The following is a 57,671-nucleotide window of genomic DNA, read 5'->3' as shown; positions in this document are numbered from 1 at the left end:
ATGGCCGGGTTGATGGTGAGCTTGGCGATGTAGCGGAGCACGCGCGCGTTGTCGTCGTGCGGGCCGTCCCCGTCCGCCGGGCCGAATTCGTGCTTCATCTTCCCGGCGAGCGCGAAGGTACGGCGCACGGTCTCGCCCGCGCGGCCCATGCCCTGGGCGTCCGACGACGTGATGCCGATGACGCCCAGGTCGTGCAGGACGTCCTCGGCGCCCATCGTCCCCGCCCGGATGCGGTCGCGCGCCATGGCGGCATCGCCGGGAAGGTCGGTCTTGAGGCCGTGGACGGAGACGATCATGCCGTAGTGCTCGGCCACGGCGTCGCGTCCGAACGGCAGTGTGGGATTGGTGGACGAGCCGATGACGTTGGCGACCCCGGCCATCTTGAGGACGTTCGGGACGTGTCCGCCGCCGCAGCCTTCGATGTGGAAGGCGTGAATGGTGCGCCCTTCGAGCACGGAGAGGGTGTCCTCGACCGACAGGCACTCGTTCAACCCGTCGCTGTGCAGCGCCACTTGCACGTCGTGGTCCTCCGCCACCCGCAGCGCGGTGTCGAGGGCGCGGGCGTGTGCTCCCATGTCCTCGTGGACCTTGAACCCGCAGGCGCCGCCTTCCGCGAGCGCTTCCACGAGTGGCGCCGGGTCGGAAGCCGAACCGCGACCGAGGAAGCCGATGTTCACCGGCCACGCGTCGAAGGAGTTGAAGGCGTGCCGCAGCGCCCACGGCGAGTTGACGCCGACGCCCCAGAGCGGGCCGAACTCCTGGCCGATGATCGTGGTCACGCCCGACGCGAGCGACGCCTCCATGATCCGCGGGCTGAGCAGATGGACGTGCGTGTCGATGGCGCCGGCGGTGGCGATCAGGCCCTCCCCCGACACGATCGCTGTGCCGGTGCCCACGACGACGTCGACACCGTCGAGGGTGTCCGGGTTTCCGGCCCGCCCGATCGAGGCGATGCGCCCCTCGCGGATGCCGATGGACACCTTGCGGATGCCCTGGATCGCGTCGATCACCACGACGTTGCTGATCACCACGTCGCAGGTCTCGCGGACGGTCACGGCCTTGAGATGCAGGCCGTCCCGGGCGGTCTTGCCGAAACCCGCGAGGAACTCGTCCCCGGCGGCTTGCGCGTCGGACTCGACCCGGACGACCAGACCGGAGTCGCCCAGGCGGATCCGGTCTCCCGCGCGGGGGCCGTGCACGGCCGCGTACTCACGGGCGTCGAGGGGGCTGCCGCTCATGCGAGTTCCTTCCCGTGCCCCGGCTTCGGCGTGCTCGCGCCCGGGGCGTCGCCCGCGTCGGGGGCCGCGCCGAGGTAGCCGCACGCCGCCGCGCGGCGCAGCGCCTCGGCCTTGGCGCCCGGCGCGTCCAGCGGTCCGTCGACCAGACCGGCGAAGCCGATCGCGATGCGGGCGCCGCCCATCGGTACGAGACCGACTTCGACATCGGCGCCGGGGTCGAACCGGGTCGACACGCCCGCGGGCGCCGCCGGCCGCATGCCGTAGGCCGCCGCCCGGTCGAAGTCGAGGCGCGGGTTGGCTTCGAAGAAGTGGAAGTGTGAGGTCACGCTGACCGGCACCGAGGCGGTGTTGCGCACCGTGATCCGGGTCACCGGCTCGGGCCCGGCGGCGGCCCCGGTCGCCGGGATCACCGCGCCCGGCGCCGCGTCGCCGTGGCCGGGATGGCCGAACGGGTCGGTCACCACGGCAAGTCGGGTGCCGTCGGGGAAGACGGCTTCCACGTACACCTCGGTGACCAGGTCGACGACGCCGGGCAACACGTCGTCCGGGCCGAGCACACAGCGGGCGGCCTTGAGGGCGTCCGCGAGCCGGTGTCCCGCGCGGGCCGCCTCGCACACGGTGTCGGCGATCAGCGCGGTCGCCTCGGGCATGTTCAGCAGCAACCCGGCGTCCCGGCGACGACGCGCCAACTCGGCTGTGGTGAACAGCAGCAGCCGATCGCGCTCGGTCGGGGTCAACTGCACGGTGTCTCCAGATGGTTCGTGACATGCGGACGGGGCAACGGGCTCGTCCCCGCGCGGATGGAGCGGATCTGCCGTCGGTGACGGCCTACTTGGGTGCCGGCACGGCGGGTTGGTCGTGGGTGGCGCAGTGGATGCCGCCGCCGCCGGACGCGATGGCGTCGATCGGGACGGGAACGATGTCGCGGCCGGGGAAGTGGTCGCGGAAGATCCGGCGCGCCCGGTCGTCCGCCCGCTTGTCGCCGAAGCGCGGCATGAACAGCGCGCCGTTGGCCACGTAGAAGTTCGCGTAGCTGGAGACGAACGCGTCGCCGCGTCCGGTGATCAGATCCGGGTCCGGCTGCGGGAGGTCGACGACCTCGAAGGGCTTGCCCCGGGCGTCGACGGCGGTCTTCAGCACGGAGCGGGCCTGGTCGCCGGCCCGCGACCAGGAGTCCGCGGGGCCGCCGGGGAACGCGGTGTCCAGCAGGACGGCGCCGGACGCGGCGTAACGGACCAGGCAGTCGACATGGGCGTCGGTGATGTCCTCGCCGCGGACGCCCGCGAACCAGACGACCCGGGTGACGCCCAGGGTCTGCTTGAGCCCGTCCTCGATCTGCTGCCGGGACTTGCCGGGGTTGCGGTTGTCGTTGACCACCGAGCTCTCGGTGACCAGCAGTGTTCCGTGGCCGTCGGTCTCGAACGAGCCGCCTTCCGCCACCAGGGGTGCCTGGTTGCGGGGGACGCCGTAGTGCGCGAGGACGCTGCGCGCGACCAGGCCATCGTTGCCGTGTCGCTGCTTGTTCCCCCAGCCGTTGAAGTTGAGATCGACGCCGGTGACCGCGCCGCCGTCCTCGACGAAGACCGGGACGATGTCCCTTGCCCACAGGTCGTCGACGGGGACGGCCAGGACCTCGGCGTCCTTCCCGCAGGCGTTCTGCGCGGCGGCCTGCTGGTCCGCGCCGGCCAGGACGACGACCGGCTCGTACTCCGCGACGGCTCGTGCCAGCCTGGCGATGTCCTGGCGTACGGCGGGCAGGTCCGCGCCCCAGATCCCGGCCGAGGCGGGCCAGGCCATGAACGTGCGCTCGTGCCGGTCCCATTCGGCTCCGAACCTCCGTGATCCGGTTTTGGCCGTTTCCGGGCCCCCTCCCGGCGCTCCGCGACCGGCACCCTCCCCGGGAGCGTCGGACGTGGAGTCCTCGGTGCAGGCGACGGCACCGAGGGCGACGACACCGGCACCGAGCAGACCACGCAGAACGGCGCGGCGGGACGGGAGGGCAGCGGACATGGGGAACTCCGGGAGGGGTCGTGCGGTGGGCGTCGGGAACGCCAGGTGCCGGTGGGGGATGGGGGATGGGATGGGATGGGATGGGGCGGGGCGGTCAGGCCACCGGTTCCTGCATGGTGGAGCAGTGGATGCCGCCGCCCCCGCCGCCTATGCGGTCGGTGTCCAGCTGGACCACCCGGCGGCCGGGGAAGGCGGCGGCGACGACCTGACGGGCCGCCTCGTCCTTGGCGCGGTCGCCGAACTGTGACATGACCACGCCGCCGTTGCAGACGTGGAAGTTGACGTATGAGTCGACGAAGTCCGGGTTCGTCGAACGGATGGTGTCCGGGCCGTCGACGCGGATGACCCGGAGCCGACGGCCCCGCGCGTCGGTGGCGGCGGACAGGATCGCGAGCTGGTTGCGGGCGTCCTGCGCCCAGATGTCGGTGCGGCTCGCGGGCGGGACCTGCACCATCACGATGCCGGGGCCGATGAAGCGCGAGGTGGCGTCGATGTGGTCGTCGGTGATGTCCTGGCCCTTGATCCCGGGCACCCAGATCATCTTGCTCGCGCCGTAGGCGGCCAGCACCGCCTGCTCGATCTGTGCCTTGGTCATGCCGGGGTTGCGGTTGCTGTTGACCAGGCTGGACTCGGTGGCCAGGACGGTGCCGTCGCCGTCGGTCTCGACGGCGCCGCCTTCGCCGGTGAATCCGGCGCGGGTGAAGGCGAGTCGGTCGTACGCCGCGATGCCGGCGGCGACGCGGGCGTCCTTGGCGTGGGTCTGCTTGTTGCCCCAGCCGTTGAAGCCGAGGCCGACGGTGTCGCGTCCCCCCTGGCCGTCGGTGCGGAAGACGGGCGCGGTGTCGCGGGTCCACAGGTCGTCGACGGGAATCGAGCTGATGACGGTGACCGTCGAGCCGCATTTGGCGCGCGCGGCGCTCGCGGTGGCGGCATCCGGCGCGCACATGACCACCGGCTCGAAAAGCGCGATCGTCTTGGCGATCAGGGCGATGTCGTTCTGGACGCCGCTCAGCCGGCGGCCCCAGATGGACGAGCCGGTCGGCCAGGCCATCCAGGTGCGGACGTGCGCGACGTCGTCGGCGGGCACCCGCAAGGCCGCCGCGGCGCGCGCGGCCGGGGCGAGGAACGCCTGGCCGCCGACCGCGAGCCCGGCGGCGCCGAAGAGGACACCGCCGAGCACACGGCGACGCGAGGGCTCGGCGGCAACGGTTTCCGGTGCCGAACAAGAGGGGGTGGTGCGCGCTCCATGCATGGCTGACTCTCCCTGTCGGGTGGTAGCTCCGCCGCTCGGCGGCACGGATGGACGAACTCGCGGATGGTGGGATTGCCGGCGGTACGGGGCGCACATGGCACCCGGCGTCCCGGTCCGGCGTGCCCACACTGTTCCACTGACTGAAAAGTCAGTCAATAGCGCGAAGGGTAAACGGCCGCGGCGGATCTCGGGTGGGGTCGGGGGCCGGGCGCCTCACGCGGGCGCACGCGGTGACCGCAGGTGTCGGCGGCGACATCGATCGGCCGCCCGACGGACGTGATCGCACGAAGCGCGAACGGGCCTGTGAATCAAGCTCGAACGGGCCTGTGAATCAGGCGCGAACGAGCCTGTGAATCAAAGGGTTCGGTGGCAAGGTCGCCGGTGCGGGCGAGCGCCCCGCAGGGCGCTCCGGCCCACGACCGGGAATCTCTCAGGCGTGGCCGAGGTAGGCCAGCTCGGCATCGATCGCGGCGAGTATGAGGGTGCGGGCGCGGTCGAGCGTCAGCCCCTCGCTCAGCCAGCGCCCACTGAGTCCTTCGAGGAGCGCGGTGAGCCGCTGGGCGGCCTCCAGCGCCCGGTCCGCGGGCGCGGCCGGCAGCACCGCCGTGATCAGGTCGGCGACCTCGCCGTCCCACACGTGCGTGGCCTCGGCGAGGTCCGCGCGCAACAGGGCGTCGAACATCGCGCTCGCCCGCAGCTCGCCCCACGCGGTGCTGTTCTCGCGGACTTCGGCGCTGTCCTGGAACTCCAGGAGCAGTGTCCGCTCCAGCACGGCCCGCGGGTCTGTCAGCCGCTCGGCGGCGACGTGGGCGGCGGTGTAGCGCTCGGCCCGGTTGTTGATGAACTCCAAGCTCGCGCGCAGGACTCCGGCGCGGTCCTTGAAGTGGTAGTAGATCAGCCCGTTCGACACGCCGGCCTCGGCGGCCAACTCCTCGATGCGCAGACCCCGCACCCCGCGGCGGGCGATGAGCCGAGCCGCAGCTTCCATGATCACGGTACGACGGTCGGCGGCCATGGTTCGACACCCTACCCTTTGGCCCCACGGGCACCACACACCCCGCCCATTGCTCGGCGGCGGCGACCCGAATGGGCGGAGGGAATCGCCGCGGTGGCCGCTCATCGCAACCGTGGTCGCGGGCCACCGGACCGAAACCACCCGCGGAGTCGAGGCGGCGACCGGTGATCACGGACGCGCCCGTCCGGTTATGATGACTGAATATTCAGTCAGTCGGATGGGTGGCCCCGTGCCGCCCCGATGGGGTGGCACGAGTGTCGAGCCGTCAGTCATTGATCCTGGAAGCCGCCGCCGGGCTCATCGCCCGGCGCGGGGTGCGCGGCCTGCGGGTGGAGGAACTCGCCGCCGAGGCCGGAGTGTCCGTCGGGTTGGTCTACTACCACTTCGGCGACCGGGCGGGGCTCATGCGGCACACCTGGGAGTTCATCAACGAGCGCGCCGAGCGCTACACGCGGTCCGAGGCCGATCCGGACCTGGATCCGCGCGGCCGGCTGGAGGAAATGCTGATGCTCGAACTCCAGGACACCCCCGAGGTGCGGGAGAACAGCACGGCCTGGGGAGAGTTCCAGGCGAGCGCCGTCTTCGTGCCGGAGCTGGCACTTCAGATGCGCGAAGCCACCACGCACTGGGTGCGGGACGCGCAGGAGCTGATCCGCCGCGGGCAGGACGGCGGCGACATCGCCCCGACCGTGGCCGCGGCCGACGCGGCCGAGCGACTCACCGCCCTCGTCGAAGGCCTGAGCGAGCGCTGGCTGGCCGGCTCGCTCCCCCTGGATCGGGCTCGCTTCCTGCTCCGGAGCGCGCTGGCCCTGGAACTCGGATCGCGACCACCCGCCTGACCCGCCCCGGTCGCCGCTTCGCCGGACTGCCCGGCAAGGACGGCTTCCGGGTGCGCGGTGGCCCGAGTGTGCCTTCACCTGGATGGTCGCGTCAGGAATTGACTGAATTTTCAGTAGGTGAGACGGTGGGATCCCGGTGATCCGGGTTCGCGATGCGTCATCCTCGCGAGCGCACGCTCGCCGTCTCGGATCCGCCGCAGGCCGCGGAGCGGTTCTCCCGCACCCTCTCTACACACGTCGCGATCCGTGCCGCGGCACGACCGGTTGGAGGTCTCCCATGTCCGATCCCCTCGACTCGTACCTGAACCTCCACCCGGTCGACGGCGCGGTCGGCACGGCGCGGTCCGGCGGCCGGCGCACCGACGCCGCGGTCCGGGCGGCGCTTGCCGACGCGTTCCCCGGGCGTGCGGTGGTCCGGCTCGACGTGGACCGCGCGACTGTGGGCGGTGGGAACCTCCACTGCTCGACCAGGCGGCAGCCCGCCACGTGACGCGTGTGAGTGCGGCACCGTCGGGGTGCGCCTTCGGGCCGTCCCGAAGCCTCATCCGTTCGCCGCACGCCACGGTCGTATCCGGCGCGCAAAGTCCATATTTGCGGCAAATATGCGGTTACGTTGATGCCCTGCCCACCCTGGTCCGGCCGCGGCCGAACACCCGCGCCATCGAAGGACGGATCCTGTGCCCGAATCGCCCCTGATGCCCCGTCGGGCAATGTTGCGTTCCCTGGCGGGAGCGGGCGCGCTCGCCCTCGGCGCGGCCGCATGCTCCGACTCCTCGGACTCCTCCGGCCCGACCGCGCCCGGGTCGTCCCCGCCCGCGACGTCCGGCGGGACGGGCACGGCGCCCGAAACCGCGGTGTCGGCCCGCCGGTTCGGCGCCGAGTGGGACAGCCATGTGCGTACGTTCATGTCCTGGCCCGCCGCGACCGGTATCTGGGGCGCCGACCTGCCCGCAGTGCGCGAGGACATCGCCCGGGTCGCCCGCGCCATCGCCGCGACCGAGCCCGTCGTGCTGCTCGCCCGCCCCGACCAGGCGGACGCCGCGCGGCGAGCGGTCGGCGCGGACGTGGACGTCGTACCCATGCAGGTCGACGACCTGTGGGCGCGGGACACCGTCCCGGTGTTCGTCGAAGAGTCCGGTACGGTCCACGGCGTCGACTTCAACTTCAACGGGTGGGGCGACAAGCAGTCCCACGAACACGATGCGCGGGTCGCCCGCGAGGTGTCGGCCAAGTACGGCATCCCGCTCGACCGGACGTGGCTCGTCGCCGAGGGCGGATCGTTCGAAACGGACGGCGTCGGCACGCTGATGGTCACCGAGAGCTCGATCGTCAACGACAACCGCAACCCCGGCAGGACCCGGCAGCAGATCGAGGACGAACTCGAGCGGGTGCTCGGCATCACCAAGGTCATCTGGTTCGAGGGCATTCGCAACCAGGACATCACCGACGCGCACGTCGACTCGCTCGCCCGGTTCGTCGCACCGGGCGTCGTGCTGCTGGACAAGGCGTTCCCCGGCGAGCCCGCCGACTCGTGGTCACGCTCGGCCGACCAGGCGAGAACCGTCCTGCGGGACGCCACCGACGCGCGCGGCAAGCCCATCCGGGTCGTCGACCTGCCGCAGCCCGACCCCGAGCGGATGACCGCGCCGCCCGGCGACGACTTCGTGTCCTCGTACGTCAACTTCTTCATCGGCAACAAGGCCGTGTTCCTGCCGCGTTTCGGCGACAAGGCCGCCGACGACCGCGCGCGGGGCATCCTGCGCGACCACTTCCCCACCCGCGACGTCGTCATGGTGCAGATCGACGCGATCGCCGCCGGCGGCGGCGGGATCCACTGCGCGACGCACGATCAGCCGGGCACTCCGCCGGCATGACACGGCCATTCCGTCCGTCCTGGAGCCGGGGCCGCCTCGCGGCCGCGGTGGCCGCCGCGTCGGCACTGGGGGTGGTCCTCGTGGTGGGCGTCTGGCTCCAGGTCGGCGAACGTATGGCCTTGGACACCCGTTACCGCGCGTCGAGTTCGGCGCCCGACCGGGTGGACGTGCGGGCCTCGGTGCAGCGCGTGGACGCGGCCGCGCGCGAACTCGTCCTGCGCCTGCTCGTCACACCGCGCGGAAACCTGGCCGAGGACGGCGGTCCCGCCCCTGCGGTGGGCCTGTCGCTACAGACCTCGCCGGAGGTGCGCGGTGACCTGAACTTCCCCGCCCACACCCGAATTTCCACCGTGGACCTGCAAGTCGCGCTCGGCGGAGGGTCGGTCTCCGACTACCCGTTCGACCACTACCGGACCATGCTGGAGTTCGCCGCGCAGGCCGGTGGCAAGCCCGTTCCGGTGAACATGACGCTGAGCAACAGCGACGCGCTGTTCGCCCTCGACGTCGATGCGAGCACCGACGACGGCGTGGCGGTCTTCGACGTCGGCATCGAACGTTCGGGAACCGTGCTGCTGTTCGGTGTCTTCATGATGGTCGCGATGTGGGCCCTGGCAATTGCCGTCCTCATCGGTGCCAGGACGTTGGTCGTCGGCCGTCGCGGTCTGGTCTGGCCGGCCCTGGGCTGGATGGCCGCGACACTGTTCGCCCTGGCGGCGTTCCGCAACACCGCCCCCGGCAGTCCCCCGATCGGTTCGCTGCTCGACTACCTCGCCTTCCTGTGGGCCGAGGCGATCGTCGCCGCGTCCCTCACGGTCACGGTGCTGGTCGGCGCCGCAGTGGAAAACCGTGCCACGGCCGAGAAGAGCTGAACTCCGCGACCTCCTCTCGACCGCCGCCCCCCGCCCGTTTCCCGCCCGCCCCTACGGAGGCCACCCGTGCGCCCTGCCGGCAACCCCCCGATACCGCCGTCCCTCTCGTCCGCCTTCCAGCCGCTCGCGTCCGGCGACCCCCAAGACGTCGGCGGGTACCGGCTCGCCGCCCGCCTCGGGGCCGGCGGCATGGGACGCGTCTACCTCGCGCACACGCCGGGAGGACGACCGGTCGCGCTGAAGGTCGTTCGCCCCGAGTACGCCGAGGACCCGCAATTCCGGGCCCGGTTCGCTCAGGAGGTGGCCGGCGCCCGGCGCATCCACGGGCTCTACACGGCGCAGGTGGTCGACGCGGACCCCCACGCCGAGGTGCCCTGGTTGGCAACGGCGTACGTGCCGGGTCCCTCGCTGCGCCAAGTCGTCGAGAGATACGGTCCGTTGCCGATCCGAACGGTGTTGTTGCTGGTCGGCGGCATCGCCGAGGCCCTTCGGGAGATCCATCGCGTCGGTGTCGTGCACCGGGACCTCAAGCCCGGCAACGTGATCGCCGCCGCCGACGGGCCGCGCGTCATCGACTTCGGCATCGCCCGCGCCGCCGACGCCGTCGCGCTCACCGGCACCGGCGTCTGCGTCGGCACACCGGCCTTCATGGCCCCCGAGCAGGCCGTGGGCCGACACGTCACACCTGCCGCCGACGTGTTCGCCCTCGGCGCGTTGGGCGTGTTCATCGCGGGCGGGGTACCGCCGTTCGGCGCCGGCGCGGACAGTGCGCAGATGTATCGACTCCTGCACGATCGGCCCGACCTGGGCACGGTCGTGCCCGAGTTGCACGCCCTGCTGGGGTATTGCCTGGCCAAGGACCCCGCCGCGCGGCCGACGCCCGCCGAACTCGTCGACCTGGCGCGCGCCCACCCCGCGGCGGGCGGACACCTTCGGTTCACCGACGGCTGGCTTCCGGACCACGTCGGCGTCGAGATCGAGCGGCGGTCGAACACCGCCGGACCGGGCCCCGCCCCACAGGTGCCCGAGCATCCGGCCCCCGGCGATCCCGGACCGCCCCTCGACGGCGCCGCCGACGGATACCCGCTCGACCGGACCGTCGCGGACCCCGGGCAGCCGGACCTGCGGGACACCTCGCCGCTGCCGGGTCCGCCGCCGACCGGCGCCGGAATCGCACGCGCGGGCGGGCGCGGACGCAGGAGGACCTCCGTCGGGGCCGTACTGGCCGGCCTCGTCGTCGCGGCCGTCGGCAGCGTCGTCGGGCTGTCGCTGCTCGACGAACTCGACCCGGACACGGACGAAACGGCGGCCGCGCACCAGGCTCCCGCAGTGCCCGCCGCATCCCCGATGCCCACCACCGGGGCCCCCGGCTCCTCGTCTCCGTCTCCGTCGCCGCCGGTGTCGCCGCCGGTGTCATCGCCCATGACACCGGCCGAGTCCGGCTACACGGCGATCTACGCGGAGGCCGTGCTGACCGCGCCCGACGACGGATACGACTTCGACATCGCCTCGGGCAGCGTGCGCCCTGCGGAGTCCACCAAGTGGGCGATCGGGCACAACAACGGCGAGTTCCTGATCCCCGCGGGCAGCGACGCCGCCGTGATGCGCGCCGAAACGACGACACCGGAGGAGTGCGTGGCCGCCCTGGACAGACGTCCCATCGGGATCGTCACGTTCCGCGACGTCGCGGCGGGACAGTCGTTCTGCGTCCGCTCGCGCACGACGCGCGAGTTGGCCCTCGTCCGCGTCGTTGCCGCGGCGGGCGGCTCACCGGTCGAGGTCGGCCTGACCGCGTACCGCCCGCGACGCTGACCACCCCCGCGACGAGAATCCCCTCGTCCTTCGGCACCGGCGCCGCTTTTCGCACACCCGCACGGAAGCGGCCGGCCGCAGCCCGTTGGTGCTCTCGAACTCCCGTCGCGCGCCCAGGGAGATGGTGATTGAACCCGCCGGTGCGCCCTCGAGGGCGCGGTCGCATCCCGCGTCGCGGCTGCTGCCCGAGTACGACCCGGACGCGGGTTTGGCTCCGGTGTCGGTGAGGGCACCCCCGCTCCTTCCGGGGCCGAGTCGTCCGCCGTCAACGCCGCGCGCCGTGCCCGCTCCTGCGTGAGCGGGCCCGCCGCGCCGGGCGGTGGGGGAGTGGCGCGGCTGTGGTCCATGGTGGAGTCGACGCCGGGTCGTCCTTAGGCGGCGAGGAGTGCGGGGTTGTTCGCGTTCTGCGCGAAACCTCCGCACCGGCCGGCTCCGCCGCCGCACGCGGCCCGGGGCTGTTCACGTCACCTCCGGCGCATGCCCAACGTGTCCATCTCGGCGATGCGTTCGGCCGACAGCTTGGGCCGCCGCGATCTGGTGGTGGTGATCCGTACCCCCCAACCGCATGTCCTCCGACCACCCGTCGAACGCGGTGTCGGTGGTGAAGTGGTCCCGGCCTGCCCGGGGGCCGGGGGTACCGCCCGGCTCGATTCGCGCGACACGCGGTCCGAGGCGGGGCGGTGGCCCGGCGTGTGTGGATCCCGAGGCGTGGCCGAGTGGGCCCGGGGCTTATCCGATCGGTAGGCAGATCGCCCAGGCGTGGATGGCGGCGCCGGGGGTGTTGTCGCGCGGGGCGGGGACCTGCCAGCCCGTGTTGGTGTCGTTGGGGTGTCCCCTTTCGCCGGGGCCGCTGTAGGTGTTGGGGCCGTCCGAGGTGTATCCGCCGCCGACCACGGTGTAGCCGGTCGGGCACAGAGCCGTGGCCACGCTCGTGCCGTCCGTGGGGACGGATGGGCCGTTCACCGTGATGCTGGGCCCGGACACGCCGTTCTGGCCGGGAGGGCCCTGAGGTCCGGGAGGCCCGGGAGGCCCGGGAGGTCCGGGAGGTCCGGGAGGGCCTTGGGAACCCTGGCATCCGTGTTCCGGACAGGAGCCGTGCCCCCCGCCCCCGCCCCCGCCTCCGCCCCCGTCCCCGTCCGCGAAGGCAGGCCCGGCACCGGCGGTACCGATGGCGAGGGCGGCGGTGAGAAGGATTGCGGGGAGCCTTCGACTGATCCTCATGCGGGGAGCCTTCCTTGATCCATCCGCGAATACGTTTCGACGGATGCGACCAGATTCACAAGCCCCTCACCCACTGGCTACTTTTCAGGGCCACCCGTGGCTGGGTTTAGCGCCTCGGAGTGGAGAACCGAACTGCCGTTCGGATCGGCCCGTTCACGGCCCCGGGAGAGTCTGCCCCGCTCGGGGACGACCGGCCGGCTGCCGCAGTCGGTCCCCGCCCATTCGCCCGCCTGTTTCTCGCGCTCGGCGTATGGGCAACCTCGAAGACCCACACCACCCTTGGAGGACACGGTGAGATACCTGGCTCTGCTGCGCAACGCCGCGCCGTCGGTGCTGGCCGCCGCATTGTTGACGGGAGTCGTGGCGCACCCCGCCGCGGCCGACCACGAGGACGGTCACGGAGGAGGCGGGGACTGCCCGCACAACTGCCCGGCCGGGAAACCCGGCCCTCCGGGACCTCCCGGTCCTGCGGGTCCCCCGGGGCCGACCCTGCCGACCCAGATCGTCCAGACGACCTACACACTCACGTCCGGGCTCAACACGGGAACCGCGACCTGTCCCTCGGGAACGGCCATCACGGGCGGTGGATACAAGACGCCCCTCGGAGGCAACAACCTCACCGCCCAGGTGTACGAGTCCTACCCGTCCGCCGCCGACACATGGACCGTGTCCTTCAACAACTCGGCCGGGACCACGGGCTCCTACGTGGTCTACGCCGTGTGCCAACCGGTGACCTGAACCGCGGCGCGCCGGCCACCGGGCGGTGACACCCCATCGCCCGGCGCCGGCCGCCACGGCCCGCAAGCGCGACACAAGGGATCCCGCCCCCGGCGACCGGACGCCGGCGTACACGCGACCCGATCGACCAGCCAGAGACCCGCCCTGTGTTCCGAGCGGACGCTTCGAGGCCGGCCGACGCATGTCACGTCGGTGCCGCGTAGCAGCGGATGGCCACCGTCTGGTGTGGGCTCCACTGCTGCTCGACCGTGTCCATCAGCTGCCAGCCCAGTCGCTCGTACAGGTCTGCCGCGGCGGTGTCGGACGTGACGACGTCGAGCACCGGATGCAGGCCGCGATGCCGTGCCTCCGCCACCGCCCGGTCGAGCAGCGCCGCTCCGATCCGATGTCCCCGCGCCCGCGGGGCGACGAAGAGTCTGCCGACCACGGCGGTGGTACTCCGCGCCGTCCCCTCTCGCCGGCTCCACAGCCCTGGGGCCAGATCGCCGTCGCCGGCCCGCGACAAGCAGACATGCCCGACCAGGAGCCCATCGAGTTCGGCGACCCAGGAGCCCAACGAGGGACCGAGTGACAGCCACTCGCAGGGCTGATCGGGCCAGTTCACCGGATAGCCGTCGCGTGCGTGGACCTCCGCGAGGACGCGCACGCACTCCTCGATGTCGCCATCCGCCCTCGACCGGACGCGATGGCCCGGCCGCTCGTCGGGCACCCCGGAGCTCTCTATGTTCACGGTGTGATGGGAACACGGGCCACAGAATCGGAACAAGCCCCTTCACGCCGCAGCCGGCGCGCGATTCGTCGAACATCCGGGTTCGATCCGACGCGCCACTCCGAACCGTGCAATCGGTTTCCGCACCGCCTGCCCGTCGGGAATGCGCCACCCAGAGCCGGGACTTCACGCGGCGAGTGGCCCGGACCTGTGCTCGGGCCGGACCACTCACCGTGTGCCGCGTCCGGCTAGCCCGCCGGGTGGAAGTTGATACGTTCTCCCGTGACGGGGAAGCCGGCCTTGCTGAAGTGCGCGGCCATGGGGAAGTTGCCGCGGTCGGTGGCTCCGCTGATGGACTCGGCGCCCTGCTCGACGAGGAAGCCGGTGCACTCCGCCAGGAGGTCGTAGGCGTATCCGTGGCCGCGCTGTTCCGGTACGACGCCGATGAAGCCGATGGTCGGGCCGGACGGGTTGTGGGCCGGGATGTGGATGCCGGCCAGCTCGCCCTCCGGAGTGCGCGCGACCTGCCACCACTCGCGCGGGGAGGGGCACCAGTGGAAGAAATCGAGTTCGTCCTGGGCGGCCCGGTCGAGTCCGCCCTTCTCCTTGGCCCTGAGCGCGTGCGTGTCCAGGGTGACGGAGTGGATGCGGAGCAACGCGTCGAAGAACACGGCGTCGTCCGATTCGGCGGCGAAGCGCAGCCGTCCGGGCCGTTCGGGCAGGCCCCGCGCCGGGGTCCAGCGGTACAGGAGGCGTTCCACCAGGAGTTCGTACCCCGCGGCGCGTGCGGCGGCGAAGCGCGTCTCGGCCCCGGTGCGCAGGTCGGCATCCTTCCGCCAATCACCGGGCAGGTTGATCTCGAGTTCGACCTGCCAGGGGGCGGTACGCAGGAGTTCGGCCCCGGCATCCTCCTCGCCCTCGGCCACGTCGAACCAGTTGATGTTGATGGGCTCCGAGTCGTCGGGGCCGCCCCACCAAGCGCCGCGTGCGACGACCTCGCCATCGCGCAGGGCGACGCGCTTCCAGTCGGGGCGGAACCGGGTACGCCGATGGGCTTCACGGGTGCCCAGGGGGTCGGGGAGTGCGTCGAAGAGATGAGCGTCGCGCGCGGAGAGCGCGCGGATGACCGGATCGGTCATGGGTTCCTCCGGGATACAGGCTGCGTGGAGCGCTCCCGGTCAGAACTGGCGAACCACGCCGGGACAACGGAAAAGGGAGCGCTGAAAAGTCGTGAACTGCACGGCACTCGCCTCCTTCCGTCCGTCTCAGGGCGTGAAGTCACACCGTACGGGATCCTCGTCGGGGCCGTCCACGGATTTCCGCACCTCTCGGTGCGGCCGGCCGCCGGGGTGGGTGTGTGGTGGTAGGCGTCAGAAGGTCACGTCGGAGCAGGAGTAGAAGGCGTTGTCGGTGTCGTCGATGGTCCAGACGGCGAAGATCACCGCTCGGCCGGTGCGCCCGCTGGGCAGGGTGCCGGTGTGTACTTCGTGGGTGCCGGGCTGGGCGCCCCCGTATGGCACGTTCAGGAACGGGGTGCTCTCGATCTGGGCGCGGCTGATCGGGGTGGCGGGGTTCCAGGTCGGCTTGGTGACGTAGTACCGGAACGAGGTGGTCGAGTGGTTGGCCTGGATCTCCCACGTGAAGCTGAACCTGGAGCCGGAAGTGAGCCGGGTGGAGGGCCAGTTGCCGCCGCGCGGGTCGTCGAGCGGGCCCAGCGCTCGTCGGCGCCGGCGCACAGTTGCCCGTCCGGTGGTCCGCCTACGGGGTAGCCCTTCGGGCCTTCCACGCTCTGTGGTTCCCACTGGATGTCGCCGCAGTCCTGGACCGTGCCGTCGTAGCAGTACGCGGAGCGGCTTTCGGGACCGGAGATGAATCCGTGGGCGGAGGCGGAGGGTGCGGGCGGTAGGAAGGGCACGGCGAGCACCGATGCGCTCAGCGTGGCCAGGGCGTTCCTCGTCATCAAATTAGGAGTGGTGATTCCGGTCGGTCAATGGTCCGACCCGATTGCGGCACAAATCGGCGAACCGGATTCGGGACGGGGGAGAGCGGCGCGCCGACCCTGGGATCGCGACCGGTTGGCCCGGCGCGGAACGGCGAGGCCGGGGCGGGTGATTCGCCCCGGTGGAGCAGATCGAACGCGAGTCCTCCGCCGTGGCCGGACCACGGACGGACGAACCACACCCGCGCCGCCGCGCCGCAGGGGTGTGGTCAGGAAGCGAGGGGATCCGCCTCGTCGAGTCCGCGGGAGGCGACGAGGCGGGCGCTGCCGTCGGCCAGCCGGTAGGACAGGCCCACCACGGCGACGCGGCCCGCGGCCACTCGCTCGGCCAGGACGTGGGAGCGTTCCAGCAGGAGGTCGACGGTGTGCTCGATGTGCTCGGCCAGGATCTCGTCGGCGCTCTCGCGTCCGGCGGCGCGGGCCGCGAGCACGCTCGGGGTCACCCGTTCGACGACGTCGCGCAGGAAGCCGCCCGGTGCCCGCCCGTCCTCCAGGACGGAACACGCCGCGGCGATGGCTCCACACGAGTCGTGCCCGAGGACGACGACCAGCGGCGCGTCGAGGACGCTCACGCCGAACTCGACGGAGCCGAGCACCTCCGCGCCGACGACATGCCCGGCGGTGCGCACCACGAACAAATCGCCCAGCCCTCGATCGAAGATGATCTCGGCGGCCAGTCGGGAGTCGGAGCACCCGAACAGCACGGCGAAAGGTTGCTGGGAGGGAGCGGTCTCGGCGCGGCGGGCGGCGTCCTGGTTCGGATGCTCGGGGGAGCCCGAGACGAAACGTTGGTTGCCGGCCAGCACCAGTTCGAAGGCTTCGCGGGGCGTCGGGGCCTGTGGGTCGGTCATGGCTGCAGCTTAGGATCCGGTACCGAGCGTCGCATCGCCTGGTCCGCTCGCGCCGATCACCGAGGCCGGCGCGCCCGGTTACGGTCTTGGCCGGGGAGACCACCACCCCCGCTGAAGGAGCCATCGGCCACCGTCACGGGGACTCGGTCCGCCGCGCGAGGTGCCCGGGCGGGGAATCCGCGGCGTTCGCCGGGAGCGGCCGCGGACGCCCTGGCCTCATGGGCTCACCCACTGCCTGCCGGGCCCGGTTCTTGCCGGGGCCGTGGCATCGACTGCGACACGCGGCCGATTCGCCTGGTCGTGGCACGACCAGGCCCGGGCGCCCCCGCGAGCCGGCACGGGTCCGACACCGTCGGGCAATCCAGAGCATCGACACCTCCCCGCCGGGTGGGCACGCGCACCGGCCGCGCAACGCCGCAGCGGCGCGCCCACGTTCGCCACCGCGAAGGCCACACCCCGTCAAACCCGACCACGTGTTCGTCGGCGCCGCGCACTTCGTCGACCGCACCGACACCGTCACCGGCCACGACCCGGCGCGACCGGCCCCCGTGCCCGCCCCTCGACCAGGCGCGCCGGGGAATCGCGTCGCGCGGGCTCGACGTGGCCACGCCTTGGGCCGACCCCCGAAGTCAGGCCACCCACTCCTTGAGTCGACGCACGAGCCCGGCGGGGTCGTCTCCGGTCGGAGTCACCTGGAGATCGGTGACGCCGGACTCGCGGAAGGCTTCGATGCGCTCCCGAACGTAGGAGGCCGGGCCGACGAGGTTGATCTGTTCAAGGAGTTGGAGCGGGACCTTGGCCTCGGCCTCCTTCGTCTTGCCGTCGAGGTAGAGGTCCTGGATCTGCCTGGCCTCGGCTTCGTAGCCGTAGCGTCGGACGAGGTCGTTGAAAAAGTTCTTGCCGCGGGCGCCCATGCCCCCGATGTAGAGCGCGAGTATCGGCCGCGCGAGGTCGAGTACCTCCTTCACGTCCTCGCCGACGGCGACGATGCCACCGGCGACGACCTCCAGGGGCGCGCGGTTCTCGGAGCGCTTCGCGCCTCCGGCGGCGAGCGCGTCGCCCCATACCCCGGCGGCGCCCTCGGGGGAGTACAGGAAAGGCAGCCAGCCGTCGGCGTACTCCGCGGCACCTTCGACCGATGTCGGTCCCAGCGCGGCGATGTAGAGCGGAACCGAGGGACGTAGCGGCTTGGTCATGATCTTCAGCGACTCGCCGAGTCCGGTGCCCCGACCGGCCGGGAGGGGGATCTCGAAGGAGCGGCCGCTGTAGTCGACCGCCTCGCCCCGCAGGGCCGCGCGGATGATCTCGACAGTCTCCTTGATCCGGCCGGTCGACTGTACGAAGGGCATCCCGTGCCACCCCTCGATGATCTTCGGGTTGGAGGCGCCGAGGCCGATGATGGCGCGACCGCCGGACACACTGTCGAGGCCGGCCGCGGTCGAGGCGAGCATGGTCGGGGTGCGCGAGTAGACGTTGAGGATGGCCGCGCCGATCTTCACGCGCGAGGTGCGGGCCGCCAGATAGCCCATCAGCGTTGGCGAGTCGTAGCCGTACCCCTCGGCGACCCAGACGGTGTCGAGCCCGGCCGCCTCGAGTCGAGCGATGTGGTCGGCGGCCTCGCGCGGGTCGGTGCCGTAGGTGAGCATCGTCGAGATCTTCATGGTCCGCTTCATGAACAGTGCCTCACTTGGAAGTCGGCGCGTCGAAGCGCGCGCCCATGCCGATGCCGGCGCCACCGTCGACCGGGATCACCGCGCCGGTGACGAATCGCAGGTTGGGTGACACGAGCGCACCGACCAGGTCGGCGAACTCGCGGGGCTCCCCGATGCGTCCCATGGGTACGCCGTTCCCGAGGCCGGCTTTGGACAGTTCCGGCTGCCGTTCCAGCATTCCGCCCAGCAGGGCGGTGTCGAAGAATCCGGACAGCAGAGTGTTGACGTTGATGTCCTGCCCGGCGACTTCCAGGGCGAGGGTCTTGGCGTAGCCGATCACCGCCGACCACACACCGACGGACGCCGCCATGCCGACGGCCGGGCGCTCGACGACACCGGAGACCACGTTGAGGATGCTGCCGCCTTCGGTGGTCATGTACGGCAGGGTGGCTCGAACAGATCTGACGACGTAGAAGAAGTGGCGCTCGAAGGCCTTCAGCCACACCTCGTCGGTGAGTTCGGAGATGCGCCGGATCGGCGGTCCGCCGTCGTTGGTGACCAGAACGTGAACGGCCGGACCGAACCGCTCGAGAGTCGAGGCGGTGACGCGCTCGATGTCGGCGTCGGCCGAGCAGTCGGCGGCCAGCCCGAGGACTTTCTCCTCGCCGTATGCGCGGCCCAGCCGTCGCGCGGCGGCGGTGACCTTCTCCGCGCGTCGCGCGAAGATCGTGACCTCGGCGCCTTCCCTCAGAAGACGATCGGCGATGGCATATCCCAGGCCGTCGCTGCCGCCGCCGACGATGGCGACCCTGCCGGTCAGTCCGAGGTCCATCACCGAACTCCGATCGAGGTGAGGAAGCTTTCGGCGTTGCCGGTGAAGACGTCGTCGAGGACATCGGCGGAGAAGCCCTCCTCGCGCCACTCCTCGACCAGCCTCTCGTGGGCGAGCATCGGGTAGTCGGCTCCGAAGAAGACCTTCTTGCGCAGCCGCTTACCGATCTCGCGCTTGAGCTCGTCGGGGAAGTAGCGTGGTGACCAACCGTGGAGCTCCATCCACACGTTCGCCTTGTGCAGTGCGACCGCGATCATCTCCGACTGCCAGGGCCACGCCACCCGAGCCGCGATCACGTTCAGATCGGGATGCCTGGCCGCGATGCGGTCGACGTAGCGGGGGTGGCAGCCCTCCAGAGTGATGCCCATGCCTCCGCGGGTACCGGCCCCGGTGGCCGACATGCCGACATGGACGAGGACGGGACGGTCGGCCTCGACGCACATGTTCAGACACTTCTCCCATTCCGGCCGGTCGGGTGTGCCGGCCGGAGTGAACGAGTGGACCGTCAGTCCGACGAGTCCCGTCCCCTCGCTCAGGCAACGCTCGAATTCCTTGACGTGAGCCGGTTGCGTGGGATCGATGCCGATCCAGTTGCCCAGTACGACGTCGGGGTACGTGCGCGCATAGTCGAAGGCGTAGTCGTGCTGGTCGCGCAGTGCACCGGCGTCCATGGTGTGGGTGAACGCGAAGTCGAGCATCGCCTTGACGTTGGCGCGGCGAAACCGCAGGGCCTGCTCCTCGTCGCTGACGAAGCTCATGTCCCACTTGAAGTAGCCCCGCAGCGCCCGGCGGTCCTCGGCGGTCTCGTACGGGCTCCCCTTCCATCCTCGCTCCGTGCCCCAGTGGGAGTGGAAGTCGATCAGTCGGGCCGGCGGTACGTCCATACCGAGTGCCTTTCGTGCATGTGCCCTGGGAAGGGCATCGGGACGGTCAGTGGACATTGCGTGTCGAGTCGGCCCAGAACGGCGCCCGCAGACGCTTCTTGTCGATCTTTCCCACCGGCGTGGTGGGGAGTGAATCCACGACCACGACCTTCTTGGGTGCGTACATCGAGCCTTTGACCTGCTTGACGTAGGACCGGAGTGCGGGGACGTCGACCCGTCGCCCCGGTCGCGGGACCACGAACGCGGTGACGATCTCGCCCCAGCGGCTGTCGGGCACGCCGATGACGGCGGCCGAGCCCACGGAAGGGTGTGCTGTCAGGACGGCCTCGACTTCGCCGGCGTAGATGTTGAAACCGCCCGAGATGATCATGTCCTTCTTGCGGTCCACGATGTAGATCAGGCCCTCGGCGTCCTGACGGGCGAGGTCTCCGGTGTGGAGCCATCCCCCCTTGAGGGCCGCTTCCGTCTCGTCGGGGAGGTTCTTGTAGCCCTGCATCACCCCGCGGCTCCGCATGACGATCTCGCCCACCTCGCCCAGCCCAACGTCGTGGCCGTCGTCGTCGACGAGCCGGACGCGGTTGCCGACCACGGGACGGCCACAGGAGGCGAGTTGCCCAAGGCTCGCGGTCTCGTGTGCGGCCTTGGTCAGGACCGTCCCGATGCCGGCCGACTCCGTCTGCCCGTAGATCTGGCAGAAGACCGGACCGATGCGCTCGCGAGCCTCCGCCAGGCGCACCGGTGACATCGGTCCGGTGGCGTACCAGATGACCTCGAGGCTGGAGAGATCCCTGGTCTCCGGACGCTCCTGATCCAACAAGGTGTAGATCATCGTCGGAAGGCCGTTCACACAATTGATGTGCTCGGCCTCGATGACGTCGAGGAACCGGCCCGGTTCGAAGCCCTGCTCGATCACGACCGTGCCGCCACGCAGCAGTGTCGGGATCACGGCAAGCCCCGCCGCATGGGTCAGCGGGGCCGCTGCCAGGTACCGCGGGAGGTGTGGCTGCTCGAAGTCGGCCAGGTGCGCATAGACCATGTGCACCATCGACCGATGAGGCTGCATCACGCCCTTGGGCCTGCCGGTCGTCCCCCCGGTGTACTGCAGCCACGCGACATCCGTCTCCGTCGCCGGGCCGCGGTCGAGCGATCGAACCCCTGGGCGCTCGCCCTCGGGCGGACCACCGGCGACGGGGATCACCATCAGGTGTCGCAGGGAGTCGACCTCGGCGAGGACCTGGCGTCCATGCTCCTCCAGGGGTGCGGTCACCACCAGCACCGCGGCCTCCGCGTCCGCGCAGACGGTGATGTGGTCCGTGACCGAGGCCAGGGCCTGCAGTCCGGTGAAGTGGCCGCCCAAGAGATACGTCGCGGCCTGGACGATCCACGATTCGGGCATGTTGGAACCGAGCATCGTGACCCCCACGCCGAGCCCCACCCCCCGATGGGCCAGCGCGGCCACGTACTGCGAGAGGAGGTCCCTGACGTGTGCGTAGGTCAGTCGTCGATCACCGGCCACGAAGGCCTCGGACGCGCTGTGCCGGCTGAGTGCCTGGACGATCAGGTCACCCAGCGTGACTCCGGAGGATGCCGTCGTGGCGGCCGCCGCAGCCGCGGCGCGGTGACCTGGAAGGTGGTGGGACATGCCTCAAAGCGTGGCCGCCGAGCGGGCGGGCGTGCCACCGATGTTCCGCCTGGAAATTCGGATAACCCGCCAAGCCGACAAAGGCTGTGCTCAGCGGTGAGCGGCACCCGCCGCGGAGCGGTAACGACCGGGCGTCTGGCCGACGAGATCGGTGAAGGCGTTGATGAAGCTGCCGGGATTGGCCCAGCCGAGTCGCATCGCCGTCTCGGTGACCGAGGTTCCTTCGCAGAGTTCGAGCAGCGCTCGCTGAATCCGCAACAGCGTGCGCCACTGATGGAAGCTCATCGACAACTCGAGGCCGAACAGCCGACTGAGCGTGCGTTCGCTCGAGCCGGTTCGGTGCCCCAGTTCCGCCAGCGTCGCCGAAAGCGCCGGGTCGGCGTGCAGCAGGTCGGTGACGGCCTTGAGGCGAGGATCGTTCGGCTCCGGCAGCCGAAGTTGCTCCTGCGGGGCGCGGATCAGCTCCGCGCCGATCACCGTGAGCAGCAGACGGCCACGCTCACTGGCGGCGGACTCGTGCTCGCCGCTCATCGCCAGGTATGCCTCGCGCAGCAGCGCACTGGCCACGAAGACCGACGGCTCGGACGGCAGTTCCTCCGACAGCGCCGCCGGAACCGTAAGCACGCGGACATCGGTCTCGCCATGGGAGCGACTGCCGTGGACCTGGAAGGGCGGTATCCACGTGATGCGATTCGCCGGAGCCACCCAGGTGCCGACCTTGGTCGTAGTGACGAGCGCCCCGGAGGCGGCGTACCTCAACTGGCCGTAGTCATGGAAGTGCGGGGCAACGCCCTCACCGTGCGCCAAGGACTCGCAGACCGACGAGTCGTCGGTCCAGAACACTGCCCGCTGCGCAACGCCGGTCATCACCAGCCAGCGTAGCCCGCATTCCGGCGGGCGATCACAATCGAAGACCACAAACCCGCCAACGCGCCCGCGACCGGTCACACCCGCCGCTGCGCCGACGGATGCCGCACCACCCCTCGAAAGCCCACCGCGTCCACCCCGAGGCGCAAGCAGGCATTCCGCGACGGGCGATCCCGTGGGAGAGGGATACTGGAGATGCAGCGGCACCGCACCCCGCGTCCGGGTGCGGTGGACCGCAGGAGGTTCCCATGCCTGACACCGAGACGTACGGCGAGCACCGGCTTCACGACGACCACCACGGCATGCACTCGCCCCCGCGCGTGGTGGTGCGGGAAAGCGACATGCGGCCGTCCGACGCAGACGCCACATCGGAGCAGACCGCCCACGCCTACGAAACATCGCAGGCCGAGGGTGACCGTACCGAGGACGAAGACGACTGACCGATCGGATCGACAGACCGCGGCCCGGCCGAATCGACGGGAGGCCGCACGACCCTCGGGAGCGTCGGCGTGCCCGGGAGACGGCGCGACCACCGATCCCGACCAACGCCACGCCGGTCCGGATCACACGCCCGGGACGGCCGCGCCAACCCGAGCACCCCCAAAACGCGTCTCCACCATCGCGCCACGCCCGGCCGAGAACCCGTGGGCGACTCCGGCCCGGCGGGAGAGCACCAGGAGCGGTAGCGAGAGCAGCAGCGAGGCCGACCGTCCGAGTCGCCGGACCGCGTCGCGCGCCGTCATCGCCGGCCCCGGGCCGGTCGCGGGCAACAGGCGGGAGTGCCGGGGCCGGGGGAGGGTGACGACGAAATGCCGGTATGGGACGCCGAGTTCCGGCTCGTGATGACCATCGCACCAGTCTCGACCGACGTCGCCGGTGAATCCTGAGTACGCGTACTCAAGGCCCCGCACTCGTGCGGCGTCGATTGCCGTGAGTCTCCGTGAGTTGCCGGTATTGGCCAGAAGCCCGCACCGGCAGCGTGAGCCCACTCCCACCTGGGTAACCGCGCCCGGCAGCCGATGAGAAAGGGAACCGAAATGACAGGTGGATTAAGGGCGTTGGTCGCGCTTGTCGCGACCTCGGCGGTACTCGCGGGGATATCCGGGTGTTCCGGTGGCGGCGGGTCGGCGAACAGCTCCGGCAAGCTCACCATATGGCTCACCGTCGATGCCCAGGAAAGCTGGCCGGACCTGGTGAAGTCCGTCAACGCCCGGTTCGAACAAGCGCATCCGGGTACCAACGTCACCGTCCAGTACCAGCAGTGGACCAGCAAGAACCTGAAACTCGACGCCGCGCTGGCCGGCCACGACGTGCCGGACGTCGTGGAGATGGGCAACAGCGAGACCGTCAACTACATCGTCAACAACGCCTTCGCGCCCGTCGACCCCGCGGGGTTCGACCACGCCGACCAGTGGCTCGGCGCGCTGCGCGAACCCTGCGAGTACCAGGGCAAGCTCTACTGCGTGCCGTACTACGTCGGTGCCCGGGTCGGGATCTCCCGCACCGACCTCCTCCAACAGGTCGGCGTGACCAAGACGCCCACCACCTACCCCGAACTGATCGCCGGACTCGACGCCCTCAAGGCGAAGTTCGGCGCCGAGGACCACGCCTTCTCCGCGCTCTACATGCCCGGTCGCTACTGGTACGCCGCGCTCGCGTTCGTCAAGGACACCGGCGGCGAGATCGCCGTCAACAAGGACGGCCGCTGGCAGAGCACGTTGTCCGACCCCCGGTCCGTGCGGGGACTCCAGGCATGGAAGGACCTCATCGACGCCTACTACGTGGGCGACCGCGCCAAGGACAACAGCGACGAACCGGCCGTCGTCGGCCAGGGCAAGGTCGGCATGTTCTACGGCAACACCTGGGAAGCCGACGCCGCCACCGACCCCAAGTCCGGCGGGAATCCCGAACTGAAGGGCCGCTTCGCCTCGTTCGCCTTCCCGGGCCCCTCCGGCGAACCGCTACCGCCGTTCCTGGGCGGCTCCGAACTGGCCATTCCGGTGAAATCGAAGAAGCGGGAACTCGCGCAGGACTGGATTCGGCTCTTCACCGACCGCACCTCCCAGGAACGCCTGATCAAGGCCAACACCCTGCCCAACAACACCGTGCAACTCGCCGACGTGGACGCGGACGGCGTCAACGGGCCCGCCGCCAAGGCCGCCACCCGCGGCTGGGTCACCCCACAGGCCCCCGGCTGGGCGGCCGTGGAAAAGGCCAACATCCTCCAGGAGATGCTGCAGGACATCGCCACCGGCAAGCACTCGGTCAAGGACGCCACCAAGGCGGCGGACGGGCGCATCGATGCCGTCATCAACAAGAACTGAACGGGCGGTGCGGCCCGCCGAGCCCGCCCCCGCACCCGCGACCCCACCCACGCGCCGACCTCCCGGCAGGCGGCGCATCACCCGGCGGGCCACCCCGTACCTGCTGATCGCGCCCACGATCGCAACGCTGCTCCTGGTGCTGGGATACCCGCTGCTCGACATGGTCCTGCTCTCCTTCCAGGACATGACCCGCAAGGAACTGTTCGCGGGCACCTCACCACCCTGGGCCGGCCTGGACCAATACCGGGTGGTCCTGTCCGACCGCTTCTTTTGGGTCGTGGTGGCCCGGACGGTGGCCTTCGCCGTGGTCTGCGCCGCGCTCACCATGCTGTGCGGGCTGGGGTTCGCGTTGCTGCTGCGCGAGGTCTCCTCCTGGGTGCGGGTGCTGATCGTCGGCGTCCTCGTCGCAGTTTGGGCCATGCCGTTCATGGTCGCCGCGTCGGTGTTCCGTTGGCTCTCGGACGCCGACTACGGCGTGCTCAACTGGCTGCTCGGCCGGCTCACCGATGCCGACCTCCAGGGCCACAACTGGTTCGCCGATCCCTGGCAGGGCTTCGCCGTCATCGTCGCCGTCGTGGTCTGGGGGGCGATCCCGTTCGCCGCCATCACCCTGCACGCGGCGCTCACCCAGGTGCCCGCCGAACTGGAGGAGGCCGCGCGAGTCGACGGCGCCCGGGGACTGACGCTCTTTCGCCACGTCACCTTCCCGATGATCAGACCGTTGTTCGTGGTCGTCGCGGCGTTGTCGACGATCTGGGATTTCGGAACGTTCAGTCAGATCTGGCTGATGCGCGGCGGTCAGCCCGAGCGCGACTACTACCTGCTCGGCGTCTACTCCTTCATCGAATCCTTCGCCGTCAACCGCTACAGCGTGGGAGCGGCCATCGCGGTCGTCACGGTCCTGCTGCTGCTCGTCGGCTCCGGGGTCTACCTGCGCCAGATCCTCCGGACGGGAGACGTCGAATGAACATCGACCGCCACCGCCACCGCCACCGCCAACTCCGACGCCGCCGTCGCGCCGACGCCGTCGGACTGATCGCCGCCGCGGTCATGGCCTTCCCCGTGTACTGGATGGTCCTGACCGCCTTCCGGCCCGCGAGCGAAATCCTGCGCGTGCCGCCGCGGTTCTGGCCCGGATCGTTCACTCTGGACAACTTCCGCCGGGCGATCGGCTCGGACACGTTCTGGGCCAACGCGCGCTCCAGCATCGTCGTCGGCGTGGGCACGGTACTGATCTCCCTGGTCGTCGGCACGCTCGCCGCCTTCGCGGTCGCCCGTTTCGCCTTCGCCGGGCGCCGGGCGCTGATCCTCGTCCTGCTGACCGTCCAGACGATCCCGCTCATCGCCCTGGTCATCCCCGTCTACCTGCTGCTCAACGACCTCGCGCTCACCGACACCCTGACCGGCGTGATCCTCACCTACCTCGCCTTCTCCCTCCCCTTCACGGTGTGGATGCTGCGCGGGTTCATCATCGCCATCCCCCCGGAACTGGAGGAGGCGGCGATGGTGGACGGATGCGGCCGACTCGGCGCCTTCCGCCGCGTCACCCTGCCGCTGCTCGCCCCCGGCCTGATCGCCACCTCGATCTTCGGCCTGGTGCAGGCGTGGAACGAGTACGTCCTCGCCTACGTCCTGCTCTCCAGCAACGACAAGCGCACCCTCCCCGTCTGGCTGGTCTCCTTCCAGACCAGCTTCGGCACCGACTACGGCGGCCTCATGGCCGGCGCCACCCTGACCGCGCTGCCCGTCGTCGTGGCCTTCCTCCTCGTCCAACGCCGAATCGCGACCGGCCTGGCCACGGGCGCCATCCGAGGATGACCCAGCCGACCCCGTCGCGGAGGCGGGAACTTCACCCCGAGCGACGAGGAAGCGCTCACCGCACTCGCCGAGGCCGCCGCATCGCCGTCGACCAGGCATCGGCCGCACCGACTGTTCCGGCTACTGGACGGTCGGCGTCGTGGCTGCCTGCGTGCTCTTCGCGTCTTTGCTCGGTGCGTGGCCAAGCCGCTTCGATACCGGGCCTGGTGGTCGAGGGTCCTGCCGGCTCCTTTCAACGTGATCCCCCCGCGGCACCGCTCGGGGGTGGGGTCAGGACAGGCCGAGGTGCCTGGCGATCATCATCTGTTGTACCTCGGTGGTGCCTTCGCCGATTTCCAGGATCTTGGCGTCGCGGTAGAAGCGGCCCACGGGGCTGTCGTTCATCACGCCGGAGCCACCGAAGATCTGGGTCGCGTCCCTGGCGTTGTCCATCGCCGCCCTGGAGGAGACCAGCTTGGCCATCGCCGCCTCCTTCGAGAAGGATTCGCCGCGCAGCATCGAGGCCGCGGCCGAGTAGTAGGCCAGGCGTGCGGTATGGGCGCGCGTCTCCATGTCGGCGATCTTGAACTGGATCGCCTGGTACGCGCCGATGCGCTGCCCGAACGCCGTCCGCTCCTTGGCATGGCGCACACACTCGTCCACGCAGCCCTGGGCCATCCCCGCTCCGACGGCCGAGATCGCGATCCTGCTCTCGTCCAGCACCGACATGAACTGCGCGATCCCCAGGCCGCGTTCGCCGAGCAGGTGCTCGGCCGGCACCCGGCAGTCGGCGAAACCGAGTTCGTGGGTGTCCGAGGCGCACCAGCCCACCTTGGAGTACGACGGCGCCACCGTGAAGCCCGGTGTGCCCGACGGCACGACGAGTGCGGAAATCTCCTTGGCGCCGTCGGCGCGGGTACCGGTCACCGCCGTCACCGTGACCAGGCTGGTGATGGCGGTGCCGGAGTTGGTGATGAACGCCTTGCTGCCGTTGATCACCCATTCGTCGCCGTCGAGTTCCGCCTTGGTGCGGGCCGCCGCCGTGTCGGTCCCGCCGCCGGGTTCGGTGAGCCCGAAGCCGGCGATCCGCTCGCCGGTGCACAGCGCGGGGAGCCAGCGTTCCTTCTGTGCCGCGGTGCCGAACCGATGGATGGGGATCGCGCCGAGCGTCACGCCCGCGGACAGTGCGACGGCCACCGAGCAGTCCACTCTGGCCAGTTCCTCGATGGCCAGACACAGGGTGAACACATCCCCGCCCATGCCGCCGTAGCGTTCCTCGAAGGGCAGTCCGAACAAGCCCATGCGGCCCATGGCGGCGACCAGTTCGTAGGGAAACTCCTCGCGTCGGTAGATATCGGCGATCACCGGAGCCACCTTGGCGCGGGCGAAGTCGGCGACCGTCTCGCGCAGCAGCCGGCGTTCCTTCGACAGGCGTGAGCGTGTCATCGTGCTCCTTCGGGGGGATCGGACGTGGACTCGGAGCCGGACCCGGCGACCGCCCGTCGGGCCGTCGACGAGAGCAGGCCCGGTACCGGTCCGCGGTGGGGGTACAGGGCGTGCGCGCAGGCCGACGCCGGCGCGTCGACGCTGGACACCTGGAATTCCGCCGGCAGCCCGCTGTGCGCGTACGCGAGCGGGAGTTCGGTACAGGCGCTGATCACCGGCAGGCACCGAACGCGCAGCAACTCGTGGACCGCCGAACCCGGGGTCGCGCCGGCAGCCGGCAGCCGCAGGGACTCCGCCGTCGCCGCCGGTCCCATCCCACCGAGCACACCGAAGGTGCGTGAGCGCGCCACCTCAGCCAGCCTGCTCCCCGATCAGCCGCTGCGCGACGCGCTCGGGGATGCGGGCCGCCGCCAGCCGCGTGCCCACGGAGGCGGGACACCACCAGGTGAGCACAAGCTCGCCGGCATCGACGACACCGGTGATCGTCGCATCGGTGTCGCCCGGGTGCCCCGGCCCGGCGAAGTCCCGCCACACCGTGTCGCGCAGCGTCCAGGCCACCCCCGACGGAAGCAGCGCGGCGGCCGGATCGCCGAAGTGTTCGTAACGCACCCGGGCCGGCTCGGCCGCTCCCGCGGCCCGTACGACGCTCGCTCCCCGCGCGAGCGGGGTCACCACCCAGCGGTCGGCCTCGGCCAGCGGACCGATCACCCGTGCCGCGGGCCTGCGCCTGGTGTGATCGAGGACGTCCGCGACCAGTCGCCCGCCGCCGAACTCCTCGACCAGCACGTGCGCGATCGCGGCGGCGACGTCGCGGGCCGTCGCCGCGCGCACCGGGCAGTGCGCTTCGAGCGGCTCCTCGGCGATCGGCTCGGGTGCGGGCGAACCCGGGAGGACACAGCCGGCCCCGGCGACCTCCGGGCCCGCCTCGTCCTCGACGCCGGCGGGCTCTGCCGGGTGGTCCAGGAACGACGCGGCAGGCGGCAACCGGACGTCCGAGCCCGCCTGTAGCTGTCCCAGCCCCAAGGCCAGGTCCGCCAACAGCACCCGCCAGGACTCGACATCCGCGGCCAGTTCGTGCACCACGATCAACAGACCCGCCGGCCGGGTGCCCGGGTCGACCACCGCGGCGCGCAGCAGCGGACCCCGATCGACGTGCAGCCGGGCCCGCATCCGGTCGGTGAGCCGACGCAACACCTGCCCCTGCGCGCCCGGGTCCTGGCCGGTGAGGTTCACCCGCGAGACGTGGACCGCACCGCCGAGGCCGCCCCGGGACTGCCGCCAGCCCTGATCCCCGTGGCCGAACCGCAGCCGCAACGCCTCGTGATGCAACAGCAGTTGCAGCCACACCCGCTTCAGGTCGGTGACCCGGAAACCGGACTCCGAGGTCAGGAACAGGGCTCGGGCCCGGTGCGCCGCCCGGACCGGATCCCGATCGAGAATCCGACGCTGTACCGGACGGACCGCGACCGAGCGATCGGAATCCGCGTCCGCGGTGACGCCCCCGCCCCGCGCGCCCGGGGCCTTCGGGCGGTGCATCCCGCGCAGAGCCCACCTGTCCACGGCGCCCGCGACCCTGGGGATCTCCGCCACCCGTATCCACTGCGCCGGTACCAGTGCGGGCGGCAGGGCATCGGCCACCGCGGCCGCGAGCCGGTCGCCCGACGCGCTTCGGTCGGCGACGTAGTAGACCGCCAGCCGGGCGCCCGTCCGGTCGGCGTCGGCCGGGTCCGGATAGCCGATCCTGGCCAGCATCCGTTTCACCTGCGCGGTCTCCACCGGGGCGCGCAGCTCCGCGTCCGCCTCGGCGACGTCCAGATGCCCGAGCCGTACCTCCCACCGGGTCGGCGCCTCGTAGTTGTGGAAACCGCGCTCCGCGGCGTGAACGTAGGTGCCCACGTCGTTGATCATGCAGTTCGAGCTGCAGAACCCGGTATCGGTGGGCTGCGCCCAGAACGACGAGCGCTCGCGCAGGAAGGAGCGCACGTCCTCCTTCGTCACCGCCGAGTAGCGGAAGTAGTCGACGACCTGGACCGCGTTCACCGCTGCGGCGTCGACCGTGCCCGCGGCTTGGTGGTACACCTCCCGGCCCAGCCGCAGCTTCTCCTCGATCTCGGCCACGTCGAAGATGTCCCGCTCGTGGAACCAGGACAGCCGCTCGTCCATGATCTGGCCGCGGGAGAGCCCGGTGACCACCGTGGGGATGTCGCGCTGGTGGGCGAGTTCGGTGCTCAGGTCCAGGAGCGAGCGGAAGCACCCGTTGCACACGCTCTTGTGCTCCCGGAGCGAGTTCAGGAAGATCCGCTTCTGGTCGGCGTGGGTGGCGGTGACGTGTTCGATGCCCAGTTCGGCGGTGACGGTCTCGACATTGCGCAGCGCGGTCCGCGAGATGAACCCGTTGTCGAAGGTGAAGGTCATCACCCGCAGACCCAGTCCCACGAGCTGGTAGAGCACATACGTGCTGTCCTTGCCGCCACTGAACAGCAGCAGGCAGTCGTACTCCGATCCGCGCCCCCGCGCGGCCTCGCGCAGTCGCGGCGCCAGCTCCCGCGGGTCACGGAAGTAGGCGTGCATCGCCGATCGATGGGCGGCGTAGCGCGCGCACAGCGAACAGACCCCGTCCGGGTCGAAGCGCAGTCCCGGGTACGCCGCGCTGATCCCGCACCGGACACAGGCGCGCGCGCCGGCCGCCGCGGGGTCGGCGTCGTTGAACACGACGGCGCAGTCGAGGACGCCGCCCTGGTCCAACACGGCCGTCCGTACCCGGCGTTCGACGGACTCGGTCTGCTCGGCGCCCAGTGGCTGGTCGGTCATGTCAGCTCCCGAAGAGGTCGTCGTCGGCGTCGTCGTCCGCGAGCAGCAAGCGCTCGACCAGGTTCGACAGGCCCTCGATCGTCTGGTTCGCCAGGAAGTCCGCCAGCGGGACGGACACCCCGAACTCCTCGGTCAGTCGCGCCAGTACCGAGATCACGGCCAGCGAGGTGCCCACCTCGAAGAACCGGGTGTGCACGTCGTCGACCGGAGCCGGCAGCGTACGCGCCCAGATCCCGGCGATCGTGCGTTCGGTGGCGGTGCGCGGTGCGACGGCGTCCGCGTCGGGTCGGGCGGGGGGCCGCACGGGCACGGTGAGCGCCTTGCGGTCGATCTTGCCGCTGATGGTGCGCGGGATGAGCTCCAGCGGCACGATCACCGCCGGGATCGCGCCGTCCGGCAGGTGCTCGCGCAGATGCCCGCTCAGCCGGGAGCGAAGCTCCTCGGGATCCGTTCCGGAGCCGGCCTCGACGAACGCGCACAGGTACGGCGGGGCGTCGTCCGGCTCGACCGACACGACGGCCGCCTCGGCGACCGACGGGTCCTCGCGCAGGAGCTGCTCCACCCCGTCCAGCTCCACCCGCACGCCGCCGACCTTGACCTGTCGGTCCCTGCGGCCGAGGAAGTCGAGCGTGCCGTCGGGCAGCAGGCGGGCGAAGTCCCCGGTCCGGTAGACGACTTCGTCGTCGCCGCGCCGGGTGGGGTCGGCGATGAAGGCGCGTTCGGTCTCCTGCGGCCTGCGGTGGTAGCCGAGGCTGCGGTAGGCCGTACGCAGGTAAATCTCGCCGACCCGCCCCGGCGGTACCTCCCGGCCGCGTTCGTCGAGCAGCAGGACGACGGTGTCGGGCATCGGGCGCCCGATCGGGACGGACCTGCCCCGGGCATCGGCCGCGGTGACGAAGTGGAAGGTCTTCGTCATGGTGGTTTCCGAGGGCCCGTAGAGGTTCAGCAGCCGGATCCGCTCGCCGAAGCGGTCGAACCAGCCGGCGGCGTCGGCGGGCAGCACGCGCTCGCCGGACAGGGCCACGCACTTCAGCGCCTCGAACCCCGGCCGGACCGTGTCGATCGCGCCCGCCAGGGCGCGAAAGACGGAGGGCACGCAGTGGATCAGATCGATCCGTTCCCGGTCCAGCCACCGGCACAGGGCGACCGGGTCGAGCCGGACGTCCTCGGCCGGCACGCATACCGTCGCGCCCACGCTCAACGGCAGGAGCAGGTCGCGCAGCACGGCGTCGAACGCGGGCGAGATCAGCTGGCCCACCCGCCATTGGGGACCGGCGCCGAGCAGATCCGCCTCCCAGCGGATGTAGTGGTCCACCGCGCTCAGCCGGCCGAGAATGCCCTTGGGCCGGCCGGTGGAGCCGGAGGTGAAGAACAGGTAGCAGGGATCGTCCGGCGCCGGCACGTGGGGCGGGTAGTCGTTCCCGGGTCGGTCCTTGACCGTGCCGAGGTCGACCAGGGTGGCCCGGTCGCACGTGTCGCGCACGTCCTTCGCGAGATCGCCGTCGTCGGTGCCGGCGACCAGGAGATCAGGGTCCGCCTCGCGCAGCATCCAGCCCAGCCGATCCGGCCGGGTGCCCACGTCGAGGGGGACCACCACACCGCCCAGCCGCAGGACGGCGAGCATGGCCGCGGTCAGCTCGGCCCGGTCGCCGGCGAGGACCGCGACGACGGAGCCGACCCCGGCTCCGCACCGATACAGCTCGGCCGCGACGGCGTCGACGCGTTGATCCAGTTCGCGATAGCGCAGCGACCCGTGCGCGGTCTGTACGGCGACTCGGTCGGGGAAGCGGTCGATCGCGCGGGCGACAAGCGACTGGATCGGTTCGAACGCCATTGCGGTTTCCTTTGCTCGACCCGCGTTCACACGTGACCGGGAAGGTTGAAGGTGTCCAGCAGAATTCCGAACGTCAGGACGACGAGCAACAGATCGTCGTCCAGGTGCGGATGCAGGTCGAAGCCCGCGTCCAGGCTGCGCGAGCGCAACCGCTCCACGACCGCCGGATCGAAGTAGCCCTGACGGGCGATGCGCGCCGGGGACAGCAGGTCGTCGACCCATTCGACGTTGCGCCGGAGCAGCCGAGGGCTCGCGGGCGCGCGGAACCCGTACTTCTCCCGGCGGATGATCTCCGGCGGGACCAGTCCCTCCGCGGCCTGTTTCAGCACGAGCTTCTCGCCCCGCGCGCCCACCTTGAGCCGGTTGGGAACCTGCGTGGCGAAATCGAGCACGGCGCGGTCGAGGAACGGGTAGCGGGCCTCCACGGAATTGGCCAGGGCCATCCGGTCCCCGTGGTCGGTCAACAGGTGGTCCGACAGTCGCAGGGTGAAGTCCAGATAGGAGCGCTGACTGAGCCGCGGCCTGCCCACCAGGCGCTCGTGGTCGACGACCGGGTGGTGCAGACAGTCGAACTCCTCGAAGGCGGCCCGGGCCTGCTCGGAGTAGAGCTCGAACTTCGCGTCCCGCCACGCGTGGTACCGGCGCTCGTAGAACAGCTCCGGGTCGCCCCACAGCCGGGTGCGAAGGTCGTCCTCGAAGGCGTCCTCCAGCGGATCGCCCGACACCACCGGGCCGCGCCCACCCGCGTCGAACCGGTACCCGGGGTACCCGCCGAAGAGTTCGTCGGCCCCCTCTCCGGTCAGGATCGCCTTGACGCCGTGTTCTCGCGCGAGCGCCGACAGGACCAGCGAGCAGGTGTTGTAGGTCTCCTTCACCGGGCACTCGGCATGGCGCACCATGCGCTGGAGTTCGGCGACGGTGTCCTGCTCCGTGAAGACCGCCTCGTGGTGCACGGACCCCACCTTGGTCGCCATCAGGCGCTGATACCCGGACTCGTCGATGGCCGCGTCGGGGAAGGTGATGGAGAAGGAGCGGGCCGGGGGTCCCGATCGCGACGCCAGCGCGCCGATCAGCGAGGAGTCGAGGCCGCCGCTGAGATAGAAACCGACCTCGACGTCGGCCCGCATCCGGAGCCGAACGGCCCGGGTGAGCAGTTCACGCAGGTGTTCCGGGTAGAACTCGTCGGGCCGGTGCGCGACGTCGTCGCGGGGGTAGTCCAGGGCCCAATAGCACCGGTCGGTGACGACACCGTCCCGCACGATCAGGTAGTGGCCGTTGCGCACGCTCTCGATGCCGCGGAACATGGTGCGCGGACTCACCAACCCGGGAAAGGTCAGGACCTGGTCCAGACCGGTGAGGTCCACCTCGCGCGGTACGTCGGGGTGTTCCAGGATCGACTTGATCTCCGATCCGAAGACGAAGTGCCCGCCGGTGTCCGTGTAGTACAGAGGAGCGATCCCGGCGTGGTCGCGCGCGAGGAAGAGCAGTCGCCTGCGCCGGTCGTGGATCGCGAAGGCGAACTGGCCGTTGAGTCGCGCCAACAGCTCGGGCCCCTCGTCCTCGTAGAGGTGCAGGATCACCTCGACGTCGCAGGACGACCCGAATCGGTGGCCCCGGGCGAGCAACAGGGCGCGCAGCTCGACGTGGTTGAAGATCTCGCCGTTGCACACCATCGTGACGCTGCCGTCCTCGTTGGACATCGGCTGCCCGCCGCCGGCGAGGTCGACCAGACTCAGCCGGCGGCAGGCCAGCGCCACGCCGTCCTGGATCAGGGTGCCCGCCGCGTCCGGGCCGCGGTGCGTCAACGTATCGCTCATCCGCCGCAGTACCTCGGCCGTCGTCGGTCGAGCGTTGTGCAGGACCATGGAGCCGGTGATGCCGCACATGTCAGATCCGCTCCTTGATCGCCGGTGACAGGGGCATCGTCGATCGCAACGCCCGGGCGAGGACCGGTCCGATCACGCGCAGCGCCGCGGGGCGCATCATCCGCAGGTGCTCGCTGTCCACCGGCACCACCGTGATGTCCCCGCCGATGCACGCCCGCCACCGTTGCCCGGCCTGCGTTCCTCGGCCGCCGGGCGCGGCCTCGAAGAGCAGCAGCGAGCCGTCGAAGAACTCCGGCACGATCCCCGGATCCCGCAGGAGGCGGATGTTGTTGCCGGTGGCCCGCAGCAGCGCGGCCACCGACTCCCCGTCCAGGGCAGCCATCGCCTCCCCACCGTCGAAGGCCACCAGCCGGACGTCGGAGGGCTCTTCGGTGTCGCGATCGGCAGGGGCGCCCGCCGGCCAGGCGTCGATGGCGGCGAGCAGAGCGACCTCATGCCCCGACGCGCGCAGTCGCACCGCGACGGCATGGGCCGCGGCTCCGCCGAAGGACCAACCGGCAAGCAGATACGGCCCGTTCGGTTGGATGTCGACGATCCGCGCGCAGTAGTCCAAGACGAGCTCGGGGAAACTACCGGCCAGGGCGGTGGAGCCGTCGAGGCCGCGCGCCTGGAGGGCGTACACCGGGTGTGGGGCCGGAATGTACGGCAGCAGGCCCGCGTAGCTCCAGCCCAGGCCACTGCCCGGATGCACGCACCACAACGGCCGACCCGTTCCGCCGCGTAGGCGGATCAGCGGGCCGAGCAGGTCCGCCGTCGTGGGCCGGTCCCGGAGCAGCTGCGCCACGGTGGGTCGCACGAACAACTGCTTCAGGGTCAGTTCCAGCCCCAGGGCCTCCTTGGCTCGGGTGAGCAATCGCGGCATGAGCAGCGAGTGCCCGCCCAACTCGAAGAATCCGTCGTCGATGCCGACCGTGTCGACGCCGATCACCTCGGCGAACACCTGGCACAGCGACGCCTCCGCCGGGGTACGCGGCGCCCGCCGGTCGCCGACCGGTGTGTCGGTCTCCGGCGGCGGAAGAGCGGCGCGGTCGAGCTTGCCGTGTGGCGTGACCGGCAGTTGGGCAAGGACCACGACGGCCGAGGGGACCATCGGCGCCGGCAGCGCGCCGGCGAGGGCCGCCCGGACGGCCGCCGGGCTCACGCTCGCGACCGGACCGGTCGGGACGACATACCCGATCAGGCGTCTGTCGTCGGAAGAACGCTCGTGGACCACGACCGCGCACCGGGAGATCCCGGGCAGGGCCAGCAGCGCGGCCTCCACTTCGGCCGGCTCGATGCGGTGGCCGCGCAATTTGATCTGGTGGTCCGCCCGCCCGACGTATTCGAGGTCGCCGTCGGAGCGCAGGCGGGCCAGATCACCGGTGCGATACATCCGGGTACCGGCCGGGCCGAACGGATCCGCCACGAAACGCTCGGCCGTCAGCGCGAACCGGCCCAGATAGCCTCGGGCGAGGGCCGGACCCGCCACATACAGTTCGCCCGCGACGCCGCTGGGCACCGGGCGCAGCCGCTCGTCCAGGACGTACATGCCCAGGCCGTCGTGGGGGCGGCCGATGGGAACCGGTCCGGCCGGTGTGGGCTCGCCCGGGTCGAGCCGGAACCGGGCACAGTCCACGGTCGCCTCGGTGGGGCCGTAGAGGTTGTGGACCACGACGTCGGGGTGTTGCTCCCGCCACCCGGCCAGCGACTCCCCGCGCAACGCCTCACCGCCGATCAGCAGGCATCGGGTCGGCGCCGGATCCACCGGCATCGCCGCCATCAGGTCGAGATGGCTCGGCGTGACGTCCAAGAGGGAGTGGCGGAGCGGGTCGGTGTGCGGCCCGGCCAACTCGTCCAACCGCGCGTGCCCGCCGCTCACCAGCGGGGTGTAGAGGGCGGCCACCGTCAGGTCGAAGGACAGCGAGGTATGGACCAGGCTTGACCCGGCCGCGCTCGGATACGCCGCCCGTGCCTGTTCCACATAGGCGGCCAGGGAACGATGTTCCACCACCACGCCTTTGGGGCGGCCGGTGGAACCGGAGGTGTAGATCACATAGGCGGCGTTCGCGTCGTGCGGCACACCGGCCCGCGCACTGTGGGTCGGCCCCGCTTCGGGCGGCACATCCGCCGCCTCGTGCTGCCAGGCGGCGATGTCCAGAACGGGGACGGTGCCCGCCCCGGCCGGGCCGGCCGCGCTCCCCGTGGTGATGAGCAGCGTGGGCGCCGAGTCCGCGAGCATGAAGGCGATCCGGGCGGCCGGGTAATCCGGGTCCACCGGCAGGTACGCGGCGCCGGCCTTGAGCACGCCGAGCATGGCGACGACCGCGTCGATGGAGCGGGGCAGCAGCAGCGCCACGATGTCCTCGGCGCCGATACCCCGGCCGGTCAGCCATCGGGCCAGCCGGTCGGCCCGCGCGTTCAGTGCCCGGTAGGTCGTTCGTGCCTGCCCGGCAATCAGTGCCGTCGCCTCCGGAGTACGCGCCACCTGCGCCTCGAAGAGCCCGGGGAGCAACCGCTCCCGGGTTCGAGCCGGGGCCGGGCGGCACGCGCCGAGGACGGCGCCGTGCTCACCGGGCCGGAGAATCTCCACGTCGCCGATGGGGCGGTCCGGGTCCGCGGCCATGGCCACGAGCACCGACTCCAGTCGTTCGACCATGTGTTCGGCGGTGATCGAGTCGAACAGATCGCGGGCGAACTCCAGGCCGCCTTCCAGGCCGTCGGGGCCGCCGTCGTCGGTCTGTCGCTCCCGGAGATGGAGCGACAGATCGACTTTCGAGTCCGGGTTGTCGATCGGTTCCTCGGTGGCCGGCAGGCCCGGGAGGTACGGGAGGTTCGTGGTGCGGTCCTCCAGGACGAGCATGACCTGGAACAGCGGGTTCCACGCCGCCGAACGAGAGGGGGCGAGCACGTCGACGAGCCGTTCGAACGGCACGTCCTGACGTGCGTACGCCGCCAGGTCCGTCTCCCGTACCCGGGCCAGGAGTTGCCGGAACGACGGATTGCCGCCGGTGTCGGTGCGCAGCACCAGCGTGTTGACGCACATGCCCACCAGATCGTCCATCGCCTCGTCGGACCGGCCGGCGACGGCCGAGCCGATGGGGATGTCGGTGCCGGCGCCCAGCCGGGTCAACAGGGCGGCGAGTCCGGCCTGCAACACCATGAAGAGACTGACCCGCTCCTGTCTGGCCAGCTCGATCAGGGCCAGGTGTGTTCGCGGTGCGATCAGCATCGGGATCGTCTCGCCGCGATGGGAGGCCGCGGCCGGCCGAGGCCGGTCCACGGGCAGCGACAGATTCTCCGGGATGCCTGCCAAGGCGCCGCGCCAGTAGGCCAGTTGTTCGCTGATCAGACTGTTCGGATCAGCCTCGTCGCCGAGCAGTTCACGCTGCCACAGGGTGTAGTCGATGTACTGGACCGGCAGCGGATCCCAGCCCGGCGCCCGTCCCGCGCACCGCGCCCCATAGGCGGTCGCCAGGTCGCGCAGGAGTGGTTCTCGCGACCAGCCGTCCGCCGCTATGTGGTGTAGGAGGATCAGCAGGACGTGCTCGTCCGGTCCGAGCGAGAGCAGGGTGAACCGCACGGGCGCTTCGGTGGTGAGGTCGAAGACGTGCGCTCCCGCGGCTCGAAGGACCGCGGGCAGTTCCGGCGGCCGAATGCGTTCGACCGCCAGGACGGGCCAGGTCGCGGAGTCCTCCAGGACCACTTGGCGGGGGGCGCCGTCGGACTCGGGAAAGACCGTGCGCAGGCTCTCGTGTCTGGCCAGGACATCGGTGAACGCGGCCCGCAGCGCCGCCACGTCCGGTTTCCCGACGAGTCGGTACACCAACGGGATGCGGTAGCCCGTCCCGTCGTCCAGCTTGTTGAGGAACCAGATCCGGTGTTGCGCGTACGACAGCGGAATCATCAGCGGTACCCCAGGTGGGTGCGGTCCGAGTGGATCACGAGCCGTCGCTCCGTTCTTCGGCCGCGGGCCCCGGCCGGGGCATCCGCCGCAACGCCGGCCGGCGCGAACGTTTCGTGCCCTTGATCCGGGCGGCCAGCGCCGCCGGCGTCGGCGCCTCGAACACCGCGCCCACCTCGACGTCGATGCCCAGCACGGTCCTGATCCGGCTCGTCAGTCGGGTGGCCAGGAGCGAATGACCGCCGAAGTCGAAGAAGGAGTCGTCCGGTCCGACCCGCTCCAGCCGCAGTACGTCCGCGAACAGCGCACACAGGGCCTCCTCTTCCGGCGTCGCCGGTGCCCGGGTCGAGGCGAACTGCGCGAAGTCCGGGGCGGGCAGCGCCCTGCGATGGACCTTGCCGCTCACGGTCAGCGGCAGGTCGGCCAGGATCAGCACCGCGGTGGGCACCAGGAAGTCCGGCACCGACTCGGCCACGAAGCGGCGCAGCGCGACCGGGTCCGGACCGGTGCCCGCGGCCGGCACGACGTAGGCGACCAGCCGCTTCTCTCCCGCCCGGTCCTCGCGCACGACGACCGCGACCCGGTCGACGTCCGGGTGCCGGCCGAGCACCGCTTCCACCTCTCCGGGCTCGATCCGAAACCCGCGCACCTTGACCTGATCGTCGACGCGGCCCACATAGTCCAACCGGCCGTCGCCGGACCAGCGCACCAGGTCGCCGGTGCGGTACATGCGCTCGCCGGGGCCGTCGAAGGGGTTCGGCACGAACCGGTCGGCGGTCAGGCCGGGACGATTCCAGTACCCGCGGGCCAGGGCCGCGCCGGCGATGTACAACTCACCGGTCACCCCCGGCGGAACCGGCCGCAGGGTTCGATCCAGCACGTACATCCGGGTGTTCCAGATCGGCGTGCCCAGCGGCGCGGTCGAGGACTCCCAGTGCGTCAGGTCCGCCGGCAGCGAGAAGGCGGTCACCAGATGCGTCTCGGTGGGACCGTAGAGATTGTGCAGCCGCACCTTCGGCCGCGCGGACAGGAACTCCCGGACCCCGGGGGTCAGTCGCAGCACCTCGCCGCCCTGTCCGATGTCGCGCAGTGCCGGCAGCGCGAGCCCCTGGGCCAGGGCCGCCTCGCATACCGCCTCCACCATCACGTTCGGCGCGCAGAACTGCTCCACCTCGTGCTTGTCCAGCCATCTGGTGAACGCCGCCGGGTCGCGCCGGACCTCGTCGTCGGGGACGACCAGGTGCCTGCCGGAGGTGAGGGTCTCGATGATCTCCCAGGCCGAGACGTCGAAGCTGATCGCCGCGAACTGCGCCACCGGGCCGCCGATGCCCGTCCGCTCCCGCCGGACCCACCGGGCGTGCGCCTGCACCAGGTTCACCATCGCACCCGTACCCATGGTGACGCCCTTGGGCCTGCCGGTCGAGCCGGACGTGTGGATCACATACGCCGGGTGCAGCGCCGACAACGGCCCGGTCCGTTCGTCGTCGCGCAGGTCGTCGGCCGACTCGGCGGCCGCCGCGGCGCCGGTCCGCGGCTCGTCCAGGAGCAGGCGCGGGACGCCGGGCGGCAGTTCGGCACTCGTGCGCACGGTGGTCAGCAGCAGGGCCGGCCGCACGTCGTCGAGGAGGAAGGCGATCCGCTCGGCCGGATACTGCGGATCCAACGGCAGGTACGCCGCACCCGCCTTGAGCACCGCCCACACCGCCGCCACCAGATCGAGCGAGCGCGGCACGGCCAGGGCGACCACGGATTCGGGCCCCACCCCGGCGGCCACCAGCAGCCTCGCCAGCCGGTTCACCCGGGCGTTGAACTCGCGGTACGTCATGCTCCCGTCGGGCGCGGTGACCGCCGTGCGCTCGGGGCCCCGCTCGACCCGGGACTCGAACAGGGCCGGCAGTGTGGTCGCGACGACCGGGTGATCCGTGTCGTTCCAGTCCCTCACCACCCGCTCGCGCTCGCCGGGCGCCCACAGTTCGAACGCGCCGATCCGGCGGGTGGGCTCGCTCACCACCTGTGCGAGCAGGCGCCGCAGCCGGTCCGCGATGGACGACGCCGTGCTCCGGTCGAACAGGTCGGTGCCGAAGAGCAGGGCGCCGCTCAGTCCGGTGGGGCCCTGCGACCCGGCGGACTCGTCGTCGAACTCCACCACCAGGTCGAACGGGGACATGCCGGTCCACACCGACTCGGGGTGCACCTCGATGCCGGGCAGCACCAGTTCGCCCGAGCGAGTGTTGCGCAGCACGAGCGCCACTTGGAACAGGGGATGCCGGGCCAGGGAACGCTCCACCGCCAGGTCGCCGACCAGCAGTTCGAAGGGGACGTCCTGGTGGGCGTAGGCGTCCAGGCAGGTTTCCCGCACCCGCGCGAGCAACTCGGTGAAGGTCGGATCTCCCGACAGGTCCGTACGCACCACGAGGGTGTTGGTGAAGAACCCCACCAGATCCTCCAGCGCGTCGTCCAGACGTCCGGCCACCGGCGCGCCGATGGGGACGTCGTCGCCGGCTCCGAGCTTGGACAGCAGCACGGACAGCACGGCCTGGAGCACCATGAACGTGCTCGCGTCGTGTGCCCGGGCCAGGTTCACCAGCCCCAGGTGCACGTGCGCCGGTATCTCCAGCGGAACCGAGTCGCCCGCGTAGGAGGGCAGGGCCGGCCTGGGCCGGTCCGACGGGAGACCGATCTCCTGCGGCAGCTCGGCCAGGGCCCGCCGCCAGTAGGCCAGTTGTCCGGCGTGGACACTCTCCGGATCCGCCGCCGAGCCGAGCCGGTCCCGCTGCCACAGGGTGTAGTCGGCGTACTGGACCGGGAGCGGCGCCCAGCCGGGGTCCCGTCCGGCGGCGCGCTCGGTGTACGCCCGGCCCAGATCGGCCAACAGCGGACGCAACGACCAGGCGTCGCCGGCGATGTGGTGCATCACCAGCAACAGGACGTGTTCCCTGGGCGACAGGGCGAGCAACCGCGCGCGCAGCGGGATCTCCGACTCCAGGTCGAACGCCTGTCGGGTGGACCGGGCAAGGTCCTGTGCCAGGTCGGCCGGGTCGATCGGCACCACGGGCAGGTCGAGGTCGATCGAGTCGGCGCAGAGCACGTGCTGATAGGGATGGCCGTCGTCGGCCGGGAACACGGTGCGCAGTACCTCGTGCCGGCCCACCAGGTCGCGCAGCGCGGCGTGCAGGGCGGCGATGTCCAGGGCACCGAGCAGACGCAGCCCCATGCCCTCGTTGTACGTGGCGACCGGTCCCTGGAACTGTCGAAGGAACCACAGTCGGGACTGGGCGAACGACAGCGGGATCCGGTCGGGCCGCACCGCCGGGACCAGTGCGGGCCGGGCCGGGCCGGCCGTGCCGAGCCGGGCGGCCAGCGCCGCGACGGTCGGTGCCTCGTACACGGTCCGAATACCCGTCTCCCGGCCCAGCACGGTCCGGATCCGGGTGAGCAGACGCGTCGCCGACAGGGAGTGGCCGCCCAGCGCGAAGAAGCTGTCGTCGACGCCGATCGAGGTCAGGCCCAGCACCTCGGCGAAGATCGCGCACAGCGCCTTCTCCGCGGGTGTCCCGGGTTCGCGTCCGCCGCTCGGGGCCTGGCGGGAAGGTGCGGGCAGGGCGCGTTCGTCCACCTTCCCCGCGGTGGTCAACGGCAGCGCGTCCAGCACGACGAAGGCGGCGGGCACCATGTAGTCGGGCAGGAAGTCGGCCACCTGCGCACGGATCGCGGCGATGTCCGGCCGCGCTCCCGCCGCGGGCACCAGGTAGCCGACCAGGCGCTTGTCGGTGCCGGGGTCCTCGCGCACCACGGCGATCGCGGCGGCGACGCCGGCGCACCGGGCCAGGGCGGCCTGCACCTCGCCCGGCTCGATCCGGAATCCGCGGATCTTGACCTGGCGATCCGCGCGCCCGACGAAGTCCAGATCGCCGTCCGACGTCCAGCGCACCAGGTCCCCGGTCCGGTACATCCGCGATCCGGGCGCGCCGAAGGGGTTCGGGACGAAGCGCTCGGCGGTGAGGCCGGGGCGCCGCAGATAGCCCCGGGCCAGGCCGGGTCCGGCGACGTAGAGTTCGCCGACGGCGCCCGGGGGCAGCAGGTGCAGACCGGCGTCCAGCACGTACGCCGTGGCGTGGGCGACCGGTGGGCCGATCGGCGGCGATCGGCCGTCGGAGGGCGCGACACACAGCTTCTGCGCGGCGTCGACGGTGGTCTCGGTGGGTCCGTATCCGTTCCAGAACTCTCGTCCTTCCGCGGCCCACTGGTCCACGAGCGTTGCCGGCACACGCTCGCCACCGGCGGACACCGTGCGCAGCGCGGGCAGTTCGTCGGGCCGCAGCAGATGCATCAGGGCCGGGGACAGATGCGCGACGGTGACCCGGTGGGCGGCCATCAGCCGTTGCAGGGCTTCGGCGTCGAGCCGTTGGTCGTCGTCGGCCAGCACGATCCGCGCCCCGGCGGCCAGGGAGACCCACAGTTCGAGCATGGAACCGTCGAAGGTGAAGGCGTACGCCGCCAGGACACGGTCCTGCTCGCCCACGCCGTACGCCCGGACGGCGTGCGCCACGTACCGGGCGATCGACCGGTGTTCGATCACCACCCCCTTGGGACGTCCGGTCGACCCCGAGGTGTAGATCACGTATGCCGGATGCGCCGGGAGGAGGTCGGGTGCGGGTGCGTCGCGTGACTCGGCGACGGGTGTCCGGTCGGCCGCGCCGGTGACCTCGTCCACCACCAGGCACCGTGGCCCGGTCCAGTCGGGTGGAAGTCCCCGCGCCAGGTCCGCCGTCGTCACCACCAGGGCCGGTCGCGCGTCGTCGAGCATGTACGCGATGCGCTCCGGCGGGTACCCGGGATCGATCGGCACGTAGGCGCCTCCGGCGGTGAGGATGGCCAGGAAGGCCACCACGCCCGCCGGGGAGCGGGGCAGCAGTACGGCCACGAACCGCTCGGGTCCGACGTCCCGCTCGGTGAGCACGCGGGCCAGCCGCCCGGCCCGGGCCCGGAGTTCGGCATACGTCAATAAGGTGTCCCCGTACACCAGTGCGGTCCGCTCCGGGGTGCGCAGGGCCTGCTCGGCGAGCAGCTCGGACAGGGTGCGCGGGGGGAGCGGTGCGGACGGCGGGTTCCACCGGGTCAGGAGCAGCCGCCGAACGGCGGCCGGCAGCACGTCGAGTCGGCCCACCGGGGTGTTGCCCGGCGTGTCGACGACGCGGTCGAGCGCTTCGTCGAGCAGGCGTGCGCAACCGGCGTGCGTGCGCTCGTCGAACCGGTCGGGGTCGGTGTCGACGGCCAGTTGCAGGCTGCCGTCGCGCGAGATGTCCCACAGGTTCAGGGAGATCTCCTCGAAGGGCCCGGTGGCGAGATTGTGGGCGACGAAGGGCCGGCCGGCGAGGGTGACTCGGTAGTCGAACGGCATGACGTTCAGGGAGACCGCCCAGGGCACCTCCCCCGGGGCGAGGCCGAGGTCGTGGCGGATGTCCTCGTAGCGGTATCGCTGGTGGCGCATCGCCTCCAGGACCTGGACAAGGCTTCGGTCGACCAGGTCCGCCAAGGTCGTCTCGGGGTGCACCGACAGGCGGATGGGGACCACGTTGGCCACGACTCCGGGAATCGTCTGCTCGATGCCGGGGCCGCGGCCGGGTACGGCGAAGCCGATGACCACGTCCGTCTCGCCCGTGGCCCGGGCGGCGAAGAGCGCGGTGGCCGCGACCGCGAGGCCGGCCAGGTTGGTTCCGAAGCCGCGGCAGGCGGACCGGAGTCGGTCGGCCGCCGCGGGGTCCAGGTTCCTCGTCTCGCGCCGGCGCGCGCGGGCCGGTCCTTGCGCCGCCCCGCCGGCCAGGGACACCGGTCGGGGCCGGTCCGCCAGCAGGTCGAGCCAGTACCGCCGGTCCTCGTCGAACGCGGGGGAGGCGCGGTACGCCGCATCGGCGTCGACGAGGGCCTGCACGGACTCGAAGGGTTCGCCGTCGGCCGAGCCGCCCTCGAACAGGGCGGTGTAGAGCTCGGCGACGCGGGCGACCACCAGGGGAAAGCCGAATCCGTCGTTCACGATGTGGTGGCAGCCCTGGTACCAGTGGAAACGCCGATCGTGCAGCTTGAAGAGCGCGAACGTGACGAGCGGCCCACGTTCGAGGTCGCGCGGGCGGGCCAGATCGGCGCTCATCCACTCCAGCGCGGCCCGGTGCGGGTCCCGGTCCGCGCTCACGTCGACGACGTGCAGGCGATGTTCGAGGTCCGGGTCGACCTCCTGGCGGAGCCCGTCCTCGTTCTCGAGGAATCTCAGCCGCAGGGTCTCCGCCTCGGACACGGTCTGCCGCAATGCCTCCTCGAACAGGCCGATGTCGAGGGAGCCGTCGATGTCGAGATACTCGCCCTCGTTGAGGATCGGGCTCTCGGGGTCGAATCGATGGGCGTACCACAGGCCCCTCTGCCCTGCCATGAGCTCGATACGTCCGACGCTGTGGTCCGACATCTCACACTCCAGATCGAGACGACGCTTGGCGAGGTGCTCCCTGCGGTGGGTCAGCCGGGGTGGTCGAGATAGGAGTCGAGTCCGCCGCTGCGTCGCACGTCGAGGGTGGCGCAGTGGAAGGAGCCACCGAAACTGTTGAAGTTGCGGAAGCCGCACGGAATGGGGGTGAAGCCCCACTCCTTCATCGCGGAGATCATCGGCTCGTCCTCGCGTTCGACCACGACGCGGTTCTCGTCCAGCATCAGGACGTTCATGTTGATCCACTTGCTGGTCAGGTAGAGCGGGTGACTGTCGGGAATCACCGGCCGGGGGGCGCGCATCACGTCCCAGCCCTTGAAGATCGCGGGTACCTTCGACACTCGCTCGGGGTGCACGAGCAGCTTCCCGGGAGCCAGCGGGGCCAGCGTGGCGTCGATGTGCATGGGGTGCGTGTCGTCGAACTCGAGGACGTGGACGCGGTATCGATCACCGAGATGGCGGCGCAGCCAGTCGATGCCGAACTCGTTCGTGACGTTGCTCTTCTGCGCGACGATGTCGCGCCCGAGTCGCAGGAAGTCGGCCGCGTCGAAGGTCGGCTCGAACTCGGTCACGATCAGCCGGGCCGGCATTCCCTCGGCCGGCTCGGTCCAGGTCGAGTCGTATTGTTCGTCGGTGAGTTCGGGCTTGGGTCCGGCGCTCCACCGGGCGCCGGTCCGGAAGTACTCCTTCAGGAGCGGCCGGTAGGCGAGGGTTTCGTAGTACCGGGAGCGCCAGGCCATCGGGCACTCGATGACGTCCTCGCCCACCACCAGGAGGCAATCCCGCGGCATGGCCGCGTACAGACCGGTGCTGGTCCAGTCGCGCGTGGCGTAGGGCGTGCGCTGCGCGACCGGCTCGGGGCGTCGGACCGTCACCCCTTCGGCTTCGAGGATGTGCACGAACTCGTCGAGTTCCTTGCGGGCCGCGGCGATCAGCTCCGCGGGAAACGGTTGCCCGCCGCGGCGGCGGAAGGTCTCGTGCTGGTGCGTCGGAATGACCGGTTCCAATGACGCGTGCCATGGGGGAAACGTGGCGTCGTCGACTATCCCGACAATCACTTCTTCGAGTGGATCCCACTCGGTATATGACGAGACGGAAGAATTTCCCGATAAGGGTATGTCTGCTGACGAATCGGACAACGTGAACTCCAGTCACTCTGCCGCATTCAGGTCCGACGGTCGCGCCAAGCCCTATCCAGGGAGACCGCAAGGCGGGCGGGGTGACATGAATTCAAGCCGCCGTCCCGGCGTGCCGAGTGGTCGGCGGCCCTGGTCGTCCAGGTGGGTCATGGTGAACCTGCCGTCGGTGTGGTCGCTCTGTCAACACGGCATCGATGTGACGCACATCACTTGCGTTACCCGATTGTGATCATGGATATTAAATGTCGCCTGTCGTAAATTTTTGTTTCTCACCATTTTGCGTGAGAGGGGTGGATGTGACGCCGGGGGACAGCGAAAGAGCGATAATCCACATATACAATTCCGCGGTGGCGGCTTCGGCCATCGGTGCCGCCTGGGAACTCGGTATGTTTGACGAGCTGCATACGCAGGGAATGCTCGACGTGCAGAATTTCGCGGCCGAACGGGGACTCGACACCGCTTCGGTTCTCGGCCTCTTTCGGGCACTGTCGGCGGTCGAGATCGTCGAGCGCGAAGATTTCAAGATATTACCGGGCGTCCACTTCTCCGAGGCATACCGAAACAAATCGTTCTTTCACTGGCTCACCAGGGGGAGTGCCGATCTGTTCCGGCGGGCGCCCGAGGTCGTGCGCACCGAGAACCGGGTGGGAGATTTCTGCCCGCGCGACAGCGCCGCCATCGCCTTCGCGTGCCGGGAGATCAGCAAATTCTGCTACGACCCCTGGTTCTGGCAGACGGTGCAGGGACTGGACTTCGACTTTCACGTCGTCGCCGACCTGGGCTGCGGCAGCGGCGAGCGGCTCATGCAACTCCTCGGCCGCCATCCGGGTACCCGGGCCGTGGGCATCGACATCGCCCAGCCGGCCGTACGGATGGCAACCGCCGCGGCGGCCGCGGCCGGCCTTGCCGACCGGATGACGTTCATGCAGGCCGACGTGCTGACGATGGCCCCGGTTCCGGCGTTCGACGAGGTCGAACTCCTGACCTGTTTCATGATGGGGCACGACTTCTGGCCCCGGCAAAGGTGCATCGAAAACCTTCGGCGGCTGCGCACCCTGTTCCCGCGGGCGCGCAGATTCCTGCTGGGTGACGCCACCCGCAGCGAGGGAGTCGCCGACCGTGACCTGCCGATCTTCGCGCTGGGATTCGAGGTCGCGCACGACATGATGGGCACCTTCATACCGACCGTGCGCGACTGGGAATCCGTTTTCGAGGAAGGCGGTTGGCGGCTCAGGAGTAAAAATTCGATCGACATCGCCGTCGGCGAGGTCATCTTCGAACTCGAAAGGCTCTGAGCCACGCAGGATGTCGGAACCGGGCCGACGGAGGCCGCCGGCCACCGGAGGGGATTCGTATGCCCGATCTCGAATCGGTGCCCGTTCTGCACCACATCGCGGTGCAGACGGACAACCTCGACAACTCGATTTCATGGTACGAGGACTTCTTCGGCGGCCGGCTGACCTGGGCGACGGACATATTCTCGGACCTGACCGTTTCCCGCCTGCCCGGCGTCGTGCGGATGGCCGAACTGGCCGTCGGGGCCGCGCACTTCCATCTCTTCGAACGCCGCACTCCCGCCGAGGGCCGGGCCGCGTCGGACGCACCTCGTTTCCAACACGTGTGCCTGAGCGTCGAAACGCCCGCCGAACTGCGCACCTGGCGCAGCCGTTGGTTGGAACTCTCCTGTTCGCACCGCTACGCGTTCGTCGACCCGGAGCAACCCACCGAGATCGTGACCGACGCGCAGGGCACCCAGAGTTTCTACTGTCTCGACGTGAACGGCCTGGAATTCGAGTTCACCTGCATCGGGGGAGCAGTGGGGGAAAACGCATGAGGCGCCCGTCGGCCGTCGCCGCACTCTCCCTGCCCGGCACCAACGGCTGGGACTTCGGCGACTACCCCTACGGCCTGGAACCGCTGACGATGCCGGCGCCGAACAGCGCCGCGCCCGACGGCGGCAGTCGCGACGAAGCCGACCTCGACGACGCGTGCCTGGGCTTTCTGGCCCGGGCCAAGGAGGGCTTCGGGATCACCCCGCCCGTCGACGACAGCCGCCTGGGGCAACTGTTCTGGTTTCGCTGGATCATCGGCCATCACGTCTCCTTCGTGATCTGGCGCCTGCTGGCGGACGAACTGTCGCGACTGTCCTCGAACCCGAAGGACCGCGAGGCCGCCTCGGTCGCCGTGACGGAATACGTGCGGGCGTACTGCGGGATGCTGCTGTACACGGGATCGTGCAACAGCGCCATCTACAACGCGGACATCCGACCGAGCATGCATCGGCTGCACAGCACCTTCAGCGGTACCTGGGCGCCGGACTACCCGCCGGTACGAAGCCTGTTCCGAGGCCGGAAACTGCCGCCCGTGGTCGCTTCCGAGCGGGAACGGCTGGTCCGACAGGTCGAGTTGAGCCACCGCATCCACCTGGGGGTCGCGGCCAAACTGGTGGAAGGCGGCAGGTCGCTGCTCCAGCAGTCGGTCGCGCAACGCGACGCCAACCAGCCCCGCATGTGGGAGGGGATCTTCGACTGCTACTTCCTGACCCTGCGGGCGCCGACCACGCGGCAGGAGATCCTGGCGCAATTGCTGCGGCGCAATAAGGCCATCGTGATGGACCTCGCCACGAACGGCCTGTACCCGGGGTCGCCGGAGAGCCGGGACGAGACATTGGCGGAGATGCGACACCCCGACATCGTGGAGTGCGAGGAGGATCTGCCCCCCTCGCTCTTTCGCGTCGCCGGTCTGGCCGCCGGCTTCTCCGCGGCCCGGGTGGCCAAGGAGATGACCGCCTCGTGAGCGCCATGCGGCACGGGGTGATCCTGCTGCCCGAGCAGCGCTGGTCGCACGCGCGACGACTGTGGACGCGGGCCGAGGAACTCGGCTTCGACCACGCGTGGACCTACGACCACCTGATGTGGCGATGGTTGCGCGAAAAGCCCTGGTTCGGCGCCGTCCCCACCCTGGCGGCCGCGGCCGAGGCCACCTCCCGGATCGGACTCGGGACGATGGTCGCCGGCGCGTCCTACCGACACCCGGTGACCTTCGCCAAGGAATTGATGACCCTCGACGACATCTCGGACGGCCGGCTGATCTGCGGACTCGGCGCCGGCGCCGCAGGCCACGACGATCGGGTCCTGGGCCACACACCGCCGTCCCCGGCCGAACGCCACGACCGTTTCGCGGAGTTCGTCGAAATGACCGACCTGCTGCTGCGCCGACGGGTGACCGACCACCGGGGTGCGTGGTTCGAAGCCCACGGCGCCTTCATGGTGCCGGGCTGCGTCCAGCGCCCGCGCCTGCCCCTGGCCATCGCCGCGACCGGCCCCCGAGGCATCCGGCTGGCGGCCCGCCACGCCGACATCTGGGTGACGGCCGGCGACCCCGGCTGGGGTGAACCGAGCGGCTACGCACCGGCGATCGCGAAGCTTCGCGCACAGGCGCACGCCCTCGACGCGGCGTGCGCGGACGTCGGCCGCGACCCCTCGACGGTGCGCCGCCTGGTCGTCACCGGCGCGATGATCACCGGCGTGATCGATTCGGTGGACGCCTACGAGGACGCCTGCGGGCTGTTCGCGGACATCGGCTTCACCGACCTGGTCGTCCATTGGCCCCGAGCCGACTTCCCCTACCGGGGCAGCCCCGAGGTCGTGGAGCGGATCGCCGGCAAGCTCTTCACGTCGACGGGCACACGATGATCGGCTACGAGCTCGTCAACATGTTCACCGACCGTCCCTTCGCGGGCAGCGCCCTGGCCGTGGTCCCCGACGCGACGGGACTGTCGTCCGCCGTGATGCGGTGCGTCGCGGCGGAACTCGGCGCCGCGGAAACCGCCTTCGTCCTCCCCGCGACCTCGCCCCACGCGTCGTACCGGGTGCGCGTCTTCGGTCCGGACGCCGAATCACCGCACGGCGCGCATTCCGGCGTGGGGACCGCCGCCACGCTGGCTCGGTTGGGCCGCGTTCCCACCGGCCGGCTGATGCAGGAATGTGGCACCGGACGCCAGGTGCTCGCGGCGCGAGCCGACCGCGCCACCCTGTACGCGACCGGGCCGGTGCGCGGCGAGCCGCTGGATCGGCAACCACTGCTCGACGCGGTGGGGCTGACCGAGGCGGACCTCGCCGATGCGGACGGCGACGGCGGGCCGCGACTGGCGGGCTTCGGCGGGGGCTTCGCGGTGCTCCCGGTCCGCGCCGACGCGATCGCCCGGGCCCGACCCGACTACGCGCACATGCGCGACGTCGCTCTGCCGGCCCTGTGCCTGTTCACCTGGGAACCGGCCGATCGCCTCGCCCGGGCCCGGCTGTTCGCCCCCGGCTTCGGCATCCCCGAGGACCCCGCCTGCGGACCGGTGGCCATGGCCCTGGGCGGGTGGCTGATCGTCGCCGGCCGACTGCCCGCCACGAACGGCGAGCACGGATACACGGTCCGCCAGGGAGCCGAGGCGGGCCGCCCCGCACTGCTCGAGTGCACGGTGACGGTCGAGAACGGCCTCGTGGTGCGCGGCAGCGTGACCGGCCGGGTGACACCGGTCGCCTCCGGACACCTCGCGGACCCCGTCGAATCCCCTTGACCGACCCCTCGGAAGGACGTCTCGTGCTGCATCGTCCGGAACTGCACGGCACCGCATGCGCGGTCTCCTCCACGCACTGGCTCGCTTCGGCGGCGGGCGTGGCGATGTTCGACCGCGGCGGGAACGCGTTCGACGCCGCCACCGCCGCGGCCCTGGTCATCCAGGTGGTGGAGCCGCATCTCAACGGCCCCGGCGGAGACGTCCCGATCATGGTCCACGACGCGGCGACCGGGTCGACCCAGGTCGTCTGCGGACAGGGTCCGATGCCGCGGCAGGCGACGCCCGAGGCGTTTCGCCGGCGCGGGCTGGCGGTGATACCCGGCTCCGGACTGCTGGCGGCCACCGTGCCCGGGGCCTTCGGCGCCTGGATGCGCCTGCTGCGCGACTTCGGCCGGCTGACGGTACAGGACGTGCTGGAGCCCGCGATCGGCTACGCCGAGGACGGATATCCGCTGCTGCCCAAAACCGCCGCAATGATCGAGGTGATGGCGCCGCTCTTCCGCGACGAGTGGACCGAGTCCGGCCGTACCTATCTGCACCACGGCGCGGCTCCCGCGCCCGGCGCCCGGATGCGCAATCCGGCGCTGGCCCGGACGTATCGCCGCATCCTCGCCGAGGCCACGGCGGGCGGACGAACGCGCGAGGCACAGGCGGACGCCGCGATCTCGGCCTTCTACGAGGGATTCGTCGCCGAGGCCGTCGACCGGTTCATGGCGACCGAGGAGCCGATCGACTCCACCGGCCGGCACAACGGCGGCTTGCTCACCGGTGACGACCTGGCCGGTTGGCGGGTTCCCGTCGAGGCCACCGTGGCCCTCGACTACCGCGGTCACAGCGTGCACAAGGCGGGTCCCTGGTCCCAAGGCCCGGTCTTCCTCCAGCAACTGGCCCTGCTGGAGGGCTTCGACATCAACGCGATGGGCTTCGGGAGCGCGGACCACGTGCACACCGTGATCGAGTCCGCCAAGTTGGCCTTCGCGGACCGGGAGGCGTGGTACGGCGACCCGGAGCACGCCGACGTGCCGCTGGCCGGCCTCTTCGACCCCGCCTACGCGGCGGCCCGCCGGACCCTGATCGGAGCCGAGGCGTGCGATGTCCTGCGCCCCGGCTCCCCCGACGGTCGAAAGCCGTGGATTCCCCCGGTACTGGACGTGTCCGCCTCCTCCGGCGACCCGGACTGGCTGCGGCAGTTGGCCGACGGCATCCCGACCGTCCTGCAGCGGACGGCGGCGAAGGGCGACACGTGCTGCGTGAGTGCGTCCGATCGCGACGGCAACATGGTGGTCGCCACCCCCAGTGGCGGGTGGCTCAAGAGCTCGCCGGTGGTCCCCGGTCTCGGATTTCCGCTGGGCACCCGAGGCCAGATGGCCTGGTTGGACGAGGGACACAACAACTCCGTCGCTCCCGGCAAACGGCCCCGTACGACGCTCAGTCCGACCTTGGCGCTCCGGGACGGCGCGCCCTGTCTGGCCTTCGGTACGCCCGGGGGCGACCAACAGGACCAGTGGACCCTGAACTTCTTCGTCAACCACGTCGACTTCGGCATGAGCCCCCAGCAGGCGGTGGAAGCGGCGACCTTCCACACCGATCACGTACCGAGCTCGTTCACGCCCCGTCGGGCGCGGCCACTGGCCGCGGTCGTGGAGCAGGACGGGTTCGATCAGGCCGTCCTGACCGAGCTTCGCCGGCGCGGCCACGAGGTGCAGACGGTCGCGCCGATGACCCTGGGCAAGGTGTGTGCCACGGGCCCGGACTCGCACGGCGGCGTGCTGGCGGCGGCGAGTCCGCGTGGGCAACAGGCGTACGCGGTCGTTCGGTGACCGTGGCCGGGCGCGGTGGGAGCCGCGCCCGGCCTTGTGGAAAGCGATGCCCGGTCACCGGGGGAGGGGCGGATCGTCGACCGGATCCGGATCGGCTGCGCCGTCGAGTCCGGCGGGTCGGCTTCGCACCGCCTCGAGACTCGCCAACCTGGGGACCACGACGAGGGACGTGAGCAGGACGACACCGCCGAGAATGGCGGGGGTGCGCACGGAGAACGCGGAACCGAGCCAGCCGCTGAGCCCGGCGCCGACCAAGATCCCCAGACGGCTCAGCAACAGGTAGCAGCTGTTGACCCGACCGAGAAGCCGACGCGGTACGACCCGTTGCCTGAGGGAGACCACCTGCACGTTCCAGGTCACCACACCGAAACTGGCCACGGCATACAGGACGGCCGCCAAGGCCACGGAGGAGCCGACCCCCAGACCCAGCAGTGAGGCTCCCATAAGGAAGAAGGACAGACCGATTCTGGACGTCAGGCCGAGGCGGTTGCGCAGCCGGCCCGAGGTGACGCCGGCCAACGCTCCGCCGACGGCACCCGAGGCCAACACCATGCCGTACGCCACGGGCGACGCCCCCAGGGTCTTCGTCAACAGCAGCACCAGCATGGTGACCGCCAGATAGAAGGCCATCGACGCCACCGCTGCCACGATGGCCAGCAGCCGAATCCCGCGGTGCGTCCAGGTCCAGCGAACGCCCTCGCGGATGTCGGCCGCCACCGGGCGACGAGGTGACGGCGTGCTCGCGCTCGACCGACCCAACGCGGCCACCAGGGCGGCGGCCAGGACGAAGGAGACGCCGTCCACGGCGAACGGGTACCCCGCGCCGACAACGAACAGGGCGGAGCCCAGCAGCGGGCCGACGAAGTGTCCGCCGACAATGAGACCGCCCTCCAGACGACCGTTGGCGGCCTCGAGTTGCTCGGGCCGCACCACATCCGGCAGGGCGGACGTGGACGCGTTGACGAAGACCGTCTCGCCGCATCCGAGCACGAAGGCCAGCAGGACCGGCACCACCAAGGGCGGGCTCGTGACCAGCACCCACGCCGCGAAGCCCAGGACCACCACGGCGCGCACCAGGTCGACCTGCCACATCAGGCGCCGCCGGTCGAACCGGTCGGCCAGGACACCCCCCACCAAGGACATCACCAGCCAGGGCAGCGTTCCGGCCACCGTCACCAACGCCACGGCTCTCGGTGACGACGACACCGTGGCGACCAACAAGGGCAGGGCCGCGTCCCGCATGCCGTCACCCACGGCGGAGACCGACGAGGCCGACCACAGCAGCGTGAACTTCCTGCCCAGCCTCGACGCCGAAAGCCCCTGCGATGCCGCCGGTTTCGCCGTAGTCACCGCCCCAGTCTGGCAGCCGGCCGGCCCCGACGAATGGGAGACGAGAGGGATGGCACCCGGCAGACACCCACACGACGACGGCGCGACCAACCCCCGTGCGGCAGCAGCCGCTTCGGATGCTCGGCCCGCACCATGGTGGCCAGGGTTGTGCACGGCGCCTACACACGTCGTCGCCACCTTCGGCGACATGATCCTGACCATCACCGGGACCGGCCCGCTCGCGCGGACACCTTGTCGAAGACTCCCGTCGTCCGGCCCGTGTCCGGCGCCGGCCGGTCGAGGCTTGCCCCGAGACTCCTCGACGCTGGTACCCGCCACGGCGTCGCGCTCGACGATGCCCTTCGTCGTCGGCGCGAACGGGGGCCGGGGCCGAGCGGACGAGAGTCGGCCACGTGGTCGTGGCGGGGGCGTACAAGGTGACGCTCCGGTGGGTGTGGCGCGGTTCGCGCATGATGCGCGCGACGGGGGAACGGCGGTGGCCGACGGTCGCGATGGGTTCGAGGTGCTCACGTCGTCGATGCCGCCGGAGCCGGGATCGGGCATCCGCGTTCCTGCCGGGAACCGTCCACGGGCCGCGATGTGAGAACCGGACCCGCGTGCCGTGAGCGGGGGTGGGTGGGCCAGAATGGGCCGATGCGTTCGATGCCCAACCAGCCGCTGATCCTGCCGGCGGGTGCCAATACGGTGGTGCCCACCGGAGTTCTCGACGTCACCGTGACGTTCACGCCCCGGCCGGGTACGCCCGCCCCGGACCTGTGCGCGCTGCTGCTCGGCACCGACGGACGCGTGCGTTCGGACGCCGACTTCGTCTTCTACAACCAGCCGTCGGGCGCCGGCGGCGCGGTGCGCTGCGTCGAGGTCTCGGGAGAGGGCGGCGCACGGGCGGCGGTCCGGGTTTCGCTCGGCGAGCTACCGCCCGACGTCGAGCGTGTGCTGGTCGCGGCGTCGGCCGACGGCGGACGTTTCGCCGATGTCACCGACCTGGCCACGCACGTCGTGCGGGTCGATGCCCACGACCCACACGGTTCGGGCGCGTTCGCGGCGCACTGCCCGGGCTCCGGCGGCGGCACGGAAACGCTGCTGGTCGTGGTCGAGTTCTACCGCCGTCAGGGCGAGTGGAAGCTGCGGTCCGTCGGGCAGGGCTATGCCACCGGCCTGGCGGGACTGGCCACCGACTACGGGGTGGACGTCGCCGACGACTCGGCGCGGTCGGCGACCGCCCACACGGTGGGCGGTGCCGCGGCGCCGACCGGGGGCCGTCCCGCGCCGGCCCCCGTGTCACCGCCCGCCGCGACGGGCGCGAATCCCACCCGGGACACCGCGGCCCTGCCCGCCGACCTCGCCCGGCGGATCGACCTGCGCAAGGAGCGGGTGGCGGTGTGTCTGGAGAAGAAGGGACTCGCCGGCACCCGGGCACACGTGGTGCTCGTCCTGGACGCCTCCGGGTCCATGTACGACGTGTACCGGCAGGGCACCGTCGCGCGCATGCTGGAGCGCCTGGCGCCGGTCGCGGCCCGCCTCGACGAGGACGGCGCCCTGGACGTGTGGTTGTACGCCGACCGCGCGCGCCGGCTACGCGACCCGTTGCGCATACCCGAACTCGGGCGCTGGATGAAACAGTTCCGCAAGTGGCCGGACAACGTCGGCGTCGGCAACGACGAACCCGTGGTGATGCGCGAGTTGGTGTCCGCCTATCGCCGCTCCGCAGACGGACTGCCCACCCTCGTCCTGTTCGTGTCCGACGGCGACGTGTGGGCCGACGACGAGATGGCCCGCATCCTCACCTCCGCCGCCGAACACCCGGTGTTCTGGCAGTTCATCGGACTGGGGAACAGCCAATACGGCGTCCTCGAACGCCTCGACACCCTGCCCGGGCGCATCGTCGACAACTGCAACTTCTTCGCCCTCGACGACATCGACTCGGTCACCGACGACGACCTGTACGACCGCCTGCTCGGCGAGTTCCCCCACTGGCTTGCCGCAGCCCGCACGGCACGACTTCTCGGCTGATCGCGCCGGCGCCGCCACCTCGCGGGACGGACCGGCGCCGGACCGCCTCACGCTCGCCCTCGACCCGGCCCACCGGACCCTGCGCGTTCGGGCGGACTACCTCGCGCGTCGGGCCGCGATCGGTCGGGTCCGTGGGCCGTTGTTCCTGTAGGAGTCGGCGATGGCCTTGTGGTGGTAGGTCACTTCGGCGACGAGGAAGTCGAGGAACTTTTCCGCGAAGTCGGGATCGAGCTTGGCGCTCTCGGCGAGCGGGCGCAGCCGTTGGATCTGGGTCGTCTCGCGGGCGGGGTCCGCAGGCGGCAGTCGGTGCTCGGCCTTGAGCACACCGACCCGCCTGGTGCACTTGAACCGCTCGGCGAGCAGATGGATCAAGGCGGCGTCGATGTTGTCGATGCTGTCACGCAGTTCGAACAGTTCGGCGGGCTTTTCGGACGCCTTGCCCGATCGATCGTCGGTGGTTCGGTTGGCCAGGAGGGGTGACCCGGACTGCGACTTCGCCTGCGTTCGACGGTTCATCGGTGCCTTCTCGGGAGGTACGGGTGATTGTTGTGGAGGGGTGTTCGGGGACGTGTCGGCCCAGGGCAAAGCCGGGTGTCGGGGCCGCGTAGTGGTCGCTGCCGCGGACGGCGGCGTACGGCTCGACGCGCCGCGCCTCGCTGTGGAACCGCCGGATCCGGATGTAGCCGTCCGGGTCCTCCTCGTCGATACACGCCACCCGTGAACGCGGGCGACGGACGGCCCGGCGGACGGTCGGCGGAAGTCCGTCGCGGCGCCGGAACCAGCGGCCTGGCCGAGCCCGTCGCCCCGGAGCGAGCACTGTGCATGCCGGTGCCGTCGTCACTGTGGCGACTGTCGGCGCGCCGCCCGGGTTTCGGTGGGGCGTCGGCGGAGTTCGGGCTGTGTGAGTGCGGGTGGGATGTGGGCGACGTCGATGGGTCCGACGTCGGTTCCGGGTGGCACGATCTCGTCGATGCGGTCGAGGAGGTCGTCGTCGAGGAGGGTGTCCGCTCCGGCGAGGAGGTCGTCGAGTTGGTCGGGGGTGCGTGGGCCGATGATCGCGGAGGTGACCGCGGGGTGGGCGGTGACGAACGCCAGGGCGAGGTGGGGCAGCGACAGCCCGGCCTGCTCGGCGATCCGGGCCAGGGCTTCGACGGCGTCGAGCTTGCGTTCGTCGGTCATGTGGCCTCGCGCCCAGTGCAGGCGCCCGGCCGAGGCCGTTTCCCCGCTGCCCCTGCGGAGGCGACCGGCGAGCAGGCCCATGGCCAGCGGGCTCCACACCAGGACACCCAGCCCGTGGCGTTCGCAGACGGGCAGGATCTCGCGTTCGATCCCGCGGTTGAGGATCGAGTAGTGCGGTTGTTCGGTGCGGAAGCGGGCCAGCCCGCGCTGTTGGGCCACCCATTGGGCTTCGACGATGTCGGAGGCGGGGAGGTTGGAGTGGCCGATCGCGCGGATCTTGCCCGCCCGTATCAGGTCGGTCAGCGCGCCGAGGGTTTCCTCGATGTCGGTGCCGGGTTCGGGGTGGTGGGCCTGGTAGAGGTCGATGTGGTCGACGCCCAGGCGGCGCAGGGATCCTTCGACCGCGGAGACGATCCATCGGCGGGAGTTGCCGCGCCGGTTGGGGTCGGTTCCCATCGGGCCGTTGAATTTGGTGGCCAGGACGACGTCGTCGCGGCGGCCGCGTAGGGCCTTGCCGACGATTCTCTCGGTTTCGCCGTCGCCGCCGTAGACGTCGGCGGTGTCGATGACGTTGATGCCGGCGTCGAGGGCGCGGTGGACGATGCGGACGCAGTCGTCGGGGTCGGGGTTGCCGTACGGGCCGAACATCATCGTGCCCAGGGTGTAGGCACTGACCTGGATGCCGGTCCGGCCGAGGGGGCGGGTTCGCATGGTTTCTCCTCGGGGTGGGGGTGTGGGGGGGCCGCCGGCCCCCCCCCCCCGGGGGGGAGGGGGGTGGCCGGGGGTGTGGAGGGGGAGGAGGACAAAAAAAGTGGGACCACCCAGGGCGGGGACCACACCAAAACC

Annotated in this window: 42 protein-coding genes and 1 pseudogene (1 of these 43 running past the window's edge); 17 read left to right on the top strand and 26 right to left on the bottom strand. The window is 70.9% G+C overall.

Features of this window, described 5'->3' with window-relative positions; all coding sequences use genetic code 11:
- The 5 genes from ACFRCG_RS35440 to ACFRCG_RS35420 all read right to left on the bottom strand — a co-directional run.
- Positions 1-1,238: the 5' portion of an urease subunit alpha gene (locus ACFRCG_RS35440; protein WP_380039192.1), read on the bottom strand. Its footprint begins 475 nt before the window's first position; 1,238 of the gene's 1,713 nt are visible here — the first part of the coding sequence; its start codon is at positions 1,236-1,238; its stop codon lies off the left edge, out of view.
- Positions 1,235-1,981 (bottom strand): urease subunit gamma, encoded by a 747-nt coding sequence (gene ureA, locus ACFRCG_RS35435; RefSeq protein ID WP_380039189.1) that lies wholly within the window; start codon positions 1,979-1,981, stop codon positions 1,235-1,237. Before ureA ends, ACFRCG_RS35440 begins: the two co-directional genes overlap by 4 nt.
- An 85-nt stretch (positions 1,982-2,066) precedes the next feature.
- A complete protein-coding gene (locus tag ACFRCG_RS35430; protein ID WP_380039187.1) occupies positions 2,067-3,248 on the bottom strand; it encodes an agmatine/peptidylarginine deiminase in 1,182 nt (393 codons plus the stop codon).
- Between the two features lie 94 nt (positions 3,249-3,342).
- Entirely contained in the window at positions 3,343-4,428 is a 1,086-nt protein-coding gene (locus ACFRCG_RS35425) for an agmatine/peptidylarginine deiminase (protein WP_380039185.1), read from the bottom strand.
- Between the two features lie 502 nt (positions 4,429-4,930).
- Positions 4,931-5,515: a TetR/AcrR family transcriptional regulator gene (locus tag ACFRCG_RS35420; protein WP_380039183.1), complete on the bottom strand. Its 585-nt coding sequence runs from the start codon at positions 5,513-5,515 to the stop codon at positions 4,931-4,933.
- 254 nt (positions 5,516-5,769) lie between these two features.
- Here ACFRCG_RS35420 and ACFRCG_RS35415 point away from each other — a divergent pair, with 254 nt between their 5' ends.
- The 5 genes from ACFRCG_RS35415 (at position 5,770) to ACFRCG_RS35395 (ending at position 10,909) form a co-directional block, all read left to right on the top strand.
- Positions 5,770-6,354 (top strand): TetR/AcrR family transcriptional regulator, encoded by a 585-nt coding sequence (locus tag ACFRCG_RS35415; RefSeq protein WP_380039181.1) that lies wholly within the window; start codon positions 5,770-5,772, stop codon positions 6,352-6,354.
- A 277-nt stretch (positions 6,355-6,631) separates the two neighbouring features.
- Complete coding sequence (locus tag ACFRCG_RS35410; protein ID WP_380039179.1) at positions 6,632-6,844, top strand: agmatine deiminase family protein; 213 nt, start codon at positions 6,632-6,634, stop codon at positions 6,842-6,844.
- A 220-nt stretch (positions 6,845-7,064) separates the two neighbouring features.
- A complete protein-coding gene (locus ACFRCG_RS35405) occupies positions 7,065-8,228 on the top strand; it encodes an agmatine/peptidylarginine deiminase (protein ID WP_380039177.1) in 1,164 nt (387 codons plus the stop codon).
- Positions 8,225-9,097 (top strand): DUF4436 family protein, encoded by an 873-nt coding sequence (locus ACFRCG_RS35400; protein ID WP_380039175.1) that lies wholly within the window; start codon positions 8,225-8,227, stop codon positions 9,095-9,097. The genes ACFRCG_RS35405 and ACFRCG_RS35400 overlap by 4 nt, the downstream gene beginning before the upstream one ends.
- Before the next feature lie 66 nt (positions 9,098-9,163).
- A complete protein-coding gene (locus tag ACFRCG_RS35395; RefSeq protein WP_380039173.1) occupies positions 9,164-10,909 on the top strand; it encodes a serine/threonine-protein kinase in 1,746 nt (581 codons plus the stop codon).
- 729 nt (positions 10,910-11,638) lie between these two features.
- Here ACFRCG_RS35395 and ACFRCG_RS35390 read toward each other — a convergent pair.
- Positions 11,639-11,836, bottom strand: a complete 198-nt coding sequence (locus ACFRCG_RS35390; protein ID WP_380039171.1) for a hypothetical protein — start codon at positions 11,834-11,836, stop codon at positions 11,639-11,641.
- Between the two features lie 585 nt (positions 11,837-12,421).
- Between ACFRCG_RS35390 and ACFRCG_RS35385 the strand changes: the two genes are divergently transcribed.
- Positions 12,422-12,868: a hypothetical protein gene (locus ACFRCG_RS35385; protein WP_380039169.1), complete on the top strand. Its 447-nt coding sequence runs from the start codon at positions 12,422-12,424 to the stop codon at positions 12,866-12,868.
- 184 nt (positions 12,869-13,052) lie between these two features.
- On the opposite strand, the gene ACFRCG_RS35380 is transcribed toward ACFRCG_RS35385, so the two are convergent.
- The 9 genes and pseudogenes from ACFRCG_RS35380 to ACFRCG_RS35340 form a co-directional block, all read right to left on the bottom strand.
- Positions 13,053-13,598, bottom strand: coding sequence for a GNAT family N-acetyltransferase (locus ACFRCG_RS35380; protein WP_380039167.1), 546 nt, complete (start codon positions 13,596-13,598; stop codon positions 13,053-13,055).
- A gap of 227 nt (positions 13,599-13,825) precedes the next feature.
- Positions 13,826-14,716: a GNAT family N-acetyltransferase gene (locus ACFRCG_RS35375; RefSeq protein WP_380039165.1), complete on the bottom strand. Its 891-nt coding sequence runs from the start codon at positions 14,714-14,716 to the stop codon at positions 13,826-13,828.
- A gap of 231 nt (positions 14,717-14,947) precedes the next feature.
- Positions 14,948-15,537: pseudogene (locus tag ACFRCG_RS35370) on the bottom strand (lytic polysaccharide monooxygenase).
- Positions 15,538-15,785: 248 nt separating this feature from the next.
- On the bottom strand, positions 15,786-16,427 hold the full coding sequence (locus tag ACFRCG_RS35365; protein ID WP_380039163.1) for a carbonic anhydrase: 642 nt from the start codon (positions 16,425-16,427) through the stop codon (positions 15,786-15,788).
- A gap of 629 nt (positions 16,428-17,056) precedes the next feature.
- Positions 17,057-18,088, bottom strand: a complete 1,032-nt coding sequence (locus ACFRCG_RS35360) for an LLM class F420-dependent oxidoreductase (RefSeq protein WP_380039238.1) — start codon at positions 18,086-18,088, stop codon at positions 17,057-17,059.
- 22 nt (positions 18,089-18,110) lie between these two features.
- Complete coding sequence (locus ACFRCG_RS35355; protein WP_380039161.1) at positions 18,111-18,911, bottom strand: SDR family oxidoreductase; 801 nt, start codon at positions 18,909-18,911, stop codon at positions 18,111-18,113.
- Positions 18,911-19,795, bottom strand: coding sequence for an amidohydrolase family protein (locus ACFRCG_RS35350; RefSeq protein WP_380039159.1), 885 nt, complete (start codon positions 19,793-19,795; stop codon positions 18,911-18,913). Before ACFRCG_RS35350 ends, ACFRCG_RS35355 begins: the two co-directional genes overlap by 1 nt.
- Before the next feature lie 46 nt (positions 19,796-19,841).
- Positions 19,842-21,437, bottom strand: a complete 1,596-nt coding sequence (locus ACFRCG_RS35345; RefSeq protein WP_380039157.1) for an AMP-binding protein — start codon at positions 21,435-21,437, stop codon at positions 19,842-19,844.
- A 90-nt stretch (positions 21,438-21,527) separates the two neighbouring features.
- A complete protein-coding gene (locus tag ACFRCG_RS35340; RefSeq protein WP_380039155.1) occupies positions 21,528-22,304 on the bottom strand; it encodes an AraC family transcriptional regulator in 777 nt (258 codons plus the stop codon).
- Between the two features lie 248 nt (positions 22,305-22,552).
- On the opposite strand from ACFRCG_RS35340, the gene ACFRCG_RS35335 reads away from it, so the two are divergent.
- From ACFRCG_RS35335 to ACFRCG_RS35320, 4 genes are all read left to right on the top strand, one after another.
- On the top strand, positions 22,553-22,744 hold the full coding sequence (locus tag ACFRCG_RS35335) for a hypothetical protein (protein ID WP_380039153.1): 192 nt from the start codon (positions 22,553-22,555) through the stop codon (positions 22,742-22,744).
- Between the two features lie 618 nt (positions 22,745-23,362).
- A complete protein-coding gene (locus ACFRCG_RS35330) occupies positions 23,363-24,628 on the top strand; it encodes an extracellular solute-binding protein (RefSeq protein ID WP_380039151.1) in 1,266 nt (421 codons plus the stop codon).
- Positions 24,606-25,595 carry a carbohydrate ABC transporter permease gene (locus ACFRCG_RS35325; RefSeq protein WP_380039149.1) on the top strand — a complete coding sequence of 330 codons (990 nt, stop codon included), beginning with the start codon at positions 24,606-24,608 and terminating at the stop codon, positions 25,593-25,595. Before ACFRCG_RS35330 ends, ACFRCG_RS35325 begins: the two co-directional genes overlap by 23 nt.
- A complete protein-coding gene (locus ACFRCG_RS35320) occupies positions 25,592-26,446 on the top strand; it encodes a carbohydrate ABC transporter permease (RefSeq protein ID WP_380039147.1) in 855 nt (284 codons plus the stop codon). The genes ACFRCG_RS35325 and ACFRCG_RS35320 overlap by 4 nt, the downstream gene beginning before the upstream one ends.
- A 270-nt stretch (positions 26,447-26,716) precedes the next feature.
- On the opposite strand, the gene ACFRCG_RS35315 is transcribed toward ACFRCG_RS35320, so the two are convergent.
- The 8 genes from ACFRCG_RS35315 to ACFRCG_RS35280 form a co-directional block, all read right to left on the bottom strand.
- Positions 26,717-27,871, bottom strand: a complete 1,155-nt coding sequence (locus ACFRCG_RS35315) for an acyl-CoA dehydrogenase family protein (RefSeq protein ID WP_380039145.1) — start codon at positions 27,869-27,871, stop codon at positions 26,717-26,719.
- Positions 27,868-28,221, bottom strand: a complete 354-nt coding sequence (locus tag ACFRCG_RS35310; RefSeq protein WP_380039143.1) for a hypothetical protein — start codon at positions 28,219-28,221, stop codon at positions 27,868-27,870. The genes ACFRCG_RS35315 and ACFRCG_RS35310 overlap by 4 nt, the downstream gene beginning before the upstream one ends.
- Before the next feature lies 1 nt (position 28,222).
- Positions 28,223-30,682, bottom strand: a complete 2,460-nt coding sequence (locus ACFRCG_RS35305) for a condensation domain-containing protein (protein WP_380039141.1) — start codon at positions 30,680-30,682, stop codon at positions 28,223-28,225.
- A 1-nt stretch (position 30,683) separates the two neighbouring features.
- A complete protein-coding gene (locus ACFRCG_RS35300) occupies positions 30,684-32,516 on the bottom strand; it encodes an amino acid adenylation domain-containing protein (RefSeq protein WP_380039139.1) in 1,833 nt (610 codons plus the stop codon).
- Between the two features lie 26 nt (positions 32,517-32,542).
- Positions 32,543-34,402, bottom strand: coding sequence for an asparagine synthase (glutamine-hydrolyzing) (gene asnB / locus ACFRCG_RS35295; protein WP_380039137.1), 1,860 nt, complete (start codon positions 34,400-34,402; stop codon positions 32,543-32,545).
- A 1-nt stretch (position 34,403) separates the two neighbouring features.
- Positions 34,404-38,285 carry an amino acid adenylation domain-containing protein gene (locus ACFRCG_RS35290; RefSeq protein ID WP_380039135.1) on the bottom strand — a complete coding sequence of 1,294 codons (3,882 nt, stop codon included), beginning with the start codon at positions 38,283-38,285 and terminating at the stop codon, positions 34,404-34,406.
- A 34-nt stretch (positions 38,286-38,319) separates the two neighbouring features.
- On the bottom strand, positions 38,320-44,706 hold the full coding sequence (locus ACFRCG_RS35285; RefSeq protein WP_380039133.1) for an amino acid adenylation domain-containing protein: 6,387 nt from the start codon (positions 44,704-44,706) through the stop codon (positions 38,320-38,322).
- An 83-nt stretch (positions 44,707-44,789) separates the two neighbouring features.
- The gene (locus ACFRCG_RS35280; RefSeq protein WP_380039131.1) at positions 44,790-45,815 is read right to left on the bottom strand and encodes an amidinotransferase; all 1,026 of its coding nucleotides are present in this window, start codon (positions 45,813-45,815) and stop codon (positions 44,790-44,792) included.
- Between the two features lie 428 nt (positions 45,816-46,243).
- On the opposite strand from ACFRCG_RS35280, the gene ACFRCG_RS35275 reads away from it, so the two are divergent.
- From ACFRCG_RS35275 to ACFRCG_RS35250, 6 genes are read left to right on the top strand one after another with little or no spacing between them, the layout of a single operon-like run.
- Positions 46,244-47,191, top strand: a complete 948-nt coding sequence (locus tag ACFRCG_RS35275; RefSeq protein WP_380039129.1) for a methyltransferase domain-containing protein — start codon at positions 46,244-46,246, stop codon at positions 47,189-47,191.
- A gap of 59 nt (positions 47,192-47,250) precedes the next feature.
- Positions 47,251-47,730: a VOC family protein gene (locus ACFRCG_RS35270; RefSeq protein WP_380039127.1), complete on the top strand. Its 480-nt coding sequence runs from the start codon at positions 47,251-47,253 to the stop codon at positions 47,728-47,730.
- The gene (locus ACFRCG_RS35265; protein WP_380039125.1) at positions 47,727-48,692 is read left to right on the top strand and encodes a hypothetical protein; all 966 of its coding nucleotides are present in this window, start codon (positions 47,727-47,729) and stop codon (positions 48,690-48,692) included. Before ACFRCG_RS35270 ends, ACFRCG_RS35265 begins: the two co-directional genes overlap by 4 nt.
- A 5-nt stretch (positions 48,693-48,697) precedes the next feature.
- Positions 48,698-49,591, top strand: a complete 894-nt coding sequence (locus tag ACFRCG_RS35260; protein WP_380039236.1) for an LLM class flavin-dependent oxidoreductase — start codon at positions 48,698-48,700, stop codon at positions 49,589-49,591.
- Positions 49,588-50,466, top strand: a complete 879-nt coding sequence (locus ACFRCG_RS35255) for a PhzF family phenazine biosynthesis protein (protein ID WP_380039123.1) — start codon at positions 49,588-49,590, stop codon at positions 50,464-50,466. Before ACFRCG_RS35260 ends, ACFRCG_RS35255 begins: the two co-directional genes overlap by 4 nt.
- A gap of 23 nt (positions 50,467-50,489) precedes the next feature.
- Positions 50,490-52,286: a gamma-glutamyltransferase family protein gene (locus ACFRCG_RS35250; RefSeq protein WP_380039121.1), complete on the top strand. Its 1,797-nt coding sequence runs from the start codon at positions 50,490-50,492 to the stop codon at positions 52,284-52,286.
- Between the two features lie 54 nt (positions 52,287-52,340).
- On the opposite strand, the gene ACFRCG_RS35245 is transcribed toward ACFRCG_RS35250, so the two are convergent.
- A complete protein-coding gene (locus ACFRCG_RS35245) occupies positions 52,341-53,636 on the bottom strand; it encodes an MFS transporter (protein ID WP_380039119.1) in 1,296 nt (431 codons plus the stop codon).
- Between the two features lie 633 nt (positions 53,637-54,269).
- Between ACFRCG_RS35245 and ACFRCG_RS35240 the strand changes: the two genes are divergently transcribed.
- The gene (locus ACFRCG_RS35240) at positions 54,270-55,646 is read left to right on the top strand and encodes a VWA domain-containing protein (RefSeq protein ID WP_380039117.1); all 1,377 of its coding nucleotides are present in this window, start codon (positions 54,270-54,272) and stop codon (positions 55,644-55,646) included.
- A 96-nt stretch (positions 55,647-55,742) separates the two neighbouring features.
- Here ACFRCG_RS35240 and ACFRCG_RS35235 read toward each other — a convergent pair whose 3' ends face one another.
- Positions 55,743-56,162, bottom strand: coding sequence for a chorismate mutase (locus ACFRCG_RS35235; protein WP_380039114.1), 420 nt, complete (start codon positions 56,160-56,162; stop codon positions 55,743-55,745).
- Between the two features lie 321 nt (positions 56,163-56,483).
- On the bottom strand, positions 56,484-57,536 hold the full coding sequence (locus ACFRCG_RS35230; RefSeq protein WP_380039112.1) for an aldo/keto reductase: 1,053 nt from the start codon (positions 57,534-57,536) through the stop codon (positions 56,484-56,486).
- Positions 57,537-57,671: the final 135 nt, after the last annotated feature.

Source organism: Embleya sp. NPDC056575, from assembly GCF_042793325.1.
Lineage (GTDB): Bacteria > Actinomycetota > Actinomycetes > Streptomycetales > Streptomycetaceae > Embleya.
Note: the sequence above shows the minus strand (reverse complement) of the source record. Positions and strands in the feature narration are given on the sequence as shown.

Excerpts from the sequence above, each read along its gene's own strand:
- ACFRCG_RS35360 (WP_380039238.1), bottom strand. The coding sequence starts at position 18,088 with ATGAAGATCTCGACGATGCTCACCTACGGCACCGACCCGCGCGAGGCC.
- ACFRCG_RS35235 (WP_380039114.1), bottom strand. The coding sequence starts at position 56,162 with ATGAACCGTCGAACGCAGGCGAAGTCGCAGTCCGGGTCACCCCTCCTG.
- ACFRCG_RS35285 (WP_380039133.1), bottom strand. The coding sequence starts at position 44,706 with ATGGCAGGGCAGAGGGGCCTGTGGTACGCCCATCGATTCGACCCCGAG.
- ACFRCG_RS35290 (WP_380039135.1), bottom strand. The coding sequence starts at position 38,285 with ATGATTCCGCTGTCGTACGCGCAACACCGGATCTGGTTCCTCAACAAG.
- ACFRCG_RS35420 (WP_380039183.1), bottom strand. The coding sequence starts at position 5,515 with ATGGCCGCCGACCGTCGTACCGTGATCATGGAAGCTGCGGCTCGGCTC.
- ACFRCG_RS35365 (WP_380039163.1), bottom strand. The coding sequence starts at position 16,427 with ATGACCGACCCACAGGCCCCGACGCCCCGCGAAGCCTTCGAACTGGTG.
- ACFRCG_RS35230 (WP_380039112.1), bottom strand. The coding sequence starts at position 57,536 with ATGCGAACCCGCCCCCTCGGCCGGACCGGCATCCAGGTCAGTGCCTAC.
- ACFRCG_RS35335 (WP_380039153.1), top strand. The coding sequence starts at position 22,553 with ATGCCTGACACCGAGACGTACGGCGAGCACCGGCTTCACGACGACCAC.
- ACFRCG_RS35320 (WP_380039147.1), top strand. The coding sequence starts at position 25,592 with ATGAACATCGACCGCCACCGCCACCGCCACCGCCAACTCCGACGCCGC.
- ACFRCG_RS35410 (WP_380039179.1), top strand. The coding sequence starts at position 6,632 with ATGTCCGATCCCCTCGACTCGTACCTGAACCTCCACCCGGTCGACGGC.
- ACFRCG_RS35400 (WP_380039175.1), top strand. The coding sequence starts at position 8,225 with ATGACACGGCCATTCCGTCCGTCCTGGAGCCGGGGCCGCCTCGCGGCC.
- ACFRCG_RS35305 (WP_380039141.1), bottom strand. The coding sequence starts at position 30,682 with ATGACCGACCAGCCACTGGGCGCCGAGCAGACCGAGTCCGTCGAACGC.
- ACFRCG_RS35270 (WP_380039127.1), top strand. The coding sequence starts at position 47,251 with ATGCCCGATCTCGAATCGGTGCCCGTTCTGCACCACATCGCGGTGCAG.
- ACFRCG_RS35300 (WP_380039139.1), bottom strand. The coding sequence starts at position 32,516 with ATGGCGTTCGAACCGATCCAGTCGCTTGTCGCCCGCGCGATCGACCGC.
- ACFRCG_RS35340 (WP_380039155.1), bottom strand. The coding sequence starts at position 22,304 with ATGACCGGCGTTGCGCAGCGGGCAGTGTTCTGGACCGACGACTCGTCG.
- ACFRCG_RS35405 (WP_380039177.1), top strand. The coding sequence starts at position 7,065 with ATGTTGCGTTCCCTGGCGGGAGCGGGCGCGCTCGCCCTCGGCGCGGCC.
- ACFRCG_RS35240 (WP_380039117.1), top strand. The coding sequence starts at position 54,270 with ATGCGTTCGATGCCCAACCAGCCGCTGATCCTGCCGGCGGGTGCCAAT.
- ACFRCG_RS35260 (WP_380039236.1), top strand. The coding sequence starts at position 48,698 with ATGCGGCACGGGGTGATCCTGCTGCCCGAGCAGCGCTGGTCGCACGCG.
- ACFRCG_RS35255 (WP_380039123.1), top strand. The coding sequence starts at position 49,588 with ATGATCGGCTACGAGCTCGTCAACATGTTCACCGACCGTCCCTTCGCG.
- ACFRCG_RS35315 (WP_380039145.1), bottom strand. The coding sequence starts at position 27,871 with ATGACACGCTCACGCCTGTCGAAGGAACGCCGGCTGCTGCGCGAGACG.
- ACFRCG_RS35345 (WP_380039157.1), bottom strand. The coding sequence starts at position 21,437 with ATGTCCCACCACCTTCCAGGTCACCGCGCCGCGGCTGCGGCGGCCGCC.
- asnB (WP_380039137.1), bottom strand. The coding sequence starts at position 34,402 with ATGTGCGGCATCACCGGCTCCATGGTCCTGCACAACGCTCGACCGACG.
- ACFRCG_RS35350 (WP_380039159.1), bottom strand. The coding sequence starts at position 19,795 with ATGGACGTACCGCCGGCCCGACTGATCGACTTCCACTCCCACTGGGGC.
- ACFRCG_RS35375 (WP_380039165.1), bottom strand. The coding sequence starts at position 14,716 with ATGACCGATCCGGTCATCCGCGCGCTCTCCGCGCGCGACGCTCATCTC.
- ACFRCG_RS35265 (WP_380039125.1), top strand. The coding sequence starts at position 47,727 with ATGAGGCGCCCGTCGGCCGTCGCCGCACTCTCCCTGCCCGGCACCAAC.
- ACFRCG_RS35355 (WP_380039161.1), bottom strand. The coding sequence starts at position 18,911 with ATGGACCTCGGACTGACCGGCAGGGTCGCCATCGTCGGCGGCGGCAGC.
- ACFRCG_RS35325 (WP_380039149.1), top strand. The coding sequence starts at position 24,606 with ATGCCGTCATCAACAAGAACTGAACGGGCGGTGCGGCCCGCCGAGCCC.
- ACFRCG_RS35430 (WP_380039187.1), bottom strand. The coding sequence starts at position 3,248 with ATGTCCGCTGCCCTCCCGTCCCGCCGCGCCGTTCTGCGTGGTCTGCTC.